The organism is Curtobacterium sp. MCPF17_051 (assembly GCF_003234595.1).
GTDB classification, from domain to species: Bacteria; Actinomycetota; Actinomycetes; order Actinomycetales; family Microbacteriaceae; genus Curtobacterium; species Curtobacterium flaccumfaciens.
In genome coordinates, this window is record NZ_QKSE01000013.1 from 1 (window position 1) to 55,339 (window position 55,339).

Genomic DNA, 55,339 nt, shown 5'->3' on the forward strand with positions numbered 1-55,339 from the left:
CTCGCTCAAGCCCCTCCAGCTCGAGGGCGACAACGCCATCCTGACCGGCACCACCGTCCACGTCAGCGAAGACGCCGCCGGCCTGCTGAACAAGACCTTCGGCACCGACGCCGTCAAGCGCGGCCTCCTCGTCGGCACCGCCACCATCACCGCCCAGATCAAGTAACACCTGCCGCACCACCGCAACACGAGCACCACCGCACGACGCGAAGAGTCGCTCCGCCGATCAGGGCGGAGCGGCTCTTCGTCGTTCGCGGTTCCGCCGGCGGTCCTGCTCCTCCCAGTGGCCGAGCCTACGATCGAGCGAATGCCCGCTCCTCGCTCGACCCCCACCGACGACCGACCCGGGCCGGACGACTTCATCCGCGTCCGAGGCGCCCGCGAGAACAACCTGCGTGACGTCGACGTGGACATCCCCCGCGACCGGATCGTCGCGTTCACCGGCGTCTCCGGCTCAGGCAAGTCCTCGCTCGCCTTCGGCACCGTCTTCGCCGAGGCCCAGCGCCGGTTCCTCGAGTCCGTCGCCCCCTACGCGCGGCGGCTGATCGCGCAGGGGTCCACCCCGCACGTCGACTCCATCACCGGACTGCCGCCCGCCGTCGCCCTGCAGCAGCGTCGCGGCGCCCCGAGCTCCCGCTCCACCGTCGGCACCATGACCACGCTGTCGAACTCGATGCGCATGCTCTACTCGCGCGCCGGCACCTACCCGTCCGGCGCCGACCGGCTCGAGTCGGACTCCTTCTCGCCGAACACCGTCGCTGGCGCCTGCCCCCGGTGCCACGGCATCGGGACCGCGCACGAGGTCACCGAAGCATCGGCCGTGCACGATCCGTCGCTGAGCATCCGCGACGGCGCGATCACCGCCTGGCCCGGTGCGTGGCAGGGGAAGAACCTGCGCGACGTCACCGCCGTGCTCGGCTACGACATCGACCGCCCGTGGCGCGAGCTGTCGCGCAAGGACCGCGACTGGCTGCTCTTCACCGAGGAACAGCCCGTCGTGCAGGTGCAGCCGAAGCGTGACCGCGTGGCGAAGCCCTACAAGGGACGCTTCTGGAGCGCGCGCCAGTTCGTGCTGCACACCCTCGCCGACTCGCAGAGCGAGACCCAGCGCAAGAAGGTGCTGCAGTTCGTCGAGTCCGGCCCGTGCGGGCTCTGCGGCGGCACCGGCCTGACCCGAGCGGCACTCGCCGTCACGATCGGCGGCCACTCGATCGCCGAGCTGAACGCCCTGCCGCTGACCGGCCTGGCCGACGTCCTGCGCCCGATCGCGGCGATCACCGACGCGGCAGCGGCGACGTCGCGAGCATCGTCCGGTGAGCACACCGAGGTCGCCGTGGCGATCTCACGCGACCTGCTCACCCGCGTCGAGGTCCTGGTCGGTCTGGGCCTCGGCTACCTCGCGCTCGACCGCGCCACCCCGACGCTCTCCCCCGGCGAGAGCCAGCGGCTGCGGATCGCGACGCAGCTGCGCTCCGGCCTGTTCGGCGTCGTCTACGTGCTCGACGAACCGAGCGCCGGGCTGCACCCCGCCGATGCCGAGTCACTCGTCGACGTCCTCGACGACCTGCGCGCCGGCGGCAACAGCGTCTTCGTCGTCGAGCACGACATGAGCATCGTGCGCCGAGCCGACTGGATCGTCGACGTCGGCCCCCGCGCGGGCACCGGCGGCGGCACCGTCCTGTACAGCGGCCCGGTCGCCGGCCTGGCCGAGGTCGAGGCCTCGGTCACCCGGCGCTTCCTGGAGCCCCGGCAGCCGACCGCCGACCGCGCGGTCCGGACCCCGATCGGCACGCTCGAGCTCCGCGACCTCACCCTGCACAACCTGCGGGGGCTCGACGTCGACCTGCCGCTCGGTGTCCTCACCGCGGTCACCGGAGTGAGCGGCTCCGGCAAGTCGTCGCTCGTCGGCGGCGTCCTGCCCGGGGTCGCCACGTCGCACCCGCTCATCGACCGCGTCGTGCAGGTCGACCAGAAGCCGATCGGCCGGACACCCCGCTCGAACCTCGCCACCTACACCGGCCTGTTCGACGCGGTCCGGGCCGCCTTCGCCCAGACCGACGACGCGAAGGCCCGGGGCTGGACCGCCGGACGGTTCTCGTTCAACGTCGCCGGCGGACGGTGCGAGGTCTGCCAGGGCGAGGGGTCGGTGTCCGTCGAACTCCTCTTCCTGCCGGGCAGCTGGGCTCCGTGCCCCGAGTGCCACGGCTCCCGCTACACGGCCGAGACGCTCGAGGTCCGCTGGAACGGGGCGTCCATCGCCGACGTCCTCGGCATGACCGTCGACGAAGCGGCGCCGTTCCTGGCGTCCCTGCCCGCGGCCGGGCGGGGACTCGAGACCCTCCGCGAGGTCGGCCTCGGCTACCTGCGGCTCGGTCAGCCCGCCCCGGAGCTGTCCGGCGGCGAGGCGCAGCGCATCAAGCTCGCGACCGAGCTGCAGCGCGCGCGGACCGGCCACACCCTGTACCTGCTCGACGAGCCCACCACCGGCCTGCACCCGGCCGACGTCGAGCTGCTGACCGCCCAGCTCGCCCGTCTGACCGACGCCGGCAACACCGTCGTCGTGGTCGAGCACGCGATGGACGTCGTCGCGAGCGCCGACCACGTCATCGACATGGGTCCCTCGGGCGGTGACGACGGCGGCCGGGTCGTCGCCGCCGGTACGCCCGCCGAGGTCGCCGCCTCGACGACCAGCCGGACCGCGCCCTACCTGCGGGACCAGCTCGGAGGCTGAGCGCCCCGAACGCAGAAGTGCCCGCCAGGATCACTCCTGACGGGCACTTCGTGGCTGCCGCTGGTTACCGCTGGACCGCTTCCGGGGCGTCGTCGCGGAAGAAGTCGCTGCCACTGTGCGTGTAGCCGACCTCACCCGTCCGGCGCCACTGCTTGCGGACGCGCTTGAAGGTGGTGATGCGTGCAGGTTCGACGTTGTCGTCGCTCGTGTAGGCGCTCATGGCTGATCTCCCTGTGTGATTGGCCGTGGTTCCTTGGCCCCCCGAAATGGAGGCTAGCGAGAGGCTCCGTGCCGGGTTCGCGAATCGTCCCGGAACGTCCGTGGAACGCAATTCCGGCCCGCGCGCGACGAAGCAGGGACGAACGTGAGGCCCGGATCACCGCCGCCGGACCGGCGGCGGCGAGTCGCGCCTCCAGGCCGGTGCACGGGGCGGACTCAGGAACGCAGGCCGAGCACCAGGTCGTGGACCACGCGCGCTGCGCGCGCCGCGGCGTCGTCCAGGTGCTCGCGGAACTCGGCGCCGTCCGGCGCGCAGAGGTCGCTGATGCACCGGACCGAGACGAACGGCATGTCGTGCACGTGGGCGAACTGCGCGATCGCGGCCGACTCCATGTCGACCGCGGCCACGTCGGGGAACGCGACCCGGAGCGCACGAGCGCGGCCCTCGGTGACGAAGACCTCGCTCGAGCCGATCGTCGCCGACCGCAGGGGCCACGCGATGTCGGCCCCCATCGCGAGCTCGACGAGCCGGGCGTCCGGCGCGTAGCCGGTCGGCATGCCGGGCACCTGGCCCAGGGCGTAGCCGAACGCCGTGGCGTCGGCGTTGAGGTTGACGTACCGGTCGCCGACCACCACGTCACCGATCGCGACACCATGCATGAGCCCACCGGCGGTCCCGACGCTGATGACCGGGATGCCCGGGCCGAAGTCGTGGAAACCGTGGGCGACGGCGGCCGTGGCGTTCGTGAAGCCGATGCCGCTGCGGCGCACGACGACCGTGGCGCCGCCGATGTCGAGCAGCTGGTGCGGGTCGTGCCCACCGACGGGGCCGTCGAGGACGGGGACACCGCCGAAGAGGTCGGCGAAGGCCGAGACCTCTTCGCTCATGGCCGCGATGATGATCGCGACGGGTTGCTGCTGCACTGATCGATCCTCCCACGCCGGGCGCGCGCGGACGTGCAGGCCGGGTCGTCGCAGGTGCTACCGGCGGGGGTCCTGGCGGGCCAGCTCGTCGGCGACGAAGGCGGCGAGCGCGTCGGCGCCGAAGTGGTCGTCGGCGGTGATGGTGACGACGGTGCCGGTGTCGTCGTCGCCCTCGGTCTCGTCGAACAGCAGCATCTGACCGTACGCACCGTGCAGCCGCCAGAGTCGACCGGGGCCACCCCACCCGGCCATCGCGTACCGCTCGTAGCCGATGCCGGTGCCCTCGCGCTCCACCCACTCGGAGTGCATCGCGTCGCACCACAGTGCACTGACGATCCGCTGTCCGTCGACGACCCCGCCGTCGCGGATCAGGCGTCCGACGCGAGCGAGTTCCTCGGTGCGGAGCGACAGCCCCTCGCCCGCGGCGACGAACCCGTTCGGGCAGCGTTGCCACGCGACACCCTGGATGCCGAGCGGCGCGAACAACCGGTCCGCGACGAACGCGCCGACGTCGCCGACCCGGGTCTCGAGCACGCGCATGGCGGCGTAGGTGCTGGCGTTGGCGTACTGGAACACCCGGCCGCGGGACGGTCGCCGCAGGAACTCCGCCGCCAGGTCCGGCCAGTCCGTCAGCTCGGTCGCCGACCACGGCATGTCGATGCCGCTCGTCATGGTGAGCAGGTGCCGGAAGGTGACGTGGTCCACGCCGTCGCCGAGCGCGAGGCCGGGCACGTACCGAGCGATCGGCTCGTCGACGTCGACCAGGCCGTCGTCGGCGGCGATGCCCGTGGCCAGGACGCAGACGCCCTTGGCGGCGGAGTGGACCTCGCGTCGGACGTCGGGGGTCCAGTGGTGCTCGGCGACGTCGTCGGTACCGACCGCACCGGTCCGTGTCCGCACGTGGACGCCGTGCGCGTCGAAGCCGGTGGCGTCGACCTGACGGACGACGGCGTCGAGGATGCTCGCGGCGGTGTGCACACCCCATCTTCTCGCGGTGGGGCGCCTGCGGGGACGGGCAGTCGCCACCGCGTACCGTCCGGCTCGTGTCCGACGAACAGCCCCGCCGCCCCGATCCCACCCGCGTCGGTGACCAGCCCGCGCTCCGGACGGCGTCGGGCTCGAACTGGCTCGTGTGGGGAGCCGTCACGGCCGTGATCGTCGCCGCGGTGATGGTCCTCATGGCGATCCGTGCGCCAGCGATCGGCTGGCCGGCGCTGGTGCTCGTGGCCGTGCTGTTCGCGGTGATGGTCGTGGTCCGCGCCGCCGTGCGGCCGCAACGCACGCGGCTCGTCACGCTGGCCGTGCTCGACCTCGGCATCGTGGTCGTCGGGCTGGTGGCGACCCTCGCGGTGCTGTACTCGACGCCAGCAGCCTGAGCCGATCCGGAGACGCGACCGGAGGACGCGGGAGACGCGACCCGGTGACGGACGGGAGGCCCGGTACCAGCTGGCACCGGGCCTCCTGTCCGACGTTCGGTCACGACCTCCGCCGTTCCTCGTCTCGTGGTGACGGGTGCGTCCTCACCCGCCACCGCGTGCGTCGCCCGGTCGGTCCCGGTCCGGCTGCAGTGCTCGGACCACGGCGACGACGACGAGCGCTGCGACGACGGCCCAGGCGGCGACGGCGACCCAGCGGCTCGCGCTCCCGACCGTCACGAGGACGCCGAGGCCGGTCGTCCGCCCGAAGACCGTGCTGGCGGTCGAGTACATCCCGAGCGGGAAGACGATGCTCCAGAGGGCAGTGACGTACCGCACCGGCAGGCGGAGCACGATGACCTGCCGGATGCCGATGCCGACCAGGAACGGCAGGCACCACGTTCCCCAGGCCCACAGGACGAAGGACGCCCCGCCGACGAAGTGCGCCGCGGCCGGCAGACCGTTCTCGAGCAGGCGAGCGCCGGCGAGCGTCGTGATCGCCGTCGCGCCGGAGACGACCCACGCGGTGGGGGCGACCACGAGGGGTCCTCCCCGCGAGCCGACCATGCGGACGAGGACCACGGCGGCGAGCAGCAGGTACAGCACGAGGCCGACGCCCCAGAGCGCGAGCGCGACGACGTCGAAGTGCAACGTCGAGGTGGTGATCGCGAGCGATTCGGTCCCGACCACCCAGAGGAACCACGCACCGTCGGCGTGCGCGCTCAGCGGCCGCGCGCGGGTCCGGAGGAACAGCCACGGGAGGAGTCCGTAGGTGAGGAGCAGCCAGAGCGGCCCGCCGACCACGAGCGCCACGACCGGAGCAGCGCCGACGCCGAGCGTGGCACCCAGGGTCCCGCAGACGCCGACGGCCGCGAGCAGGGTCCACCACCCGAAGGCGGCATCCGGGTCGACGAGCGTGCCGGTGAACCAGGACGGCTGGTGGACGCCCTGGCGGACCAGGAGGACGACGACCCCGACCAGCAGGGCCGTGGCGACGGTGAACGCGACGACGCCGACGGGACGCAGCCCGGTGGTGGCACAAGCCGTGCCGACGATCCCGGTCGCCATCACCGCAGCAGCGGCGTTCGTGGGGAGGACGGTCCAACGCATCGGCGAGGTCAGATCGGCTGCCGGTACCCGAAGAACTCGTGGTCGTTGTTGTACCCACCGAGCCCACTCCCGACGTCCTCGAACCGCTCGACGAACTCGATGCCCTGCAGCCACTTGACCATCTTGAACCCGAGCTGCAGTTCGTTCCGGAGGCGCAGGGGCGCCCCGTGCGCGAAGTTCAGCCGCTCGCCGTTCATGTCGTACGCGAGCATGACCATCTCCGAGCGCATCTGCTCGATGTCCTGCGCGTCGTAGTACAGGTCTCCGTCGGCCCCTTCAGCGAAGGAGTAGAAGACCACCCACCGTGCCTTCGGGTCGGGACGGACCAGGTCGAGGATCGCCGACATGGGGACGCCGCCCCACTTGGCGACCCCCGACCACCCCTGCATGCAGAAGTGCTGCGTGATCTGTTCGCGGTGCTCCAGACGGTGCAGGTCGTCGAGCGAGAGGGACGCCGGTTCCTCGACGAGCCCGCCGACCGCGAGCCGGTAGTCCCGGAACTCGTCCGACTGCAGGGCGCGGTACTCCTCGCTGTCCGGCGTCCGTCCGTTCGGCCAGAAGAACGGTGAGATGTCGTCCTCGCTGTAGGCCCCCGGCTTCGCGTCGACGTGCTCGAACCACCGTTGGACCGGCCCGAACAACGCCAAGCCGAACCGACGGACGGCTCTCGGGAACCGGTACGTGAACGGCGAACCGCCGACCCACACGACGGCGAGGACGACGGTGGTGGCGAGGAACACCCAGAAGCCCGTCCACGCCTGCGTGTCGTTCCCCGCGTACATGTGGTTGAGGTTCCGCAACGCGCCGGTCATCAGGACCATGCTCACGTGGACCGTGACGAAGGCGACGTACCAGCAGAGGACCAGGAAGTGCAGGGACCGGGCGAACTGGATGCTGAAGACGCGGCTGATCCTCCGGAAGCGCGTGGACAGGGCCGGTGACATCCCGAGCCCGGTCAGGAGTGCGAGCGGGGCGGCGATGAAGACCGTGACGAAGTACGAGAGCAACTGCAGCGCGTTGTAGTTCACCCACCCGTCCTCGACCGGCCAGGAGAGTGAGAGGTACCTGATCGCCGTCGTCAGCGCGTTCGGGAACACGTCCCAGCTGGTCGGGACGATCCGGGCCCACTGTCCGGTGACGACGAGCAGGACGACGAACACGACGCCGTTGACCAGCCAGAGCACGTCGAAACCGAAGTGCCACCAACGAGCCAGCCCGATCGAGTGCCGTCTGCCCGGGAGTCCGACCTGGTCGGGAAGCGTGATCGAATCGCCCTTCGCGGTGTAGTCCGGGTCGTCCGGAACAGGTCGCTGGAAGCGCAGCCACTCGTGGCCCGGCGTCGAGTGTCGGGTCCAGTACAGGCGGGGATGGTCGGCCAGGATGCTCAGTCCTGCTCGCATGATCGAGAACATGAACAGCGCGTTGAGCCAGTGCTGCCACTGGAGCCAGGCGGGGAAGCCCTCCGGTGTGCCGGCCGGCAGACGCGACTCGCCGGGGTAGGTCCGCATGAAGTCCCGGACGGCCGGCACGTCGACGATCTCCCGTGCGACCGCGATGCCGACGACGAGCGCTGCGGCAGCGAGCGGTACCAGCCACAGCAGGTTGAACCACCGGTCACGCCCGAGTCGGAGTCGCGGCGCCACGCCGTACTGCACCGGCAGGCCGCCGGCCCAGTCCGCGCCGACCCGGTCGTGTCGTCGGTCGTCGAGCTGTGCGCGGAAGCGCGGCGACACCTCCGCCAACTGCTCTGCACGCTGCTGCCGCGAAGATCGTCCCTGAGCCCCACTCATGGGCGGACCATACGCTCAGGAGCGGCCGGCGTCCAGGACGAAGGTCCCGTCACGGTGGGCCGGCGGTGCTCGGTGCTCGTCAGGGTCGTTCGCCTCTGTCGTCCGCCGCTGTCGCTCGCCACCATGAGGGACCAACCTGGTCCTGCGCGACCGACACCGCGCCGCGCGGTCCACACGAGAAAGGACTCGACATGTGCACTGCCATCAGGTTCTCGGACGAGAGCGGTCACCTCTTCCTGGCGCGCAACCTCGACTGGTCGACCGGGTACGGCGAGCAGGTGGTCGTCACCCCGACCGGCTTCGTTCCGCGCTCACCGTTCGGCGCCGTCGCCGGCATCCCGCACGCGGTCATCGGCATGGGGATCGTGGAGGACGACACGCCCCTCTACTTCGACTGCGGCAACGACGCCGGGGTCGCTGTCGCCGGCCTCAACTTCCCCGGGTACGCCCACTACCCCACAGTACCCGTCGAGGGTGCGACGAACGTCGCAGCGTTCGAGTTCCCGTTGTGGGTCGCTTCCCGGTTCGCCGACGTCGACGCGGTGGAGGCAGCGCTCGCAGACGTCGTCATCGTCGACCGGCCGATCAACGACGAGTACCCGAGTGCCTTCCTGCACTGGATCATCGGCGACCGCGACCGTGCGATCGTCGTGGAGCAGACCGAGGACGGCCTGCACGTGTTCGACGACGACGTGGACGTCCTCACGAACCAGCCCGGGTTCGCGTGGCACCACGAGAACCTGCGCAACTACCTCAACACCTCGCCCGAGGTCCCGGACGAGCGCGTGCTCGGCCGAGCCCACCTGGTGCCGTTCGGTGCGGGTGCGTCGATGCGTGGGATCCCCGGGGACTACTCGTCGCCGTCGCGGTTCGTGCGCGCGGCGTACGTCCACGGGCACCACCCGGTCAAGGCGGACGAAGCAGAGAACATCAGCCGCGCGTTCCACACCCTCCAGCAGGTGGCGATGGTGGACGGCAGCGCGGAGATGCAGTCGGGTGACTACGAGAAGACCATCTACACCGGACTGTTCTCGTCCCGTTCCACGAGCTACTCGTGGAACTCCTACGACGACATGACGATCCGGACCGCGAGGCTCGCTGACCATGCACCGAGCGGAACCGAACTGGTGGTCGTCGGCTCCGGGCGGGCGTCGTCGGTCTGACACCTGCCGGGGAGGAGCCGCAGCGTGAACCCTGCACGTCCGCGGGCGGTCAGCGCCGGATGAGCACCCCGGCGACGAGTCGGAGCAGCAGGGCGACCACGCCGACCGCCGCGATCGCGACCGAAACGATCGTCGCGATCAGCAGCCGCACGTCGACGGGCACCGCGGTCTCGTCGGCCGGAGGGATGGACGCGTTCACGACGAACACGCACACCGCGGCGATCAGGAACAGCACCCCGATGATCGTCACGGCCCGCAGCGCTGCCGGCACCGGTTCGTGGTCACCCGGCCGAGCCGGACGAGCCCTGGCCCCCTCGGTCTCCCAGTCCGCCAGTTCCGTCATGGTGGTCCCCCTTCGTCGGGACGATCGTAGGGGGCGGACCGCTCCGGCGCCGCTGGTGCGGCCCGAGACGGTCGTGACGCCGGACGGGAGGCGCGTCACTGGCCCGCACCGCGCCTCCAGTCCGGTGCCGGTCGTGACCAGTGCGCGTGACCGGCTACGCGCTGTCGGTCACCGTCGGCTGCGCCTGCCGCAGCCCGGTGACCAGGAGGGTCACGATCGTCCGGACGTTGTAGTCGGGGTCCTGGGGACTCCACGCCACCAGGTCGCCGACGGCCCGGAGCAGCTGGTAGGGCGGGGTCGGTGCGGCCACCTCGCCGGACGCCCGCGCGGCGTCGAGCAGCCGGCCGAGCACGGGCACGAGCTCGTCGACGAACAGCGTGTGCAGCGCCGTGAAGCCGTCGGCGTCGCCCTCCCAGACACGCGCCAGGCCGTGCTTGGTGCTGAGGAAGTCGACGAACTGGTGCACCCAGTGCAGCAGGGCGGCGAACGGTGTCGGCTCGGAGTCGAGCAGCGCCGGCCCCGCGTCGACCAGGGCCTCGATCTGGTGCCGGTAGACGGCGACGACCAGGTCCGAACGGGTCGGGAAGTGCCGGTAGAGCGTGCCCACCCCGACACCGGCGGCGGCGGCGACCTCGCGCACGGGTGCGCCGACGCCCGAGGCCGTGAAGACCGCGGCAGCGGCGTCGAGGATCGTGCGCTCGTTGCGCTCGACGTCGCGACGGCGACGCGGCACGGGGTCGGTCGACGGGGTGCTCATGCGTCGATCATCGCACGACGCAGACGGAATGCGGAACAACGCTCCGCTTCCTCTTGCAATCCGGATCGTTGTTCCGTATCGTTCCGGAACGTCGCTCCGTTTCGGACGACGATCGCTCCGACCACGGGCGACACCGCATCCCGGAAAGGCCCACATGGCACCCACAGCACCTCGACCGCAGGTCATCAGCGTGCGCCCCGTCACGCTTCCCGCACCCTCGCGCGGTCAGGACCTCGAGGTCCGGATCACCGCACCGACGACCGGCACGGACCTGCCCGTCATCGTCTTCGCCCACGGCTTCGGCCAGTCCATGACCGGTGGCGACCCCCTGGTCGACCACTGGACCGCGAACGGCTTCGTCGTCGTCCAGCCGACGTTCCTCGACGCGAAGGCCTACGGGCTGACGCTCGAGAACCCGCGCTACCCGACCATCTGGCAGACGCGCGTCGACGACCTCGAGCGGGTGCTCGACGAGCTCGACCAGATCATCGACGCGGTCCCCGGCCTGAGCGGGCGCGTCGACACCGCGCGCATCGCCGCGGTCGGACACTCGTGGGGCGGACAGTCCGTGGGCATGCTGCTCGGGGCCCGCGTCCTGGACGCCGACGGGCGGCCGGGCGAGGACCGCACCGACCACCGCGTGCGCGCCGGGGTCCTGCTGTCCACCACCGGGATCGCGCGCGGCGACCTCGCGCCGTTCGCGCAGGAGCACTTCGCGTTCATGAGCCCCGACTTCAGCCGGCTGCACACCCCGTCACTGGTCGTCGCCGGCGACCACGACCAGTCTCAGCTCTCGACGCGAGGCCCGGACTGGTTCACCGACGTCTACCACCTGAGCCCCGGCGCGCGGCATCTGGTGACACTCCACGGCGGCGAGCACCTGCTCGGCGGGATCCAGGACTACGAGTCGACCGCCACCACGGACGAGAGCCCCGAGCGTGTGGACCTCGTCCGCCACACCACGACGGCGTTCCTCCGGACCGAGCTCGGCCTCGACCCCGACGCGTGGTCGGCGATCACCGACGCCGTCGGCCCTGACACCGCCGACGCGGCCGGCCCTGCTGCCGCCGTCGGCCACATCGAATCGAAGGAGCACCACTCGTGATCACCGACCAGCACCCCCTACCCAGCGGCTTCACTGCCGCGTCCACCGCCGCCGACGTCCTGGACGGCGTCGACCTGACCGGCCGGAACGTCGTCGTGACCGGCGGACACAGCCGCCTCGGCCGTGAGACCAGCCGCGCCCTCGCGGCGGCCGGCGCCGACGTCACCGTCGCCTCACGTGACGTCGACCGGGCATCCGCAGCAGTCGCCGACATCCCGGGCATCCACGTCGAGGCCCTCGACCTCACCGACCCGTCGTCGGTCGATGCCTTCGCCGCGCGCTGGTCGGCCTCCGGCCGCCCGCTGCACATGCTCGTGAACAGTGCCGCGATGCTCTTCACCCCGGACCGCCGACTCGACGGCCGCGGCAACGAACTGGCGTTCTCGACGACACACCTCGGGCACTTCCAGCTCACGCGGGCGCTCGTGCCCGCCCTCCTGGAAGCCCGTGGTGCGCGGGTCCTGACCGTCACCTCCGGTGCGGCGCGGTTCGGGCAGATCCGGTGGGACGACCTGACGTTCGCGCACGGGTACGACCCGGTCACCGCGTACGGCCAGTCGAAGCGCGCCAACGTCCTGTTCACGGTGGAGCTCGACCGGCGGTACGCCGACCAGGGCATCCGAGCCTTCGCCGCGCACCCGGGCGTCATCATCGGACCCGGCCCGCACGACCAAACGGTGCTCGCGTCGTACCGCGAGCAGGGACTGGTCGACGACCACGGGGTGACCGTCATCGACCCCGAGGTCGGCAAGAAGACCGTCGAGCAGGGCGCAGCGACGCTCGTGTTCGGTGCCGCGAGCCCGCTGCTCGACGGCGTCGGCGGGGTCTACCTGAAGGACAGCGACGTCGCCGTGATCGACGACCGGGTCCTGCCCCTCACCGCGGACCGCATCCCGTCGGACGCGAACTCGGCGATGCTCGACGCCGACGATGCCCGGCGGCTGTGGGAGGTCAGCGAGGGACTCCTGGCCTGATCGCCGTCGGCCGGGGCCTCGTCTGCCCACTGTTCTCGTCGTCCTCGCTACTGTGTGACGGTGCTGACCGTGCGGATCGAGAGCCCCCGGCAAGACGACGTCCTGCACCTGCTGCAGCAGGGTGACGACTACGGACTGAGCCTCTACGCGGCCGAGAACTACCACGCCCTCGACGTCGACGACCTGGACCAGCCCGACGTCACGTTCCTGGTGGCGCGTGAGAAGGGCACCGCCCTCGGCACGGTGGCGCTCGTCGACGCCGGCGACGGCACCGGCGAGGTCAAGCGCATGTTCGTGAGCGACGCCGCGCGTAGGCTCGGCGTGGGGACGCGGCTGCTCGACGCCCTGCACGACCGAGTCCGCGCGATCGGCATCGGGACCGTCCGGCTCGAGACCGGCCTGCCGCAGGCCGCGGCGATCGCGCTGTACCGGAAGGCCGGGTACGCGGACATCCCCCGGTTCGGCCCGTACGTCGACGACCCGACGAGCGTGTGCATGGAGCAGCAGCTCGTCTGATCGGTGCTCGGTCCCGACGTAGGATCGCGTGTGAGCTCCGAGCACCCCGAACCCAGCGGCATCGACCCCGACGACCTGAGCGTCGCGCTCCGGGTGCTCGAGCAGCTGACCGAGATCGACGAGACGCATCCGGACTTCATCCGGGTCCGCCGGGCCACCGCGAAGATGTTCAAGGCCGTCAAGCGTGCGCACCGTCTCGAGAAGCGCAGCGTCATCGCCGAGGCCGACCGCCGTGTGATCGCCGCCACCGCCACCGGGGCCGCCGACCGGATCGACGACGAGACCCGCGGCGTCCTGATCAGCGCCTCGACCGCGTCGACCACCGCGGGCACCCTGCTGAAGTCACGGCCCTGCTACATGTGCAAGCAGCACTACACGGTCGTCGACGCGTTCTACCACCAGCTCTGCCCGGCGTGCGCTCGCATGAGCCACGCGAAGCGCGAGGCCCGGACGGACCTGACCGGCAAGCGGGCGCTGCTCACCGGCGGCCGCGCGAAGATCGGCATGTACATCGCCCTCCGGCTGCTGCGCGACGGGGCCCACACCACCATCACCACGCGGTTCCCCCGCGACGCGGTGCGCCGCTTCGCGAGCCTGCCGGACTCCGCCGACTGGATGGACCGCCTGAAGGTCGTCGGCATCGACCTGCGCGACCCCGCCCAGGTGATCGGGCTCGCCGAGGACGTGGCCGCGGCCGGTCCCCTCGACATCCTGATCAACAACGCCACGCAGACCGTGCGCCGGTCGACCGGCGCCTACCAGCCGCTGGTCGACGCGGAACTCGCGCCGCTGCCCGACGGACCGCTGCCCGAACTCGTCACCTTCGGGCACACGAACGACCAGCACCCGCTGGCGCTCGCACGGTCGGTGGCCGCGCACCCGATCCTCGCGGCCGCCGCAGCCCGAGCCGACGAGCTGACCGAGCAGGCGATGGCGCCGGGATCGAGCTCGCTCGAACGGCTCGCCCTGGGCACCGCGATCGACGCCGGCGGCCTGGTCCCCGACCTGCACGACGAGAACTCGTGGACCCAGCAGGTCGACGAGGTCGACCCACTCGAGATGCTCGAGGTCCAGCTGGCCAACACGACCGCACCGTTCATCCTGATCTCGAAGCTCCGCCCCGCGATGGCCGCGAGCACAGGACGCCGCACCTACGTGGTGAACGTCAGCGCCATGGAGGGGGTGTTCGGCCGCGCGTACAAGGGGCCGGGACACCCGCACACGAACATGGCGAAGGCCGCCGTGAACATGCTCACCCGCACGAGCGCGCAGGAGATGTTCGAGACCGACGGCATCCTGATGACGAGCGTCGACACCGGCTGGATCACCGACGAACGCCCGCACCCGACGAAGGTCCGGCTCGCCGAAGAGGGCTTCCACGCACCGCTCGACCTGGTCGACGGGGCAGCCCGCGTCTACGACCCGATCGTCCGGGGCGAAGCCGGCGACGACCTGTTCGGGGTCTTCCTGAAGGACTACGCGCCCAGTTCGTGGTGACGAGGCGCTGACCGGACCGGTTCCGTCAGTGCTTCGACGGGGTCGTGTCCTGCGGCAGGACCGCGGCGAAGCGCACCAGGAAGTCGCGCACCACCGTCAGGGGTGACGACCCGGCGGTCGGTGCTCTCACGGCTGCGCACGATGACCGGAGGCGCGGTGCACGTGGGCCGACAGACCCGCGTGCACCGCGCCTCCGGTCAGGATCGCCGCGAACGCAGCGTCAGCGGGATCAGCCGCGGATGAACGCGAGGATGTCGGGGTTGATGACGTCCGCGTGGGTCGTCAGCATGCCGTGCGGGTAGCCCTCGTAGATCTTCAAGGTCGAGTCGCTCAGGAGTTCGGCCTGCTTCAGGGCGGCGTCCTGGTACGGCACGACCTGGTCGTCGTCGCCCTGCAGGACGAGAACGGGCACGGTGATGGCTCGCAGGTCGTCGGTCTGGTCCGTCTCCGAGAACGCCTTGATGCCCTCGTAGTGCGCGACGGCGCTGCCGGTCATGCCCTGACGCCACCAGTTCGCGATGACCGGCTCCGACGGCGTCACGCCGTCACGGTTGAAGCCGTAGAACGGGCCGGACGCGACGGCCTGGAAGAACTCAGCACGGTTCGCAGCGAGTGCCTGTCGGAACCCGTCGAAGACCGAGATGTCGGTGCCCTCGGGGTTCGCGTCGGTCTTCACCATCAGCGGCGGGACGGCGGACACGAGGACCGCCTTCGCGACCCGGCCCTGGGGCTGGCCGTACTGGGCGACGTAGCGAGCGACCTGGCCGCCGCCGGTGGAGTGGCCGATGTGGACGGCGTCGTGCAGGTCGAGGTGCTCGACGACCGCGGACACGTCGCTGGCGTAGTGGTCCATGTCGTGGCCGGTGCCGATCTGCGACGAGCGGCCGTGACCGCGTCGGTCGGTCGCGATGACGCGGAAGCCCTCGGCCAGGAAGAACAGCATCTGCGCGTCCCAGTCGTCCGAGGACAGCGGCCAGCCGTGGTGGAAGACGATCGGCTGCGCGTCGGCGTTGCCCCAGTCCTTGAAGTAGATCTCTGCACCGTCGTCGGTGGTCACGTAGCCCATGGTTGCTCTCCTGTGCTGTTCTGCGGTTGTGGTGGTCGGTGGGTGGTCAGCCGAGTTCGGCGACGGCGTCGGTGATGAACGCCGCGACCTCGGTGGGGTGCGTCTGCATCACCAGGTGCGGTCCGTCGATCTCGATCACCTTGCGGACGCCGGCGCGCTGGTAGCCGAAGCGCTCGACGTCCGGGTTGATGGTGTGGTCGGCGCTGGAGACGATGCCCCAGGACGGCTTGGTCCTCCACGCCGCGACGGATGCGGGCTCACCGAACGCGACGGCGGACAGCGGACGCTGCGAGACCGCGAGGACCTCGGCCTCCTCGAGGTCGAGGCCACCCGCGAAGACGGCGGGGAAGGCGTCGATGGCCACGGAGACGTCGGTGCCGGGCTCAGCGCCGTCGACGGGGTACGGCGCGTACACCAGGTTCGCGGCGAGGTCGCTGTCGGGGAAGCCGCCCTGCAGGGCGCCGAGGCTCTCGCCCTCCTCGAGGGCGTACGCGGCGACGAAGACGAGGCCGACGACGTTCTCGGCGACGCCGGCCACGGTGAGGATCGCGCCGCCGTAGGAGTGCCCGACGAGCAGGACCGGTCCGTCGATCTGCTCGACGAAGGACTTGATGTAGGCCGCGTCGCCGGACAGGCTGCGGTTGAACACGGGTGGGACGAGGACCTTGTGACCCTGGTCGAGGAGGAGCTTCGTGACGGGCGCCCAGCTGCCGGCATCGGCGAAGGCTCCGTGAACGAGGACGATGGTGGGGGATCCGGTCACGGTGCGGTCCTTCCTGGTCCGTAGCCGGTGCCACGAACGTCGGTGTGGAAGCGGTGCTCCCGTCCGAGACGCTAGGGGCGCGGACCGGCGGTGCACATCGGTCGCGATGACCGATATCTGCCGTCCTGTGACTTAGTCGGTCATGGGCCGGGGTGTCAGTCGGTCGTCGGCTGGTCCTGTGCCGCTGTCGCTGTCGTCGCTGTCGTCGCTGTCATCGTCTCGGGCACCAGCGCCGACGGCAGCTGCTGCCGAGTCGAGACGCCGAGCTTCCGGAACGCCGCGTACAGGTGCGCACCCACCGTCCGGGGCGAGACGAAGAGGTGTTCACCGATGGCCCGGTTGCTCATCCCCTGGGCCGCGAGCGTGCAGACCCGGAGCTCCTGCGGGGTGAGCAGCTCGATGCGGCGCTGACCGGTCGTCGGCAGCCGCTCGCCCGTGGCACGGATGGCCTCCCGGGTCCGCTCTTCCCAGGTCGGGGCGGGCATCGCCTCGAACAGGTCCAGGGCGGCGTGCAGGACGGCGCGGGCGGTGGTGGTGCGGTTCGTGCGACGCAGGCGGCGACCGAGTCGCAGGAACGCTCGGGCCTGCAGGTACGGGATCGGCCAACGCTCGTGCTGCAGGGTCGCCCACGCCGCCTCGAGGCCGTCGTCGTCGATCAGGGCGGTCCGGGCGTAGTCGACGGCGGCCTGCACCATCGGGGCGTGCCAGCGCGCGTGGAGCCGCTCGAGGTCCGCCAACCGCTGGTCGGCGTCCGGTCGGTTGCCGGACTCCAGCGCGGCGTCGACGTAGTCGTGGGAGGTCAGGACGGCGAAGGACGGGTTGAATGCGTCGCCGTCGGGGTCGAACAGGCGACGGAGGGGTTCGAGCGCATCCGCTGCTCGGCCCGAGTGCAGGTGCGCCAACCCCGTCGCGCCGAGGAGCGTTGCGCGCATCGCACTCGAGCGGAGTACCTGCGCGCCCGCCTCGGTCCCGCCGGCGATCCGTTCGGCGTCGGGGTGCCTGCCCTCGAGCGCGTCGAACCACGCGAGCGCACACCGCGCCGCTGCGGAGAAGCCCGCGTCACCCAGGTCACGGCCGAGCGATGCGGCCTGTTCCGCGAGGACTCGCGCCCTGGCGACGTCCCCGGCCAGGTAGGTGGTCATCGAGGTCCCCATGAGCGCCTGTGGGAACGTCCGCAGCTCACCACGCGCCTGCATGCTCGCGAGGGCACGGTCGAGCAGGACGCGAGCCGTGTCGATCTCGCCCACCAGGTTCAGCGCGTACCCCAGGAGCCAGGCCGACTCTTCGTCCTGAGCCGTCGGTGCCGCCGCCAGCGCGAGTTCTCGGACACGATCGCCACGCGCCACCGGCTCGGTCCGTGCGGCGAGCAGGAGCGACCGCGGGTCGTCCTCGGGCAGCGCGAGGGCTTCGACGACGACGAGCATCGGGTCGCCCGGGTCCGCCTCGGAGGTGTGGTCCCAGGCGATCGCGGCCAGGTGCAGCAGCGCGTCGGTGGCCTGCTCGACCCCACCGGCCGCCTGCATCTCGGAGACGGCGCGGAGCGCCGGTCCGAGGTCACCGACGGCCAGGCCGGTCCGACCGGTGGGCAGGGTCTCGGCGACCCACGCAGCGCGTGCTGCGAGCAGCCGACCGGGCGCCTCGTCGCGTGCTCGCTGCACCAGGAGTGACGCTTCCGAGATCCTGCCGGACAGTCCGGCGAGTTCCGCCGCGACGATGCGCCGCTCCACGCGTCTGGACACGTCGGAGGTCAGTTCGGCCGCACGCTCGTAGGCCCGGCTCGCGACGAACGGGTCGGACATCGCCGTCCGTCCGTCGCCGATCGCGGCTATCTCGTCTGCGAGGGACTCGTCGTGACCGGTGGCGAGTTCGGCGCGCCACCAGGTCGTCCGGGACGGATCGTCCTGGTGTTCGATCACGAGCGACCGCAGGACGGCGGTGCGCTCCGTCGGGGACGCAGCCGACAGGACGGCCGACTGCACGAGCGGGTGTCGGAACCGGATCGCACGCGGAGGGACCCACTCGAGGAGCGAGGACGCCGATGCCTGCTCCGTCCACGTCGGTGCCGGGAAGCGCCCGATCGCGCGTGCGGCAACCCGCGCTGCCTCCTCGGCACTGGTGCTGCCGGACAGCGCCACGGCGAGGATGGCCAACCTGACCGACTGGTCCAGCTCCGTGTACCGGGCGGTGAACTCCTGCTCGACCCGGCCCACGACAGGGCGTTCCCGAGTGCGGTCCACCGCCGCGACCGGCCGCACGAGTTCGTGCAGCGCCAACGGGTTGCCCTCGGCGCGGATCACGAGGTCGCGTCGAGCCTGACCCGTGGGCGCTCCGGAGATCCCGTCGAGCAGTTCACCGGCAGCCGATTCGTCGAGCGGACCGAGGTGCAGACGTCTGATGCCCGGGGTCTCCACCATGTCGGTGTTCCGCGTCGTCATGACGATGACGACCGGGTCCTCGCCGACACGGCGGGCCATCATGCGCAGCGCCCACTCGGACGGCGCATCCATCCAGTGCAGGTCCTCGGCGACGACCACGAGTGGACGTTCGCTGGCGGCGTCGGAGAGCAGCGTCAGCGCGGCGAGGCCGGCGAGCAGCGGCGAGGGCTGGACTCCCGTCGCGACACCGAAGGCGACGTCCAGCGCGCGTCGCTGCGGTGCCGGCAGGTTCGCGATGCCGCCGCGCAGCGGGTACAGGAGCATGTGGAGCGCGGCGTACGGCTCAGCTGACTCGGCCAGGGTGCCGGTGGTCGTGATCGCTCGCACGCCATGGGTTTTCGCGTACTCGAGCAGATTGGTGACCAGCGATGACTTGCCGATTCCCGCTTCGCCGTCGACCACGAACGCAGAACCACCACGAACGACGTCGCGGACGGCATCTCGGAGGGCCGCGCTCTCCCGCTGACGCCCGATGACGGGCCGCACCATCGTCACCCCGTCAGTATGGCAGCGGTGCTGCCGATGCAGGGTCTGCGTCCTGTGGTGCCGAAGCGGCTCTGCCGACGGGCCGATCAGCCCCCCGCTCCGCCTCCAGGATTCGAACCCGGACCTAACGGCACCAAAGGCCGTCGTGCTGCCATTACACCAAGGCGGAACGCACCCGCAGGTGCTCCTCCATCCTCCCACGACCGACGAGGCTGGCTGTCCGCTCCGGGTTCGGCCAAGATGGAGGGATGCCGCATGAGGACGAGGTCGATCGCATCGTCGCGGCGTGGGGTCGTGAGCGTGCCGACCTCGACTTCGGCCCGCTCGAGGTGCTGTCCCGCGTGGACCGGCTCGCCCGGCACCTGGACCGCGCCCGGCGGACGGCGTTCGACGCGAGCGACATGGAACCGTGGGAGTTCGACGTCCTGTCGGCCCTGCGGCGGGCGGGTGAGCCGTACGAGCTGAGCCCGAAGACCCTGCTGCAGCAGACCCTGGTGTCGAGCGGCACGATGACGAACCGGGTGGACCGCCTTGCGGCCCGCGGCTTCGTGGGGCGACGGACCGACCCGAAGGACGGCCGCGGCATCCTCGTCTCGCTGACGAGCAAGGGCCGGGTGGCGGTGGACGCGGCGATCGCGGACCTGCTGGCCGCCGAGCGCGACATCCTGTCCGGGGTCTCCGCCGACGAGCAGGGCCACTTGGCCGGGCTGCTCCGCCGACTCATCCTGGGCCTCGGGGACTGACCGACAGCGTGACACGGGCCGAGCGGCCCCGGCGTAGCGTGCGCCGCATGCACGCCATCACCCTCGCCGTCGCCGACGTCGCTCGATCGGCCGAGTTCTACCGCGCCCTGCTCGGCATCGAGGGCAGCGGCGTCATCGGCACCGAGTACCCCGCCACCGAGACGCAGGCCGGCGGCACCACGGCGATGTTCACCCTCGACGACGGGCTGATCGTCAGCGTCTACGGCCGTGACGACATGGCGAAGGACTCCGGCGTGCAGCTGGCCACGGCACCGAGCAGCACGATCGGGCACTTCACGGGCAATCAGGCCGAGGCCGAGGCGTTCCTCGAGCGAGCACAGGCAGCGGGCGCCACGATGCCCGAACCGCCGTACACGCGCCCGTGGGGCATGTGGTCCGGCTTCTTCCAGGACCCGGACGGCCACCTGTGGGAGGTCGTGGCGAACCCCGGCGGTGGGGCCCCCGAGGACGCCACACCGACGGACAGCGGCCAGGACGCGGTCGACCCCGCGTCCGTCGAGTAGACCGCCTCAGACCCCGAGCAGCTCCGCGACCTCGAGCCAGCGCTCCTCGAGCTGCTCGACCTCGGCCTCGAGCGCACCGAGCTTCGCCTGCAGTTCGCCGAGTCCGGCGTAGTCGGACTGGTCGTGCGTCGCGAACTGGTCGAGCAGCTTCTTGCGGTCCGCGCCGACCTTCGCGATCTTCCGGTCGAGCGCCGACATCTCCTTCTCGGCCGTCCGCCGGTCCGCTCCCGACAGGGCGGACGCACCAGCGGCCTTGGACCCGGCCACGGCACCGGCCGAGCCGGTCCCGCCGACGGTGTCGGGCCTCCCGGCAGACGCGGCGGCAGCCGCAGAGGCGGTCCCGCCCCCGGTTCCGGCCTCGCGCAGACGCATGTACTCGTCGACGCCGCCGGGCAGGTGGCGCAGGTGACCGCCGAGCACGGCGTACTGCTGGTCGGTGACGCGCTCGAGCAGGTACCGGTCGTGGCTGACGACCAGCAGGGTGCCGGGCCAGGTGTCGAGCAGGTCCTCCATGGCGGCGAGCATGTCGGTGTCGAGGTCGTTGGTGGGCTCGTCGAGGATCAGCACGTTCGGCTCGTCGAGCAGGATGAGCATGAGCTGCAGGCGCCGCTTCTGCCCACCGGACAGGTCCTTGACCGGCGTGGAGAGCTGCTCCGAGGTGAAGCCGAGCCGCTCGAGCAGCTGCGACGGCGTCATCTCCTTGCCGTCGGCGACGTAGCTCGTCTTCTTGCGGGCCACCACCTCGCGCACGCGGTCGTCGGCGAACTGCTGCAGGTCGGCGAGCTGCTGGTCGAGCACCGCGACCTGCACCGTCTTGCCGGTCTTCACCCGCCCGCTCGTCGGCTGCAGCCGGCCGGAGACCAGGTTGAGCAGCGTGGACTTGCCGGCGCCGTTCGGGCCGAGGATGCCGGTCCGCTCCCCCGGAGCGATGCGCCACTCGATGCGGTCGAGGATCTGCGTGCCGTCGAACGAGACGCTCACGTCGAGCAGGTCGACGACGTCCTTGCCGAGGCGCGCGGTCGCCGTCCGGGACAGCGCGACCGTGTCGCGGATCGGCGGGACATCGTCGATCAGGGCGTTCGCCGCGTCGATGCGGAACTTCGGCTTGCTCGTGCGGGCCGGAGCGCCGCGGCGGAGCCACGCGAGCTCCTTGCGGGCCAGGTTCTGGCGGCGCTGCTCGATCGTGGCGGCCTGCCGGTCACGCTCGACACGCTGCAGGATGTACGCGGCGTAGCCACCTTCGAAGGGATCGACGACGCCGTCGTGGACCTCCCACGTGTCGGTCGACACCGCGTCGAGGAACCACCGGTCGTGCGTCACGACGACCATGCCGCCCTGGTTCGACGACCAGCGGCGGTTGATGTGCCCGGCGAGCCACTCGATGCCCTCGACGTCCAGGTGGTTGGTCGGCTCGTCCAGGAACAGGACGTCCCAGTCGCCGACCAGCAGCCGCGCGAGTGCCACACGGCGACGCTGCCCACCGGACAGCTCGTCGACGCTGACGTCCCACGGGATGTCCGAGACCAGACCGCCGATGATGTCGCGGATCTTCGGGTCACCGGCCCACTCGTGCTCCTCGAGGTCGCCGACGACGGTGCTGCCGACGGTCGCGCCCTCGGGCAGGATGTCGCGCTGGTCCAGGTAGCCGATGGTCAGCCCGCGCCGGTGCGTGACACGGCCGCCGTCCGGCTCGAGGCGCTGGGACAGCAGTGCGAGGAGGGTCGACTTGCCGTCGCCGTTCCGGCCGACGACGCCGATCCGGTCGCCCTCGTCGATGCCGAGGGTGACGTTGTCGAAGACGACCTTGGTGGGGAACTCGAGATGCAGGTTCTCGGCGCCGAGGAGATGTGCCACCCGTCAAGGGTAGGTGGCGCGGCGGGGTGGTGGGTGCGGGTCGGGTGGTGCGGCTGGTGCGGCTGGCTCGTGCGCGTGGTGCGCGTGCAGGTGGTCGGCCCGTGCGCGTGGGCTCGCGCGGTGCGTCGGCGGCGCGGCGCGCCGGTGCGTCGGTGCGTCGGTGCGTCGGCCTGGAGGCCCGGGTCAGCTCGCGGGGGCGACGTCGCCTTCGCCCGCGGCCTCCTTGGCGCGCTTCAGGCGGGCCTGCGCCTCCCAGTACTCGATCTCGCGCTCGAGCTCGGCGAGCTCCTGCTCGGTACCGGTGACGCGCTTGGCGCCGTGGGCACTGCGGGCGTCGCCGAGGGTGGCGTACCGGTCCTCGTGGCGGGTGGGCTCGATGTAGCGACCGTGGTTGCGTTCGCCCGGAGCCCAGTCGTGGCCGATGGCGAACCAGACGATGCTGCCCACGACGGGGACCAGGATCACGAGGATCACCCACGCGATCTTCGGCAGGCCGCGGATCTGGTCATCCGTCTTCGTCAGGATGTCGATCAGGGCGAAGACCAGCAGGATGACGGTGATCCCGGGCAGCAAGACGCTCATGTTCGCGATTCTATGGATCCGCTTGGAGTCTCACCATGCCCCGAACGAGCGTCCCGGTTGCGAAGGTGCACAGGGTGGGCGTCGAGCGGCCGGCGGGCGAGGCTGCAGGATCAGCGCGCCCGATGGCCGGCGGTCGCGGTCTGGGCGGAGGCGGTCACAGCGCCGCCACCCACTCGTCCGTCCCGTCGGTGAACCGCTGGTGCTTCCAGATCGGCACGCGCTCCTTCACCAGGTCGACCAGGGCGCCGCATGCGGCGAACGCCTGCGCCCGGTGCGACGACGACACCGCTGCGGCGAGCGCGACGTCCCCGATCCCGAGCGCCCCGACCCGGTGCAGCACGGCGATCCGGACGTCGGGGTGGTCCTCGGCGATGGTGCGGGCGACCTCGGTGATGACCTCGCCGGCGCTGGGGTGCCGCTCGTAGTCGAGCGCGGTGACGCCCTTGCCACCGTCGTGGTCACGGACGATGCCGGCGAAGGTCACCAGAGCGCCGTCCTGCTCGGTGGCCACCGCGGCTGCGACCTCGTCGACGCTGATGTCGCGGTCGACGACGTCGGCGAGCACGACACGTGCGGCGGCCTCGGTGGTGCTCACGAGGCACTCCGCGGGGCGTGGCCCTCGCCGTGCACCTGTGCGACCACGTGGTCGAGCACACCGTCGAGCACAGCGAGCCCGTCGGACACCCCGCCACGCGACCCGGGCAGGGTGACGAGCAGGCAACCTGCGTTCGTGACCCCGGCGACGCCGCGGGTGAGCAGCGCGGTCGGGCCGGCACCCGCGAGTCCGCGCCGACGGATCTCCTCGGTGATGCCGGGCAGTTCGAGGTCGATCAGCCCCGCCACCGCCTCGGGGGTCCGGTCGGTCGGGGTGACCCCGGTGCCGCCGGTGGTGATGACGACACGTGCGTCGGCCAGGAGTTCAGCGGTGACGGTCTCGGTGATCGCGCCGCCGTCGGGGACGATGATCGGGTCGCTCGTGGTGAACCCGCGGTCGCGCAGCCAGTCGACGATGACGGGCCCGGTGCGGTCGAGTGCGGGCTCGGCGGCGGCCTGCGTGGACACCACGACGACGGCGGCCCGGCCCCTGGTCGGCTCGGCGGTCATCGGTTGCTCCAGTCTCCGGAGCGCCCGCCGTGCTTCTCGAGCACGCGGACGTCCGTGATCACGGCCGCTCGGTCGACGGCCTTCACCATGTCGTACACCGTCAGGGCGGCGACACTCGCCCCGGTCAGGGCTTCCATCTCGACGCCGGTGCGCGAGGTCGTGCGGACCGACACCTCGATCAGCACGCGGTCGTCTGAGCCGGTGATGTCGACCTGCACGCCGGCGATCGGCAGCGGGTGGCACAGCGGGATCAGGTCGGAGGTCTTCTTCACCGCCATGATCGCGGCGATGCGGGCGGTGCCGACGACCTCGCCCTTGGGCAGCGAGCCGTCGAGGATGCGTGCGACGACGTCGGGGCGGGTGACGACGGTGGCGGTGGCGGTGGCGGACCGGTCGGTGACGTCCTTCGCGGAGACGTCGACCATGTGTGCGCTGCCGTCGGCGCGGACGTGCGACAACTCGTCGGTCGGCGACAGCTCGTCGGTCGGCGACGGTCCGGGCCGCACCTGGTCAGAGGCGGACGGGTCGGTCATCGGAGGCTCCAGACGGTCAGGGGGTCGCCGGGTTCGACGGTGTCGACGCCGACGGGGACGTGCACCAGGTGGGTGGCGGCGGCGTAGTGCACGAGCAGGTGTGAACTCGGCCCACCGACGAAGTGCACGGCCCCGTCCTGCACCCGGCCGCGACGGACCTGGTGCTTGCCGACGGGTGAGCCGGCAGCGGACGCCGCTGGCAGGACCTGGGTGGGACGGTCCGGCGTCAGCCCGACGGCGGTGGCGAGCAGCGGTCGCAGGAACACCTCGAACGAGACCAGCGCCGACACCGGGTTGCCCGGGAACGACACGACGGGCACGGAGCGACCGCCACCGGCGTCGCCACCGAACACGACGCTGCCGAACGCCTGCGGCCCACCGGGTTGCATCGCGACCGGCGTCACCGCGAGCCCGCGGGGTTCGAGCGCCTGTCGGACGACCTCGTACGCCCCGGCGCTGATGCCCCCGGTGGTCAGCACGAGGTCGGCCCAGTCCCCCACGGCCGCATCGAGCGCCCCGTCGAAAGCAGTGACCTCGTCGGGCACCCGGACGGTCCGCGATTCCGCACCGACCTGGGCCAGGGCCGCCCGAAGCGCGATGCCGTTCGCGTCGCCGATGGTCGCCGCCTTCGTGTCGGCGCCCTGCAGCTCCGAGCCGGTCGACACGACGAGGACCCGCAGCGGTCGACGCACCGACACCGTCGTCACCCCCGCAGCAGCCAGGGCCCCGAGCAGCGCCGGCGTGACCGCGGAACCGGCCGGAGCGAGCTCGGCACCGGCGGGCAGGTCGCTGCCGGTGACCCGCACGAACGTCCCGGCGGTCAGGTCAGCGGGCACCGTCACCCGCGGCAGCTCGAGCGCCGCCGGGAACGCACCGGGCTCGGTCGCCTCGACCGGGAACACCGCGTCGGCACCCTCCGGGATCCGTGCCCCGGTCATGATCGGCGCCGCCGTACCGGGCTCGAGCGGTTCGGGCACCACGCCGGCCGGGATCGGTTCGACGACCCGCACCTGCTGCCCGGCGTCGGCAACCCGCACTGCGAAGCCGTCCATCTGGCTGTTGTCAAAGGGCGGCAGCGGCACCGGCGACGCGACGGCCGCCGCGAGCACACGGTGTCCGATCCCGGCTCCGAACCCCGCACTAGCGAGCTCGTCGATCGGCAGTTCTTCTGATCCGAGGCCCGCCACCACCGGCGCGAGCAACGCCGCCAGTTCGTCGCGGTGCTGACCGATCGTTCGCAAAGAGGCCTCCGAACAGGGGGTTGGTGGCGCCGCTCCCGGTTCGCCCGGTGGCGCCGTCAGTAGCGTATCCAGCGCGCAGCCCGCGCCGACGACCAACGGAGGACCTGTGGAGAACGACGAAGCCGTGACGATCGGTGTCATCGGAGGCTCCGGCCTCTACCAGCTGTTCGACGAGGGCACCGCCGACGAGCTCGACGTCCCGACCCCGTTCGGCCCGACGTCGAGCCCGATCAGCATCGGCACGATGGCCGGACGACGGGTCGCGTTCCTGACCCGCCACGGCCGTGAGCACTCCGTCGCCCCCCACCGCATCAACCACCGCGCGAACGTGTGGGCGCTCCGTTCCCTCGGTGTCCGCGCGATCGTGTCCTCGAGCGCCGTCGGCGGCCTGCACCCCGACTACGCACCCGGCACCTTCGTCGTGACCGACCAGCTCATCGACCGCACCTGGGGACGCGCCGACACGTTCTTCGAGGACGACGTGCAGCACCTGTCCTTCGCCGACCCGTTCGACCCCACGCTCCGTCGCGCGGCGATCGACGCCGTCGCCGGACTCGACGTGCCGTTCCGTCCGACCGGCACCTGCGTCGTCATCCAGGGTCCCCGGTTCTCCACCCGCGCCGAGTCCGTCTGGCTCCGGCAGGCGGGCGGCCACACGATCAACATGACGATGACGCCCGAGGTCCCCCTGGCCGCCGAACTCGGCATCGCCACCGTGAACCTGTCGTTCGTCACCGACGCCGACGCCGGCCTGGCCCCGACCGAGGACGAGACCGCAGCCGCAGCCGCAGCCAGCGGCCCCGACGTCGACGACGCCGGCGCCGTCGTCACCCACGCCCTCGTCATGGAACGCCTCGCCCGCGCCAACGAGGTCATCGTCCGCGCCATCGGCCAGATCGTCGCCGCCATCCCCGCCGACTTCACCCCGCGCGAACTCGTCCCGACCAGCGCGAGCGCCAGCATCATGCAGGCCCAGCCCACCACCGCCACCGCATGAGCCGCCTCCTCGTCACCGGCGGCGCCGGCTTCATCGGCTCCGCGATCGTCCGCCGTGCCCTGGCCGACGGCCACGAGGTCCGCGTCCTCGACTCCCTGCGCGACGACGTGCACGGCGACCCCGCCGATGTCATCCGCGCCCACCAGCAGCAGGGCATCGCGTTCGTGCACGGCGACGTCCGCGACCGGGTCGCCCTCGACACCGCGCTCGACGGCATCGACGTCGTGTGCCACCAGGCCGCCAAGGTCGGCCTCGGCGTGGACTTCCAGGACGCCCCCGACTACGTCTCGTCGAACGACACCGGCACCGCCCACGTCCTCGCCGGCATGGACCGGCACGACATCGGCCGGCTCGTCGTGGCCAGCTCGATGGTCGTCTACGGCGAGGGCGCGTACACCACCGTCTCCGGGGAACCCACCCGTCCGCCGGCCCGCCGCCGCGAGGACCTCGACGCCGGCCGCTTCGACCCGATCGGCCCCGACGGTCAGCCCCTGCTGCCCGGCCTGATCGACGAGTCCGCAGCGCTCGACCCCCGCAACGTGTACGCGCAGACGAAGGTCGCGCAGGAGCACCTGGCCTCGAGCTGGGCCCGTGCCACGGGAGGCCGCGCGATCGCGCTCCGCTACCACAACGTCTACGGACCGGGCATGCCGGCGAACACCCCCTACGCCGGTGTCGCGTCCCTGTTCCGCTCGGCACTGGCTCGTGGCGAGGCACCCCGCGTCTTCGAGGACGGCGCCCAGCGACGCGACTTCGTGCACGTCGACGACGTCGCCGGCGCGAACGCCGCGTCCATCGCGGCGACGGCCGACCTGCCGTCGGACACGTTCCGCGCGTACAACGTCGGCTCCGGCACCGTGCACACCATCGGCGACATGGCCGCCGCGATCGCCGGACCCGACGGCCCGCAGCCGGTCGTCACGGGCGAGTACCGCCTGGGCGACGTCCGCCACGTCACGGCGAGTTCGGCACGCATCGCCGCCGAGCTCGGCTGGCACGCCGAGGTGGACTTCGAGCAGGGCATGCGCGACTTCGCGACGGCTCCGCTCCGCAGCGCCGTCCGCTAGCCGGAACGCGTGCGCGAGCGGTTCGCCGCTGGTCGCGCCTGAGAGCGCGACCAGCCACCGGACGGGAGGCCCGTGACGGCCCCGCCCCGCGCCTCCCGTCCGCTGTCCCCGCCCCGACGGCTCCGCAAGACGCCGTCGTGTCGGCACCACGCACCCTGGTGCGTGAGACGCCGCCGCCTTCGGCGGCGTGTCGACGACACGACGGCGTCTTGCGACACCCACTCGCGCGACCCACGCGCGCGCTCTGTCCCCCGTTCTGCGGACCGCGCTCCCACAGAACGCGCTGAACGAACAGGACCCGGCAGTTTCCTGTACCCCGCAGCGCGTCGTCGTGTTACGTCGAGTGCATGCCAGGACAGACCCGTCGATCCGACCGACCGCACCGAATGACGGACATGACTGTCGACGTGATCCTGCCGTGCCTCGACGAGGCGGATGCCCTGCCGAAGGTCATCGCGCGGCTCCCCACGGGCTACCGGGCCATCGTCGTCGACAACGGATCGACCGACGGATCAGCCGACGTCGCCCGCGCCCACGGTGCCCTCGTGGTGACGGAACCCGTCAAGGGCTTCGGTTCGGCCTGCGCCGCCGGGGTCGCCGCGGCGACCGCCGACTTCGTCGCGTTCTGCGACGCCGACGCCTCGATGGACCCCGCCGAGCTCCCGCCCCTGGTCGACCGCGTGGCCAGCGGCCGCGTCGACCTGGCACTCGGCCGCCGCGTCCCGACCGGCCGCGGTGCGTGGGCTCCGCACGCGCGCTTCGCGAACCGCGTCCTCGCCGTCCTCATGCACCGCGCGACCGGCTACCGACTGCGCGACCTCGGCCCGATGCGCGTGATGCGCCGCGAGGACCTCGTCTCCCTCGACCTGCGCGACCGCCGCAGCGGCTACCCGCTCGAGATGGTCCTGGCCGCCCACGCCGCCGGCTGGCGCGTCGACGAGTCCGACATCGGGTACGCGCAGCGCATCGGCGACAGCAAGGTCACCGGCACGCTCCGCGGCACGATCAACGCGGTGCGCGACATGTCCCGTCTGCTCCGTGCGTACCGCCGGGAGGCCCGTGCCCGGGTCGTCGCACCGGGGCCGCTCCGCCAGGCGGCCGAGTCCACCCCCGTGGTCGAGGAGGCCCGCTCGTGACCGTCGACCCCACCCACGTCAGCGACGCTGCAGCCGACGGCGTCTCCGTCCCGGTGACCGTCGCCGTCGTGGCGAAGGAGTGCCTGCCCGGCAAGGTGAAGACCCGGCTGACGCCGGCGCTCTCCCCCGAGGGCGCCGCGCGCGTCGCTTCCGCGAGCCTCGCCGACACCCTGGCGACCGTCCGCGCACTGCCCGCGGCCCGCCGGGTCCTGTTCTTCGACGGCGACGTCGTGCCGGCGTCGGCCGAGGGGTTCGAGGTGCTGCGCCAGCCCGGTGGCGGCCTGGACGAGCGCCTCGGGTTCCTGTTCGACGCCGTCGACGGTCCGCTGCTGCTCGTCGGCATGGACACCCCGCAGGTGTCCACCGCGGACCTCGCGCCGGTGTTCGACGACGCCGAGCGCGACGCCTGGTTCGGCCCGGCCGAGGACGGCGGCTTCTGGTCGCTGTACCTGCGACGGCCCACCGGCGACCTGCTGCGCGGCGTCCCGATGTCGCGTGACGACACCGGAGCCGTGCAGCTCGCACGCCTGACCGACGCCGGACTCGACGTGGGCGTGCTCGGGGAGCTGCTCGACGTCGACACGATTGCGGACGCCGAGCGGGTCGCCGACCTCGCACCCGACTCCGACTTCACCAGGGCACTCCGTGCCGAGACCGTGGGGAGCACCCGATGACCATGCACGCACCCGTCTCGTTCGGTGCCGGCGGCGGCGAGCCGTACGCCCGTGCCCTGCGCACCGACGGCCACCTGCGCCTGACCGACCCCGACCGGCCCGACGCCGTCACCACGATGGACGTCGGTCGCTGGAGCGCCGCCGCCGACCGCGTCGACCGCTCGCTGCTCGACGACGTCGACGGCGGGGTCATCGACATCGGCTGCGGTCCGGGCCGGATGCTCGTCGCCGCCCGGTCCCGGGGCATCCCGGCGCTCGGTGTCGACGTCTCCGCCGAGGCCGTGGCCATCGCGCAGCGCGCCGGCGGCACGGCCCTGCAGGGCTCCGTGTTCGACGCGGTGCCCGACGAGGGCCACTGGGACACCGCGCTGGTGATCGACGGCAACATCGGCATCGGTGGCGACCCCACGGCCCTGCTCACCCGTTGCCGCGAGATCGTGCGCGCCGGCGGCCGGGTCATCGTCGAGACGAACCCCGAAGCCGCGGCCGACCGCGTGTACACCGCGCGGGTGGTGGACGCCGACGGCAACGAGAGCGCCGGGTTCCCGTGGGCCGAGGTCGGCCTCGACGCCCTGCACCGGCACGCGGCGGACGCCGGGATGGTCCCGCGGCAGAGCTGGACGGCCGAGGGCCGGAACTTCTGCGAGCTGCTCGCCTGAGCCTCCGACACGCGCTTGTTTTGCACAATGCAAGACAAGCGCGTAGGGTGGTGGTCATCCAGCCGACGGCGTCGCGGTCGCCGGCTCGGTGACCCGCGGACCTCGGCACGACGACGAGGAGCACCCATGCAGAACCGTCAGAACCCCCTGGGCGGCGCCTACGTGACCGGCCTCGAGACCCGCGCCGAGCTCGGCAGCTACACGGGCGACGCGACCCGCAGCCCGATCGGCAGCTACACGGGCGCCGGCATCGGACGAGCACTCGGACGCTTCGTCGACACGCAGTTCCGCCGCCCCGGGACCGCGACGTCCTCGACGCGCACCGTGACCGGCTCGTTCCGCACGGCGACGGGATCGTTCCGCACCGCCTGAGGCACCCGCCTCCACAGACCGCGAGCGGTCGTCCACCCCGGGGGTCCCCCCTCAACCCGGGTGGGGCGGCCGCTCGCTCGCGTTCCCCCGACCTCCGGTGCACTTCCCCCGAACGCGCCAGGGCCGCCGATGCCAGGATGGACGCATGAACGACCGCGCCGGCACCCCAGCGACCGCAGACGACCTCGTCGACCTCGACGAGCTCCTCGCCGCCTACCACGACCGAGTGCCCGACGTCTCGATCCCGGAGCAGAAGGTCGTGTTCGGCACGTCCGGACACCGCGGGTCGTCGCTCGACACCGCCTTCAACGACATCCACATCGCCGCCATCACGCAGGCGATCGTGGAGTACCGCCGCGACCAGGGCACCGACGGGCCGCTCTTCATCGGCCGCGACACCCACGCGCTCTCGGCCCCCGCCGAGCAGACCGCTCTGCAGGTCCTCGCCGCCAACGGCGTGCGCGTGCTCGCCGACAGCCAGGACGGTTTCGTGCCGACGCCCGCGCTGAGCCACGCGATCATCCGCTACAACCGCGCCGGCAACCCGGACACGGCCGACGGCATCGTCATCACGCCGAGCCACAACCCGCCCCGCGACGGCGGCTTCAAGTACAACCCGCCGCACGGTGGCCCCGCCGACAGCGACGCCACGAGCTGGATCGCGAACCGGGCGAATGCGATCATCGAGGGCGGCAACGCCGAGGTGCAGCGCACCGAGGACTCCGAGCCCGAGCGCTACGACTTCCTGAACACGTACGTGGCCGACCTCGAGAACATCATCGACATCGCCGCGATCAAGCGTGCCGGCGTGAAGATCGGCGCCGACCCGCTCGGTGGCGCCTCGCTGCCGTACTGGAACGCCATCCGCGACCACTACGGCCTCGACCTGACCGTCGTGAACCCCGCGGTCGACCCCACGTGGGCGTTCATGACGCTCGACTGGGACGGCAAGATCCGGATGGACCCGTCGAGCCCCTCGGCGATGGCCTCGGTGCTTGCCCGCAAGGACGACTTCGACGTGCTCACCGGCAACGACGCCGACTCCGACCGGCACGGCATCGTCACGCCCGACGGCGGACTGATGAACCCGAACCACTACCTCGCGGTCGCGATCGAGTACCTCTACGCGCACCGGCCCGAGTGGCGCGACGATGCCGCGATCGGCAAGACCCTGGTGTCGTCGAGCATCATCGACCGCGTCGCCGAATCCCTGGGCCGTCGCCTGTGGGAGGTCCCGGTCGGCTTCAAGTGGTTCGTCCCCGGCCTGATCGACGGCTCGGTGGCGTTCGGCGGCGAGGAATCCGCGGGTGCGTCGTTCCTGCGCACCGACGGCACCGCGTGGACCACCGACAAGGACGGCATCATCCTGGCGCTCCTGGCGTCCGAGATCGTCGCCGTCACCGGCAAGACCCCGTCGCAGCTCTACGCCGAGCTGACCGAGCGCTTCGGTGCCCCGGTCTACCAGCGCGTCGACGCCGCGGCCTCGAAGGAGCAGAAGGCCCGCCTCGGCAAGCTCGACGGCGACGCCATCACCGCGGACACCCTCGCCGGCGACCCGATCACCGCGAAGCTGTCGAAGGCGCCGGGCAACGACGCAGCCGTCGGCGGCGTGAAGGTCGTCACCGACAAGGCGTGGTTCGCCGCGCGCCCGTCGGGCACCGAGGACGTCTACAAGATCTACGCGGAGAGCTTCGTCGGGCAGGAGCACCTCGAGCAGGTGCAGCGCGAGGCCAAGGAGATCGTCGACGCAGCACTGGGCGCCTAGCGCCCTCGTCGGACGGGCTGCGGGTCTCGGACACCGCAGCCCGTCCGCCGGAACCGAGCCGGGCCTCCAGGCCGTGTGCCAGCGGGGCCCACTGGGCGTACCGTGACTGCCGATCCACTCAGGAAGCCGTCTCGGCGCGACCGAGCACTTGCGGCAGTTGTAACTTTGCAGGCAGCGCAAAAATCGTTCTGCCAGCGCATCGGTACCCCGGGAGACCCTGCTCATGACCCAGACGGCGACCGCACCCGCGGCCCCCACCACGGCGTCCAACGTCGTGATGAACCACCGACAGATCCTGTTGGTGATCTACGGCCTGATGGCCGGCATGTTCCTCGGTGCCCTCGACCAGACGATCGTCGGCACCGCTATCCGCACCATCGGCGACGACCTGCACGGACTCGACCAGCAGGCCTGGGTCACCACCGGGTACCTGATCGCGTCGACGGTGACGACCCCGATCTACGGCAAGCTCTCCGACATCTTCGGTCGCCGGCCGCTCTTCATCACCGCGATCGGCATCTTCATCGTCGGCTCGTTCGCGGCGTCGTTCTCCGACTCGATGCTCATGCTCGCCGGGTTCCGCGCACTGCAGGGCCTGGGTGCCGGTGGTCTGATGTCCCTGCCGCTGGCGATCATGGGCGACATGCTCGCTCCACGCGAGCGGGCGAAGTACCAGGGCTACTTCCTGGCGGTCTTCGGCATCTCGTCCGTCATCGGGCCGCTGGTCGGCGGCGTCTTCGCCGGTGCGGACCAGCTGCTGTTCATCGCCGGCTGGCGCTGGGTGTTCCTGATCAACGTGCCGATCGGCATCATCGCCCTGTTCATGGTGCTGACGTTCCTGCACCTGCCGAAGTTCGGCGACCGCGGCAAGCCCCGCATCGACTGGTGGGGCGCGACGCTCGTCATCGTCACGCTCGTGCCGCTGCTGCTCATCGCCGAGCAGGGCCGCGAGTGGGGCTGGGACTCCCCTGCCGCGTTCGCCTGCTACGCCATCGGCGCCCTCGGCCTGATCGCGTTCATCATCGTCGAGCGCGCGATGGGCGACGACGCGATCCTGCCGATGAAGCTGTTCGGGTCGCGGGTGTTCTCGATGTCCGCGATCCTGTCCGTGCTCGTCGGCTTCGGCATGTTCGGCGCGATGCTGACGATCCCGCTCTACCTGCAGATCGTCAAGGGCGTGACCCCGACCGAGTCCGGGTTCGCCATGCTGCCGATGGTGCTCGGCCTGATGATCTCGTCGATCGCCTCCGGCCAGATCGTCTCCCGCACCGGCAACTACCAGGTCTTCCCGATCACCGGAACGGCGTTCACGGCGATCGGCTTCACGGTCCTGACGTTCCTGACCGCCGACCGGCCCCTGTGGTTCCTGATGCTCGGCATGTTCGGCATCGGGCTCGGACTCGGACAGCTCATGCAGACGCTGACCCTCGCCGCGCAGAACTCGGTGTCACCGCGGGACATCGGTGTCGCCACGAGCGCCGCGACGTTCTTCCGCCAGATCGGCGGCACGATGGGCACCGCTGTCCTGCTCTCCGTGCTGTTCACCCTGATGCCGACGAACATCAGCGCCGCGATGCAGAACGAGTCCGACCTGAAGAGCGCGCTCAACGCCGCGATGACGCCCTCGGTCGCGAACGCGTCGAAGAACCAGGGCGTGATGGACGAGATCTGGACGAAGATCGTCGACCCGGTGCAGCAGAACGTGCAGGACGGTCTCGACCAGGGCACCGCGCAGGCGAAGCAGGCCGCCGATGCCGCCGTGACCAAGCAGGTGACGGCGGCGGTGCAGCAGCAGGTCGCCGCGGGGACCGTCCCGGCCGCAGCAGCGGACACGATCATCGCCCAGCAGGTCGACGACGCCAAGCCCGCAGCCGAGCAGCAGGCGCTCGAGACCGCGGCCACGAAGGCGAACGCCTCGGTCGTCGACGGCAAGCTGCAGATCGACTACTCGGACAAGGCGCAGCGGGAGAACGTCGTCGACCAGGTCGCCCCGACGCTGATCAAGCAGCTCAAGAGCGGTGACTCTGCCGCGAGCTCGTCCACCGACTCGGCGACGAGCGACACGTCGTTCCTGAACGGGGCGGATCCCCGGCTCAGCCGTCCGTTCCTGGTCGGGTTCAGCGACTCGGCCGTCCGCGTCTACTACGTCGGCCTCGCGGTGATCCTGCTCGCGTTCGTGCTGACGTGGTTCTTCCGGGTGCCGCCGCTCCGCAAGACCTCGGCGCTGCAGGAGCAGGCCGATGCCGCACGCACGGCGGCCGGTGCGGGGTCGGACGGGAGCGCCGCTGCAGCCGCTGCCGCCGCCGCACCCGGCGCCGGACCGGTGCCGCAGGGGTCGTCCTCCGCCGAAGTGCCGACGTCGCCCGAGGTGCCGACGTCGCCGGACGTGCAGCCTCGGTCCGCCCGGGCCGCCGGGGCGTCGGACGTCTCGGTGCTGCCGAACGGGGTCGACGACACCCGCGCGCCGCTGCCGAACGCCACGACGCACGGTGCACACTCGGCGGCCGCGCCGGTCGACGAGCCCCCGACGACGACCGGTGCCATCCGGACCCGGGCTGCCCACGCCGCCCCGGTCGTGGAGCCGGACGCCCAGGGCGCCGGAGCCGATACGGCGGAGGCGAGCCGGGCCTCCCGGCCGGACGCTGGCGACGCGCACGGACACGGGCGGCACTCCGCGGAGTAGTCGGCGCGGGCGCTCGCTCGGTGCGTGTGCATGTTCCGACGATCCACGCGTCGAACCACTCGTGGATCGTCGCAGACCCCGCTCGCCTCAGACGGCCGGCACGCTCCCGTGCGGAGACTACGAGCGCTCTCGCTCGCGCATCTCGACGTAGTCCCCGGCAGCGCACGCCGAGGTACCACTGACCGTGTCGCCCCCGCCGAGGTCGGAGGACTGGAACCCGATGTTCGCCACGCCGTCCCCGCTGCCGTCGACGCCGCTGTAGGACGCGTCGGCATCGGAGAACCGCTTCGTGTCGAGTCCGCGCTCGCCCCACAGCTTCTCGAGCGTCCGGATCCCCTGCTCGACATCGCCGCGATCAGCACGGGACTTGATGTACGTGTAGTTCACACCCTCGCCCACGCCGCGCTCGTCCTCGCACGTACCGAGCCGCGGCCCTTCCTGGACCGTCCACGTCCCACCGAGCGCATCGGTCGTGTCGTCGACGAGCTGCTGGATGCTGCGCTTCGCATCGGCCGGCTCCTGGGTCGGTCGGTTCTCCATCTGTCCTCCAGAACAGCCGGCAGTCGTGCCGACGATCGCGATCGTGGTCACGGTGACTGCGATCCACTGCTTCAGGGCGGTCATCGGCGTCGGTTCTCCGTAGGGTCGTCGGGCGTCCAGCATGTCACCCTGCCGGCGTCACGCGGTCGCCGTGACCGGTCGTCGTCTTTGCCACGTTCCTCAGCGACTCCGTGCCCGGGTCGAGGTAGCCGTTGCCGCTTGCGGTGTGCACGCCGTGGTCCTTCACCGGGTCGAAGCCGTCGGCGCCGTCCGCGCCGAAGGTCTCCGCGCCGAAGCTAGAGTTCGTCGGGTCGAGCCGGTACGGCACGCTGAACCCTCTGCCGATGTAGGCGTACTGGTCGCCCAGCCCGGGAATGCCGACGAAGGTGTCCTGGGCCTGCCCCGCGTAGACGTGGTCAGCCTGGATGTCCTGCGCTGTCGGGATGGTCTGCGGGATGCCGGCAGACGCGATCGACGTGAACGAGTCGACGTGGACGCCGGGTGCTGTCAGTCCGATCGACGCCGTCGTGGTGCCGTACGAGTGTGCCAGGACGTTCGTCCGGGGCATGTCGCCGGCACGAACGGCGTCGAGCCCACGGATCGATGCCGCCAGCTTCGCCCCACCGCTCTCGGCCGCGTCCTCGTTGAAGACACCGAGATCAGGCGGCGCTGGAGGCGCCTCGTAACCCATCCAGGCGATCACCGCACGGTTTCCCGGGCCGTCCACCTTGACCTGCTCGTCCGCGACGTTCTGCACTGCTTGTACCCAACCGGTCATCGTCTTGGTACTGGATCCCATCCCCGGAACGGCCCACGTGACGTTGGTCGCGGTGTCCAGGTCTCCGATCGAGACGGCGGCCAAGGGCGGGACGTCTCCCGTCAACGAGATGAGGAACCGGTTGTCCCCCAAGCTGGCCCGGATGCTCCTCAGCGCTTCGCGCTCATCGGGATCGAGGTTCTCGCGCGCGAGACGGTCGTCGAGGACCTCTTGGTTCGCGGTGTTCCGTGCCCAGTACGGGATCCCCTCGAGGTTCCCGAGCATCGCGAGCACCTCGGGCGGCAACGCCAGGAGGTCCACCCCGTTCGCCTTCGTCAGGCCGAGACCCGCCCAGGTCGCCGCGACCTCGGCCGGCGTGGCCCCGGGTGCGAGCAGGGTTTGGAACGACGGGGGAATCGTCGCAGCAGCAGCGAAGTCGAGGACGGAGTTCGAGAGCGTGCTGATCGCGCCGGCGCGTTCGAACGCGGACGCTATCCGCTCGATCCAATCTGCATCGGAAGCGTTCTCCTGCAGGTACCGGTCGAACCCCGGGAGCAGGGTCGAACTGGACACCTCTGCCCAGGAGCAGTTGCTCGTGAAGCCGGACCATGCCGTCCGCAGCTTCACCGCATGCTCCGAGAACCCGCGATCCGAGGCCCGCACCGACGCCACGAAGGTCCGGAGCCGCTCGGGGTCCGCCGAACTGCGACCCATGCTCGACCCGCCAGCCGTTCGCGGACGGTCCGATGCGGAGAACGACGCCGAGATCGGTGTTGGTCGGATCGGGATGTCCGAGGGCTTCGGGTCGAACATCGGAGTCGGCTTGACCTCGAAGATCCCCAGCGGTTCATCGTCGGCCTGCTGACGCGCGGTCTCGCGTCCCTGCCAGGCGTCGACGGCGGCCAGCCGTTCGCGCTCTCGCTGGGCCTCACCGATGACGACCTGCACCGCGTCCGCAAGTCGACCGAGCGCACCGGCGAGGCGGACACGATCAGCGGCTTCGGCCACCGCAGCTTCGGCGAAGCGGTCAGCGTAGGCACCGGAGAAGTCAGTGGAAGCGTCCTCGGCAGCTGATCGACGGGCGGAAGCCGCGAACAGCAACGTGATGTCCGCTCCAGTCGCCGCCTTGATCAGGCGGTTCGCCGCGCTTTCGTCGAACGGTATGGTCCCCAACATCGCCCCCGTGATGCTCGCGTCCGCTCATCGACGGCCGAGGCCTCAACCCTACCCATCGACGACGATGTGCGGACACTCCCGTCCCGGACCCTGCCCACGCCTCAGACCGCCGGCGCCGCGTCCCCCGCCGCTGCCGCCGGTGCTCCGGCCACCTCGAACGACGCCCCCGGCAACCGCTTCCGCATCACGTCGATCGCCGCAGGGTTGTCGTCCACCAGCACGTACCGCCGCCCCAGCGCCCGTGCCACGGCGCCCGTGGTCCCACTGCCCGCGAAGAAGTCGAGCACCCAGTCCCCCTCGCGCGAGGACGCCTGCACGATCCGCCGCAACACTCCCTCAGGCTTCTGCGTGGGGTAGCCAGTCTTCTCGCGGCCCGTCGGCGAGACGATCGTGTGCCACCAGACGTCGGTGGGCAGCTTGCCGCGCTCGCGTTTCTCGGGGGTGACGAGCCCCGGCGCCATGTACGGCTCGCGGTCGACCGCCTCGGAGTCGAACCAGTACCGCGATGGGTCCTTCACGTAGACCAGGATCGTGTCGTGTTTCGTCGGCCAGCGCGTCTTGGACTTGGCACCGAAGTCGTAGGCCCACACGATCTCGTTCAGGAACGACTCGCGGCCGAAGAGCGCGTCGAGCAGCACCTTGGCGTAGTGCGACTCGCGGTAGTCGAGGTGCAGGTACAGCGTGCCGTCGGCGGCGAGCAGCCGCCAGGCCTCGATGAGTCGGGGTTCGAGGAACGACCAGTAGTCCTCGAACCGGTCGTCGAAGCGCATCAGGTCGCCGCGCACCCGCTCGTAGGTCCGGCCGTGGAACCCCATCACGGGACCGTCGGCCTTCGGCACGGCGGACGTCGCGTGCCGCCGCTGGTACCGGCCGGTGTTGAACGGCGGGTCGAGGTACACCAGCGTGAAGGAGCCGTCCGGGTACGCGGGGACCACGTCGAGGGCGTCGCCGAGGACGACGCGGTCCGGGCCTCGGTCGTCTCCCCTGCGCACGGACCCATTGTCGCGCACCGAGCGAGCACGCTCGACGCGCACCGCACCGCACCGAGCGGACGCGCAGCACACGAAGCAGGCGTGCAGCACAGAGCGCACGTCCAGGCCCCGGCGTACGGTCGAGTGCATGGCAGCAGCACCCGAGGTCCGCAACGACACCGACAAGCAGCAGTACTCCCTGATCGAGGACGGCGAGGTCATCGGCCTCGCTGCGTACGAGGTCGACGGCGACGAGATCCGCTTCGTGCACACCGAGGTCGATCCCGAGCACCGCGGTGGTGGGCACGCGTCGATCCTGGTGCAGCACGCGCTCGACGACGTGCGCGCGAGTTCGTCACGCCGGGTCGTCGCGCAGTGCAGCTACGTGCACGCGTGGATCGAGCGGCACCCGGACTACCAGGAGCTCACGACCCGCTGAGCGAGCAGCAGGTCGCGCAGCAACGCCCTCAGTACGAGCGGTCGTGCGTCCCGGCGCGGGCCTCGTGCCGCCCGGCGCTCCGCACCGTCGGCACCCGGATGAGCACGCTGCCGCTGAGCAGGTCGTGGTCGTCGTCTGCCGGCGACGGGGCCTGTTTCGGCAGGCGTGCCTGCCGTTCGTACTCGGCTTGCGTCTCGTGCCGGGTCGGTGCGAACACCTCGTCCAGCATCCCGACCATGCCTCCGGATCCACCGCTCCGCTGGGACTTGTTCGACAGGTCGATCCACCCCATGCGATCGGCGATCCACACCACGACGGCCACGGCGGCCACCGCCCCCAGGAAGATCAACCAGTTCACGGCAGCGACGCTACGTGGGCCGCGCGGCGAGCGGATCAGCCGCGCGGGGGATTCTCATCATCCACACGTCTGGTTCATGAGGTCGAGGCGCACACTCGAGTCAGCGGCGGCCGGAACGTCCCCCCTCAGGTCCGGCCGTCGCGTCCACCGTCGATCGGGAACGGGGCTCACGGCACCCGCTCGAGCCACTCCTTCGTCGCGAACTTCGTCCGCACCAGCTCCTGCGCCCGCTCCCGCTCGGCCTCGGTGACGTGCCCTTCGGTCGCTCCGTACAGGCGGGTGAAGGTGCCGATCAGCCGCTCGATGATCTCGGCGCGGGACAGCCCCGTCTGCGAGCGGAGCGGGTCGACGCGCTTCGCGGCGCTGGTGGTGCCCTTGTCGCTCATCTTCTCGCGCCCGATGCGCAGCACCTGCACCATCTTCTCGCCGTCCATGTCGTAGCTCATGGTGGCGTGATGCAGCAGCGAACCGGTGCCGAGGCGCTTCTGTGCGGCCCCGCCGATCTTGCCCTTGGTCGAGGTGATGTCGTTGAGGGGCTGGTAGTACGCCTCGATGCCGAGCGACTTGAGCGCCTCGATCACCCATTCGTCGAGGAACGCGTACGAGTCGGCGAAGGTCATGCCCTGCACCAGGTCGGACGGCACGTAGAGCGAGTACGAGATCACGGCGCCCGCGTCCATGAACATCGCGCCGCCGCCGGAGATGCGTCGGACCACCTGCACGCCGTACTTCTCGGCGCCGGCGGGATCGACCTCGTTCTTCAGCGACTGGAACGAGCCGATGACGACGGCCGGCTGGTCCCACTCCCAGATGCGCAGCGTGGGACCGCGACGGCCGGCACCGACCTCTTCGGTCAGCACCTGGTCGAGCGCGAGGTGCTCGTTCGGGCTGATCGGCCCCTCGTGCACGATCTGCCAGTCGTGGTCGCGCCAGGTCGAGGCCCGCGACAGCGCGCGGCGCACCGCGACGCCGACGGACTCGGGCGTGAAGCCGAGCAGCACCGCATCGGTCGGCAGGGCCGCGCGCACGGCTGCGGCGATGCCCGCGGCGTCGGTGGTGGCGGGGAGCCCGTTCACGGCCGCGTCGATGAGCGGCAGCGCGTCGTCGGGTTCCAGGAAGAAGTCACCCGCCAGGCGGAACTGCTGGATCGTGCCGTCGACGACCTCGAGGTCGACGACGACCAGCTTGCCTCCGGGGACCTTGTACTCACCGTGCATGCCGCAACCCTATTCCGGACAGCCGACTGCCCGGCAGTGGGCCGGCCTGGTGACGGACTGGAGACCCGTGGCGGCGTCGCGACGGGCCTCCAGTCCGCCACCGGTCGCGTCGCAGGACGCGGCGAGCGCCGTCAGCGCGTTGTCACCCGGTCGAGCCACGCGACCAGGTCGCCCACGACCTCGTCGCGGTTCGTCTCGTTGTAGACCTCGTGCCGCGCGCCCTCGTACACCTGCACGGTCACGTCGGACAGCCGGCCGCGTCGGCGGTACGCCTGCGCCAGTCGCTCGACGGAGCGCGGCCCGCCGAGGGCATCGTCGGAGCCGACCTGCAGCAGCATCGGCAGGTCGTGCGGGATGCCCCGTCGCGGGACCCCGAGCAGTCGGAGGGTGTCGGCGAGCCCGAACAGCCCGATGACGTCGGCCTCGACCGCCAGGGGGTCGACCGCGACGGCGTCGATGATCTTCCGGTCGCGGGTGAGCCACTCGTACTTGGTGGGCCCCGACCCCGCGTGCCGGGCGTTGAGGTCGCCGCTGTTCATCCAGCCGGGCAGCCGGTAGGCACTCGCGGACAGGACGACGCCGTCGTAGCGGTCCGACGAGGTGTTCACGATCCGCTGCGCCATGAGCGACCCCCACGAGTGCCCGAGCAGCACGAGCGGCAGCCCGGGTTCGTCGGCCCGCGCGACCGCGCTCATCTGCTCCACCGCAGCGATCGCCGCGCGCAGGCCGCCGGGGCCGAGCCGACCGAGCTTGGTGTGGTCGCCGTCCCACTGGGTCAGCCCGGTGCGTCCGTGCCCGCGGTGGTCGTTGGCGTGCACGGTGTAGCCGGCGCGCACCAGGTCCTGCGCGAGCGGTTCGTACCGGAGCCCGTGCTCCCCGACCCCGTGCGCGATCTGCACGACGCCCTTCGGCCGCGCCGCACGCCAGGTCGAGTAGACGATCTCGACGCCGTGGGCGTCGGTGAACGAGGCGTCGCCGCGAGCGGCGGAGAAGGTGGGCACACCCGCATCTTCGCAGACGCGCTCCATCCCGGACCTGTTCACCCGGCGTTCACGCAGGGGGTTCCGGGCGGGCCTACCGTCCTGCGCATGGACGTCATCGTCATCGTCACGCTGGTGATCGTCGTGGCCCTCGTGTTCGACTTCACGAACGGCTTCCACGACACCGCGAACGCCATGGCCACGTCGGTCGCCACGGGAGCACTCAAGCCCCGGACCGCCGTGCTCATCTCCGCGGTGCTCAACGTGGTCGGCGCGTTCCTGTCGACCGAGGTCGCCAAGACCGTGTCGCAGGGCATCATCCGCGAGGGGCAGGACGGCATCCACATCTCCCCCACGATGATCTTCGCGGGGCTCGTCGGCGCGGTGCTCTGGAACCTGGCGACCTGGTACCTCGGGCTGCCGTCGTCGTCCACCCATGCGCTGTTCGGCGGGCTCATCGGCGCCTCGATCATCGGGGCGGGGCTGAACTCGATCAGCTGGGCGACGGTGGTGTCGAAGGTCGTGCTGCCGGCGCTGCTCTCCCCGGTCATCGCCGGGGTGATCGCCCTGGTCGCGACGTACCTGGCGTACGTGCTCACGAAGAACGCGACGACGCACGGTGCCGCGACCGGGTTCCGGCACGGGCAGACGATCTCGGCGTCGCTGGTGTCGCTCGCACACGGCACGAACGACGCGCAGAAGACGATGGGCGTCATCACGCTGACCCTCATCGCCGCGAACTACCAGGCCGCCGGCACCGGTCCGGCGCTCTGGGTGATCCTGGCCTGCGGACTCGCGATCGGCCTCGGCACGTACACGGGCGGCTGGCGGATCATGCAGACCGTCGGCAAGAAGATCTCCGACGTGCAGTCGCCGCAGGGCTTCGCCGCCGAGACGAGCTCCGCCGCGACGATCCTCATCTCGTCGCACCTGGGCTTCGCGCTCTCGACGACCCACGTGACGAGCGGCGCGGTCGTCGGCTCGGGCCTCGGCAAGAAGCTCGCCGACGTGCACTGGTCGGTCGTCGGCCGCATCGTCGTCGCGTGGGTGATCACGCTGCCCGCCGCTGCGGTGGTCGGGGCGCTCGCGACCTGGCTCGCGTCGACCTCGGCGTTCGGGCTGGTGCTCGTCGCAATCCTCGCCCTGGCCGGCGGGCTCACCTTCTCCGTCCTCGCCAAGCGCAAGCCGATCTCGCACGAGGACATCACCACCGAGTCCGGGCCGTCCGAGCAGAGCGAGCCGCAGCCGACCGGCGTGACGAACTGAGGGGAACGACGATGGACATCGACTTCACCGCGATCGGCACCGTCGCCGGCGTCGGCTTCGTGGCCGCCGTGGGCCTGGTGCTCGTGTACACGCTCGGCCTGCGGCTGCTCGGGACGGGGCAGCCGGACGACGCGGGCGGCGAGCGCACCCAGTACTCCGACGAGAACCCGCGCTCCGGGCACACCCCGCCCGTCGCCCTGGCGGGTGCGGTGTTGTGCTTCGCCGTGTGTGTCGCCGCGGTCCTGGCGGGCATCTGGTTGACGATCCCCCAGTTCCACTGAGGACGTTCCTTCCCAGAGCGCCCGCGCTGGGAAGCGGAATCGGGCGTACCTGGTCGAAACGTCCGACCAGGTACGCCCGTTCCGACCAGGTACGCCCGTTTCGACCAGGTACGCCCGGAATGATCGAGTGGTGACCGACCACACGAACGCGACCACCCACCACCACCTCGACACCGCGGTCGAGTCCGCCGTCGACGTCTTCACCGCCGAACGCCAGCCGGTCCTGACCGTGGAACCGGGCGACACGGTGACCGTCCGAACCCTGAGCGCCGCGGGCTACACGGAACGCCAGCCGGGCCCGGGCCTCGACGCCCCGACCCTGATCGACCCGCGCCGGGGGCACTGCCTGGTCGGGCCGATCGCCGTCGCGGGAGCACGTCCGGGGATGGTCCTGGCGGTGCACTTCGACGACCTCGTGCCCGACGACTGGGGCTACACGGCCTCGGGCGGGGTCGACTCACCGGTGAACCGCGCACTCGGCCTGACCGATCCGGCGTCGCGCGGCCCGCTGCTCTGGGACATCGACGTGTCCGCCGGAGTCGCCGTGAACCAGCTCGGCCTCGGGGTGCGGACGGCACCGTTCCTCGGCGTCGTCGGCGTCCCGCCCGAGCCCACCGGGGAGCACTCGACGATCCCGCCCCGCACGGTCGGCGGCGGCAACGTCGACTGCCGCGAGCTGATCGCCGGCTCGACCCTGTACCTGCCCGTGACGGTGCCGGACGCCCTGCTCCACGTCGGCGACGGGCACGCGGCCCAGGGCGACGGCGAGGTCTCCGGAACAGCGGTCGAGTGCGGCATGACCACGACGATGACCCTGACGCTCCTCGACCGGGCTCCGGTCGAGGGTGTGCACGCCGACACCCCCGCCGGACGCATCACCTTCGGCTTCGACGCGGACCTCAACGTCGCGACGGCCACGGCGCTCGACCGGATGGTCGACTGGATCGCCGGGCTGCACGGGATCGGCCGCGCCGAGGCACTCGCGATGGCGAGCGTGGCGGTGAGCATGCGCATCACGCAGGTCGCGAACCGCACGTGGGGCGTGCACGCCCTGCTCCCGCACGACGCGATCCTGACGGACGCGCGGCACTGAGGCCGGGAGGCCCGCCCCACGCGAGCCGACCGGCGCACGCTGGGCGGGCCTCCCGTCCGACGTTCCTTCCCATCGCACCCGGCCTGGGAAGCGGAAACGGGCGTACCTGGTCGAAAGAATCGCCCAGGTACGCCCGTTTCGACCAGGTACGCCCGGAACGACCAGGTGCACCCGAGCCGTCAGTGGGCGGAGTAGCCGCCGTCCACCAGGTGGTAGCTGCCCGTGATGAACGAGGCCTTGTCGCTCAGCAGGAACAGCACGAGCGCGGCGACCTCGGCGTCGGTGCCGAGCCGCTTCGAGGCGTGCTCGTCCTCGAGTGCCGCGATGGCCTCGGGCGAGAGCGACTTGCGGAGCAGCGGGGTGTCGATGAACCCGGGGCCCACGGCGTTCGTGCGGACGCCCTGCGACGAGTACTCCAGCGCGGCGACCTTGGTCAGCCCGGCGAGCGCGTGCTTCGAGGCGACGTAGGCCGCGTTCTGCGCCATGCCGACCGTGCCGAGCACCGACGCCATGTTCACGATCGCGCCACCGCCGGCAGCCACCATCGCGGGGATCTCGTAGCGCAGCCCGTAGAAGACGCCGTCCAGGTCGACCGCACGGACGCGGTCCCAGGCGGCGATGTCGTACTCGCCGATCGGCTGCGGTGCTGCGCCGATGCCGGCGTTGTTCACGGCCAGGTGCAGCGCGCCGAACGTGTCGACGGCGAACTGCACCATGCGCTCGTTGTCCGCGGCGACCGCGGAGTTCGCCTCGAACGCGCGGGCGGTGCCACCGGCCTCCACGATCGACGCGGCGACGCGCTCGGCGCCCGCCAGGTTGATGTCGGCGACGACCACCGTGGCGCCCGCCGCGGCGAGCTCCTTCGCGACGGACTCGCCGATGCCGCTGCCACCACCGGTGACGACGGCGACCTTGTCCTCGAACTCGGACATGTTCTCCTACTCTCTCGGCAACACGTGTTGTCTAAGACCACGGTACACCCGAAATCAAGTTCGTTCGCTGAACTAATAAGATAGGCTAACGATCGATGACCGACGCCACCGACCTCCGCATCGCGGTGAACCGGCTGTCCCGCACACTCCGTGCCCAGAAGGCCGACACGAGCGTCACGGACGCGCAGTTCTCGGCCCTCGCCCGGCTGCACCGCGACGGCGCCATGACCCTGGCCGACCTGAGCCGACAGGACGGCGTGACCCCGCCCTCGATGACGAAGACCGTCGCGGTGCTGGTCGAGCGGGGCCTGGTGTCGAAGTGCGGGCACGGGGACGACCGCCGCAAGGTGCTGCTCGGTGCGACACCCGCCGGGGCCGCCTTCGTCGAGGAGACCCGACGCCGCCGCGACGGCTGGCTCACCCCCCGACTCGCAGCGCTCACCGCCGACGAGCGGAGCACCCTCGCCGACGCCACCGAGATCATGAGGAGGCTGGCCCAGCAGTGACCGCCATGTTCCGCTCCCTCGCCGGACGCAACTACCGGATCTGGTTCGCCGGGGCCCTGGTGTCGAACGTCGGCACCTGGATGCAGCGCACCGCCCAGGACTGGATCGTGCTGACCCAGCTCTCCGACGACGACGCCGTCGCGGTGGGCATCACGATGGCCCTGCAGTTCGGCCCCCAGCTGCTGCTCCTGCCGCTCACCGGGCTCGCCGCCGACCGGTTCGACCGCCGGAAGATGCTCATGCTCACCCAGGGCCTGATGGGGCTGCTCGGGCTGGGACTCGGCGTCATGGTCCTCACGCACACCGCCACCCTGCTCGCGCTGTACGGCTTCGCCCTGGCACTCGGCATCGTCGCCGCGTTCGACGCCCCGATCCGGCAGGCCTTCGTCTCCGACGTCGTGCAGGGCGAGGACGTCTCGAACGCCGTCGCCCTGAACTCCGCGTCGTTCAACGCCGCACGCCTGATCGGCCCCGCGGTCGCCGGGGTGCTCATCGCGGCGATCGGCTCCGGATGGGTGTTCGTCATCAATGCCGGGTCGTTCCTGGCGGTCCTGCTCGCACTCCGCTTCGTCGACCCCGCCCAGCTCGCCGAACGGGTCCGGGCGGGCCGCGGCAAGGGGCAGATCGTGGCCGGCTTCCGGTACGTCCGCACCCGGCCGGACATCGTCGTCGTGCTCTGCATGATCTTCGTCGTCGGCACGTTCGGCGTGAACTTCCCGATCTTCACCTCGACGATGGCGCGGGTCGAGTTCCACCAGGGCGCCGGCGAGTTCGGGCTGCTCAACTCGGTGATGGCGGTCGGCTCGGTGCTCGGCGCGCTGCTGTCCGCCCGCCGGGACAGGCCGCGGATGCGCACCCTCGTGCTCGCCGCCGGCGGGTTCGGGCTCGCGTGCACCGCCGCGGCCCTCGCCCCGACGTACTGGACCTTCGCGATCGTGCTGGTGTTCGTCGGGCTCGCGTCCCTGACCTTCATGACCACGGCGAACGCCCTGGTGCAGACCACGACGAAGCCCGCGATGCGCGGCCGCGTGATGGCGCTCTACATGGCGATCTTCGCGGGCGGCACCCCCATCGGCGCCCCGCTCGTCGGTGCCGTCGCCGACGCCTTCGGCCCACGCTGGGCGATCGTGGTCGGCGCGGCCTCGGGCTTCGTCGCACTCGGGATCGCGCTCGTCTGGCTCGTCCGGTACCAGCGGGTCCGGTTGCGCTACGACGCCGACTCACGGCTGCACCTGGCGATCACGCACGCCGTGCCGGTGGTCGGCTCACGCGCGGCGCTCCGCCGAGAGCTGGAACGCGACGAGACGCTCGCCGACCGCTCCAGCGCCGTCTGACGGACCGACGGGTCGACCTGTCCGTCGGCCGACGGCCCGTGACACACCGGCCGTCGGACGGGAGGCCCGCACCGGCGCCGCCACGGGCCTCCCGTCCGACGTCACCCCCGCCCACGGCCGCGGTCGCGAGGCACGGACCGGCCCCGTTCCGGGCCCGCGCGCCGTCGGTCAGAGCACGGGTGCGGACGACGCGAAGACCCGCTCGTCGAGGGCCGCGGCGACGCGGTCGGCAGCCACCGCCAGCCGTTGCCCGACGTCGCCCGCCACGGCGAGCGCCGACTCCTCGGGGATGCCGTCGAGCAGGGCGCGGACCTCGTCGAACCCGGCGACCTCGTCCGCGACGCAGGACGGGGCGACGTCGGCCAGGCACTCGGCCGCGCGGTGCACGGTGAAGCGCAACGACCGTGGGCTGTGTGCGTCGAGGAGCAGGAAGGCGGCGGCGTCGGACGGCACCGGATGGTGGTCGCGTCCGCGCAGGAAGGCCTCGCCCGCGCCGCACGCCCGGAGCGCCGCCGTCCACGAGGTGACCGCGTCCGGCTCGAGCAGCCGCGACGCCAGCAGCCGTGCGGTGGAGGCACAGCGGGTGAGTGATCGTCCGAGGGTGAAGAACTCCCACACCTCGTCACGGCTGGCGTCCCCCTCGACCACCCCGATGGCGAGGGCACTGCGCTCCCGCACCCAGCCGAGGAACTCGTGCGCACGGTCGGGGGCGATCTTCCGGGGCATCCTCGACCGCGTCACGTCGAGGCAGTCCCAGAGCTCGCTCGAGACGACCTCGCGGGCACGGCGTGCGTGGTCGCGGGCGACGGCGACCGCTGCAGCGATGGACGCGGGCTCGTGCCGGTCGAGCGCGAGGGCGTCGACGGTGGCGGCGCGGTCCGGGTCGTTCGCGGGGCCGGTGGTCCCGATGACGCTGCGGAGCTCGGTGGACACGAGCCGGTCGTCGTCGAGGGTGCCTGGTTCTCGGCGAGCGACGTAGACGTCGAGCAACCGTGCGACGACGTCGGTGCGCTCCACCGCGCTCCCCACGTGGAAGACGTTCCCCGCGAGGCGGCTCAGCACGGCTGCTCCTGCATGTCGAGAACCTAACGAGCCGGCGTTGCCGGGGTGTTACAGAACCGCGTCACGGGTGTTGCAGTGTCCCGTCTCCGCGCTCGCTAGACAAACTAACTAGAGCGTCTAGCATTGGGGCATGACGTCCGAGGTGATGACCAGCACCGCAGGGTACTGGTACGAGGACTCCGCGGTCTCCGCCGTGGACGTCCTCAACGCCCTGCGGCGGTACCGAACGGCCGAGAGCGCTGCCCAGCGCCGAGCGCGCGAGGCACTGGGGATCGGCGAGAACGCACTGCTGGCGCTCCGGTTCCTGATCGACGCCGAGCACGACGGCCGCACCGTCAACGCGAAGGACCTCGCCGAGCGGCTCGAGATCACGGCGGCGTCGACGTCGGCGCTCGTCGACCGGCTCGTCCGCAGCGGCCACGTCGAACGGCACGCCGACCCGAACGACCGCCGTGGCGTGATCCTCACCGCCACCGGCACCTCGATGCGGCACGCGCTCCGGGTCATCGAGGAGCTCGACGCCCGCGCGCTCGAGGTCACCGAGCACCTGCCGAGCAACGAGATGGCCGTGGTCGTGGACTTCCTGGACGAGATGGTCCGCGTCGTGGACGAGCTCGACGCCGGGTCGGACCACTCCCGTCGCGCGTAGCCTGGACCGCATGGACCCTCGCGGCGAGCACCACCCCGAGGACGACATGCCGTTCGCCGAGCTTGACTCGCGGGCCCGTGCCGACGCCGCACTCCGACGCATCCAGGCCGGGTCCGATCCGGCCCGTGAGGCGTTCGACCTCGCCAACACCATGAACGACGAGGCCGTGGGGCGGCTCACGAAGCGCCTGCGGCGGCTGTTCCGCCGGGGCTGACCGCCCGCGTCAGAACGCGGTGCCGACCGCGGCGATGTCGTCGCCCCCGTGCCCGGCTGCGCTGGCATCGGCGTAGACGCGCCCGAGTGCCTCGAGCAGCGTGGTGGACACCCCTGCGGTCCGGGCGGCATCGGTGATGAGCCCGATGTCCTTCCGCAGCCCGTCGAGTGCGAACTGCGCGGGGAACTCGCGGGCGATCATCGCGGCACCCTTGGTGTGGGCGTAGGCGGAGTCGCTCGCACTGCCCTCGATGGCCTGCAGGAACAGCGCGGGGTCGAGCCCGAGCGCGGCTGCGAGGGCCAGGGACTGCCCGGTCGCCGCGGTGATCGACGCGATCCAGGCGTTGGCGGCGAGCTTGAGTGCGGTGCCGTCGCCGACCTGGTCGCCGGCACGGAGGGTCTTCGCGCCGATCGCGTCGAGCACGGGGTCGACACGGTCGAGCAGGTCTGCCGGTCCGGCCGCGAGCATCGTGAGCTTGCCCTGTTCGGCGGGGGCCTTCGTGCCGAGCATCATCGCCTCGACCAGGGTGATGCCGTCCTTCTCGGCCAGTTGCACGACCGTCGCGGTGCCGTCGACGCCGATCGTCGAGGCCTGCACCCACACGGCGTCGGTCGGGGCGTCACCGGCGGCCTGCTCGAGGACGTCGACGACCGCATCGGTGTCGAACAGGGTGAGCAGGACGACCTCGGCGTGCTCGACGGCACTGCCCGGGTCGCTCGCCACCGTCGCGCCGCGGTTGCCCAGGGGTGCGGCCTTGTCGGCACTCCGGTTCCAGACCGTCACCTCGTGGCCGTCGCGGAGCAGTGATCCAGCCACGCCGGCGCCCATCGCACCCGTCCCCAACACCGTCACTCGCACGTGCGTCTCCGTCCTGGCGCGGCTCCGTGCCGCGACCGTCCCGACGCTACGCCCGACGCCGTCAGAGGAGCCCGCGAGCCCGCAGCCAGGCGGCCGGGTCGATCGGGGTGCCGGCCACGATGACCTCGAAGTGCAGGTGGGCGCCGGTCGAGACCCCCGTGTTGCCGACGGCCCCGAGCCGCTCCCCCACGCGGAGGACCTGGCCGCGGCGGACGTCGATCGCCGACAGGTGCCCGTACCGCGTCGCGGTGCCGTCGGCGTGCCGCAGGAGGACCTGGTTGCCGTAGCCACCGAGCACACCCGCCGAGACGACCCGGCCGGGCAGCGCGGCGACGACCGGGGTACCGATGGCCGCGGCGAAGTCGACCCCCTGGTGGTTCGACGAGCAGGCCGCGCAGCCGACGACCCAGCGGGAGCCGAAGGCACCGGCGTCCGGGATCGCACCGGCCGTGGGGCGGACGGCTCCACCGGTCGGGCCCGAGCCACCGGGAACCCGGAGGGCTGCCGCAGCACGACCCACCGAGAAGTCGTCGCGGCCGGCGGTCGGCCCGGTCGAACCGTCGGCGACGAAGTGCTGCACGCCGGCGGATGCCGACGTGGGTTCCGGAGAGGCCGGAGCGGCGAGGGCGGTCTGCGGGGAGCCGACCGCGATGAACAGGCACGTGACGGCGGTCACCGCCGCGGCGGGCAGTGTCCGCCGGGCGGGGATCCGGAAGGACACGGAACGGCGGCGCGCGGGAGCAGCGGGCCGTTCGGGCGGGAGCGGGGTGGGCCGGGTGGAAGCCGGGGTGACGGGAGGGGGCACCGCCACCCCGGCGGCTCGGAGGGGCCCCGGCTGCGCAGCGTGCCGTGCACGGCGCAGCGGGGGCGCGGTCGGTCGGTCGGCGGTGCGGCGCTCGGCACCGCGCGGGCGCCGGGGCAGACCGTCGTCGAGGGTCGTCATCGTGCGGTGACCGGCTTGGTCAGACGCGGACGACGCCGTCACGGGCGATCCGGTCCAGCTCGCACACGACGGCGTCGACGACCGCGCGGGTGATCGCGTCGGCGACGGTCTCGACCAGGACGAGGTGCTCGGGACGGATCGTGACCTCGGTCACGAGGGCCGATGCCACCCGCACCGGGATCTCGTCGATCGCGGCGACGAGGGCGGCCGGCACCAGCGTGGAGTCACCCGGGCGGACGGGCGCGGACATCGGTGAGGTCGGTGCCGGGGTCACGGCGGCGAGCGCCGGCGACGGGGTGGAGTGCGGCGCGTCGGCCTGATCGCGGCGCTGGGCGATGGAGTCGAAGAGCGGGGTGGAGGACATGCTGCGGATGGTCCGATCTGGATGTCGTGGCTGGTCGTTCTCGGGCGACCGGCGATGGCGGCGTGCCGAGCGGCACGTCCGCCATTCAACCATCGATATTTCAGATGTGCAATAGTGACCGGACAGTCGCGGTGGTCAGTCCGGGTCGACGGCAGCCGCGGTCGGGTCGTCCGGCTGCAGCGCACGACGGACCCGTTCCACGATCGTCGCCGGCGGGTTGTTGTAGGCGTTCGCCGGCTCCTGGCCGCTGAGCTCCTGGATCGCCGCCATCACCGCATCGGTCGCGTGGCGCCGAGCACGACCGGACGACGCCTCGCCGAAGGACGACAGGTCGATCGGCTGCCCGAACTCGATCGTCACTCGGGCGAGCTTCGGCAGCCGGGACCCGACCGGCTGCACGTCCTCGGTGCCGGTGAGCGCGACGGGCACCACGGGGGCGCCGCTCGTCAGCGCCAGCCATGCCACACCCGTGCGGCCCTTGTAGATCCGGCCGTCGAGCGAGCGCGTGCCCTCCGGGTAGATCGCGAACGCCTCGCCCTCCTGCAGGCGTGCCAGCCCGAGGTCGAGGGCCTGCTGGGCCGCCGCACCCGCGCCACGCTCGACCCCGATGGCGCCGATGCCACCGAAGAACGCCCGCGAGACGGCTCCCTTGAGACCCGAGCCCGTGAAGTACTCCTGCTTCGCCAGGAACGACACCTTGCGCGGCGCCATGAGCGTGATCGCGGGCGAGTCGATGAAGGAGCGGTGGTTGCTCGCGAGGATCACCGGGCCGCGCTTCGGGACGTTCCGACGACCGATGATCTTCGGGCGCCACAGCAACCGGGCGAGCGGGGTCACCACCGCGCGACTGAGCACGGTGGCGAACTTCGTCGAACCGGACACCGGACCTCCTCGTGGTGACGAGCTACCGAGTGTAATGAGGCGCGCGGAGGGCACATGCCCGGAACGGCATGCAGTGGCGGCAGAGCGTCAGTCGGCCGCGGCGACGACGTCGAGGACCGCGCGCCCGTACCGCTCGAGCTTCGCTGCGCCGACGCCGGAGATCTCGCCGAGCTGGTCGACGTCGGCGGGGCGGACGGCGGAGATGCCCCGGAGTGTCGCGTCGTTGAACACCACGTACGCGGGGACGCCCTGCTCGCGAGCCTCGGCAGCACGCCAGGCACGAAGGGCCTCGAACAGGCCGACGGCTTCCTGCGGCATGTCGGTGACGACCGTCCGTCGACTGCTGCGGCCGGCGCGCGGCGCCTTGACCGGGTCGCGACGCATCCGCACCTGCACCTTGCCCGTCAGGACCTCGGCGCTCGTGGGACTGAGGACGACGGTGCCGAAGCCGTCGCCCGACACCGCCGCGTAGCCCTGGGCCAGCACCTGTCGGGCGACCGCCCGCCACTCGGCCTCGGACAGGTCGGCGCCGATGCCGAAGGTCGCCAGGGTGTCGTGCTGCAGCTCCTGCACGCGGGGTGACCGCTTGCCGATCAGGATGTCGACGAGGTGTGAGACGCCGTACCGCTGGCGACGCTCACGCTCGAGCCGCACGACGGTGGACAGCAGCTTCTGCGCGGGGACCGTGCCGTCCCACGACTCCGGTGGCGCGATGCACGTGTCGCAGTTGCCGCACGCCGTGCTTTCCTGCCCGAAGTACGCGAGCAACCGCACCCGGCGGCACTCGATCGTCTCGCACAGGCTGAGCATCGCGTCGAGGTGGGCACTGAGCTGCCGTCGGTGTGCGGCGTCGCCCTCGGACTGGTCGATCATCCGCCGCTGCTGCACGACGTCGTTCAGGCCGTACGCGAGCCACGCGGTGGCCGGCAGCCCGTCACGACCCGCACGCCCGGTCTCCTGGTAGTACCCCTCGACCGACTTCGGCAGGTCGAGGTGCGCCACGAACCGGACGTCGGGCTTGTCGATGCCCATGCCGAACGCGATGGTCGCCACCATGACGACACCGTCCTCGCGCAGGAACGTCGACTGGTTGCGGGCACGCACCCGGGCGTCGAGGCCCGCGTGGTACGGCAGGGCGTTGATCCCCTGCTCGGCCAGGGCCGTCGCGGTGCGCTCGACGGAGTTGCGGGACAGGCAGTACACGATGCCGGCGTCGCCGCTGTGCTCCGTGCGGATGAAGGTGAGCAGCTGCTGCAGCGCGCCGGTCTTCGGCTCGATGCGGTACTGGATGTTCGGCCGGTCGAAGTCGGCGACGAAGTGCGCGGCGTCGTCGAGGCCGAGCCGGGCGGAGATCTCGCGGTGGGTCTGCGGCGTCGCGGTGGCGGTCAGGGCGATGCGCGGCACCGTCGGCCACCGCTCGTGCAGGACGCTCAGCTCGAGGTAGTCCGGGCGGAAGTCGTGACCCCACTGGGCGACGCAGTGTGCCTCGTCGATGGCGAACAGCGAGACGCGCGCCCGGTCGAGGAGCGCTCGGGTGGACTCGAGCCGGAGCCGTTCGGGCGCGAGGTAGAGCATGTCGACCTCGCCCTGCACCACGGCACGCTCGACCCGGGACCGTTCGTCGGGGCCCTGCGTGGAGTTGAGGAACGCGGCCCGGACCCCGTTCGCCGCCAGGGCGTCGACCTGGTCCTGCATGAGGGCGATGAGCGGCGACACCACGACCCCGACGCCGTCACGGACGAGCGAGGGCACCTGGTAGCACAGGGACTTGCCGCCACCGGTCGGCATGAGCACGAGGGCGTCGCCACCGGCCACCACCTGGTCGATGATGGCCGCCTGCTCACCACGGAAGGCGTCGTAGCCCCACACGCGGTGCAGCACGTCGAGCGCAGCGGCACGGGGTGCGGACACGGCAGCGGGAGCAGACACGGCAGCGGGCGCGGGCGTGGTGCTCATGCCACGAGCCTACGGGCGACCGGCGACACCCACCGCACTGTCCACAGCACCGTCCGTGCCGGAGTCGGCACGGTGGTCGGAACCGGCCACGTCGTCGGCGCGGGCCGGCGTGGTCGCCCAGCCCGTGCCTCCAGGCCGGGTCCAGCGAACGCCGCCCGCCCAGGCCGGGGTCACACCGCGGAACCGGGGTGCCTCGTGCCCGGCGAACCGGCGGTCCAGCTTCCGCCACCACGCCAGGAACTCGACCATGGCCCAGAACGCGAGCGACGTGCCGAGGGTGACGAGGGTCCCCTGCCACGTGCCGTTCGCGTCCGACGAGGTCAGGTCGACCTTCGACCAACCGGGCGCCTGCAGCACGAAGATCATGATGTTGTTGAAGGCGTGCTGCAGGACCGTGGCCTCGAGCCCGCCGGTCCGGAGGACGATGATCGCCGCGATCAGGCCGAACGAGCCGACGTCGAGGATGCCCCAGACGTTGTAGCCGTTCGGGATGTGCAGCACCGCGAAGACGACCGTCGAGACCGCCACGGCGATGATCGTGCCGACGCGACGCGGGATCCACGACGCGACGGTCTGCATGAGGAAGCCGCGGAAGATGTACTCCTCGGCAGCGCCCTGGAACGGGACGAGCAGGACGACGAGGACGATCGTCAGGGTGAGGGTGCCGAGGGAGACCGTCGACTGGCCGATCGCGTCGTGGTTCCAGGCGAAGCCGCCGTCGGTCGTGATCATCCCGCCGTCCCAGAACAGGCCGGTCTGGACGACGAACATGACCGCGGCGATGACGAGCGTCGGCAGCAGACACCACGCCGTCCAGGCCCACCGGACCCGGAAGCGCGTCGACGACAGGATGCCGGCCGGTCCGATCCGCGCGATCTTCACGGCGAGCAGGATCCCCGGCAGCAGGACCACGAGCGACACCAGGGTCAGCGAGAGGGTCAACGGATCGGTCGGGTCGAGGGCACCGCTCTGCAGGTCGTCGAGCAGGCCGTACAGCCCGGACGCACCCCCGACCGCGGCGACCGGGATGAAGTAGGCGACCGTGATCAGGATCTGCGACACGAGGTACCACCCCGCCAGGAACGCGAGCGCCACGAGCGGCCGCCACCACCTCCAGCGCGCGTCGATCCGGGGCAGGCGCTGGTAGGGAACACTCACGCACCGCAGGCTACCGCGCGGGGCAGGATGGGAGCCGTGCTCACCGTCCTGTTCGGCCTGTCCGGCGCGATCGTCTACGGGTTCGCCGACTTCCTGGGCGGACTCGCCTCGCGCCGGGTCCGGCCGGTCGTCGTCGCCGCGGTGGCGGCCGCGATCGGGATCGTCCCGTTGCTGG

At 71.5% G+C, this 55,339-nt stretch carries 56 protein-coding genes and 1 tRNA gene (1 of these 57 cut by a window edge); 26 read left to right on the forward strand and 31 right to left on the reverse strand.

From position 1 onward, the window contains the following. The first annotated feature begins 307 nt into the window (after positions 1 to 307). Positions 308 to 2,731: an excinuclease ABC subunit UvrA gene (locus tag DEJ35_RS11355; protein WP_110895287.1), complete on the forward strand. Its 2,424-nt coding sequence runs from the start codon at positions 308 to 310 to the stop codon at positions 2,729 to 2,731. 64 nt (positions 2,732 to 2,795) lie between these two features. Here the strand turns inward: DEJ35_RS11355 and DEJ35_RS17330 are convergent, their stop codons facing one another. The 3 genes from DEJ35_RS17330 to DEJ35_RS11365 form a co-directional block, all read right to left on the reverse strand. Next, positions 2,796 to 2,951, reverse strand: a complete 156-nt coding sequence (locus tag DEJ35_RS17330; protein WP_181419963.1) for a hypothetical protein — start codon at positions 2,949 to 2,951, stop codon at positions 2,796 to 2,798. Between the two features lie 215 nt (positions 2,952 to 3,166). Beyond that, the gene (mtnN, locus tag DEJ35_RS11360; protein ID WP_083404427.1) at positions 3,167 to 3,874 is read right to left on the reverse strand and encodes a 5'-methylthioadenosine/S-adenosylhomocysteine nucleosidase; all 708 of its coding nucleotides are present in this window, start codon (positions 3,872 to 3,874) and stop codon (positions 3,167 to 3,169) included. A gap of 57 nt (positions 3,875 to 3,931) precedes the next feature. Beyond that, on the reverse strand, positions 3,932 to 4,852 hold the full coding sequence (locus DEJ35_RS11365) for a serine hydrolase (RefSeq protein ID WP_111192745.1): 921 nt from the start codon (positions 4,850 to 4,852) through the stop codon (positions 3,932 to 3,934). 65 nt (positions 4,853 to 4,917) lie between these two features. On the opposite strand from DEJ35_RS11365, the gene DEJ35_RS11370 reads away from it, so the two are divergent. Beyond that, complete coding sequence (locus tag DEJ35_RS11370; RefSeq protein ID WP_111192746.1) at positions 4,918 to 5,250, forward strand: hypothetical protein; 333 nt, start codon at positions 4,918 to 4,920, stop codon at positions 5,248 to 5,250. Positions 5,251 to 5,394: 144 nt separating this feature from the next. Here the strand turns inward: DEJ35_RS11370 and DEJ35_RS11375 are convergent, their stop codons facing one another. Together DEJ35_RS11375 and DEJ35_RS11380 are read right to left on the reverse strand one after the other, a co-directional pair. Further along, positions 5,395 to 6,399 carry a hypothetical protein gene (locus DEJ35_RS11375; protein ID WP_111192747.1) on the reverse strand — a complete coding sequence of 335 codons (1,005 nt, stop codon included), beginning with the start codon at positions 6,397 to 6,399 and terminating at the stop codon, positions 5,395 to 5,397. Between the two features lie 8 nt (positions 6,400 to 6,407). Beyond that, entirely contained in the window at positions 6,408 to 8,189 is a 1,782-nt protein-coding gene (locus DEJ35_RS11380) for a molybdopterin-dependent oxidoreductase (protein ID WP_111192748.1), read from the reverse strand. Between the two features lie 191 nt (positions 8,190 to 8,380). Between DEJ35_RS11380 and bsh the strand changes: the two genes are divergently transcribed. Then, entirely contained in the window at positions 8,381 to 9,352 is a 972-nt protein-coding gene (gene bsh, locus DEJ35_RS11385; protein ID WP_110858906.1) for a choloylglycine hydrolase, read from the forward strand. 49 nt (positions 9,353 to 9,401) lie between these two features. On the opposite strand, the gene DEJ35_RS11390 is transcribed toward bsh, so the two are convergent. Together DEJ35_RS11390 and DEJ35_RS11395 are read right to left on the reverse strand one after the other, a co-directional pair. Beyond that, positions 9,402 to 9,695 carry a hypothetical protein gene (locus DEJ35_RS11390; protein ID WP_111091487.1) on the reverse strand — a complete coding sequence of 98 codons (294 nt, stop codon included), beginning with the start codon at positions 9,693 to 9,695 and terminating at the stop codon, positions 9,402 to 9,404. A 154-nt stretch (positions 9,696 to 9,849) separates the two neighbouring features. Further along, complete coding sequence (locus tag DEJ35_RS11395; protein ID WP_110858904.1) at positions 9,850 to 10,452, reverse strand: TetR/AcrR family transcriptional regulator; 603 nt, start codon at positions 10,450 to 10,452, stop codon at positions 9,850 to 9,852. 154 nt (positions 10,453 to 10,606) lie between these two features. On the opposite strand from DEJ35_RS11395, the gene DEJ35_RS11400 reads away from it, so the two are divergent. From DEJ35_RS11400 to DEJ35_RS11415, 4 genes are read left to right on the forward strand one after another with little or no spacing between them, the layout of a single operon-like run. Next, complete coding sequence (locus DEJ35_RS11400; RefSeq protein WP_111192749.1) at positions 10,607 to 11,557, forward strand: chlorophyllase; 951 nt, start codon at positions 10,607 to 10,609, stop codon at positions 11,555 to 11,557. Then, positions 11,554 to 12,531 (forward strand): SDR family NAD(P)-dependent oxidoreductase, encoded by a 978-nt coding sequence (locus tag DEJ35_RS11405; RefSeq protein ID WP_111192750.1) that lies wholly within the window; start codon positions 11,554 to 11,556, stop codon positions 12,529 to 12,531. Before DEJ35_RS11400 ends, DEJ35_RS11405 begins: the two co-directional genes overlap by 4 nt. A 60-nt stretch (positions 12,532 to 12,591) precedes the next feature. After that, positions 12,592 to 13,047 (forward strand): GNAT family N-acetyltransferase, encoded by a 456-nt coding sequence (locus DEJ35_RS11410; RefSeq protein WP_258378468.1) that lies wholly within the window; start codon positions 12,592 to 12,594, stop codon positions 13,045 to 13,047. Between the two features lie 30 nt (positions 13,048 to 13,077). Beyond that, complete coding sequence (locus tag DEJ35_RS11415) at positions 13,078 to 14,544, forward strand: SDR family oxidoreductase (RefSeq protein ID WP_111192752.1); 1,467 nt, start codon at positions 13,078 to 13,080, stop codon at positions 14,542 to 14,544. Positions 14,545 to 14,773: 229 nt separating this feature from the next. On the opposite strand, the gene DEJ35_RS11420 is transcribed toward DEJ35_RS11415, so the two are convergent. The 4 genes from DEJ35_RS11420 to DEJ35_RS11435 form a co-directional block, all read right to left on the reverse strand. Next, positions 14,774 to 15,610: an alpha/beta fold hydrolase gene (locus DEJ35_RS11420; RefSeq protein ID WP_110858899.1), complete on the reverse strand. Its 837-nt coding sequence runs from the start codon at positions 15,608 to 15,610 to the stop codon at positions 14,774 to 14,776. A gap of 46 nt (positions 15,611 to 15,656) precedes the next feature. Continuing rightward, positions 15,657 to 16,373, reverse strand: a complete 717-nt coding sequence (locus tag DEJ35_RS11425; RefSeq protein WP_111192753.1) for an alpha/beta fold hydrolase — start codon at positions 16,371 to 16,373, stop codon at positions 15,657 to 15,659. A 155-nt stretch (positions 16,374 to 16,528) separates the two neighbouring features. Then, positions 16,529 to 19,297: a LuxR family transcriptional regulator gene (locus DEJ35_RS11430; protein WP_111192754.1), complete on the reverse strand. Its 2,769-nt coding sequence runs from the start codon at positions 19,295 to 19,297 to the stop codon at positions 16,529 to 16,531. 94 nt (positions 19,298 to 19,391) lie between these two features. Then, positions 19,392 to 19,463 (reverse strand) — tRNA-Gln (locus DEJ35_RS11435). A 79-nt stretch (positions 19,464 to 19,542) separates the two neighbouring features. Here DEJ35_RS11435 and DEJ35_RS11440 point away from each other — a divergent pair. Beyond that, the gene (locus DEJ35_RS11440; RefSeq protein WP_111123843.1) at positions 19,543 to 20,037 is read left to right on the forward strand and encodes a MarR family winged helix-turn-helix transcriptional regulator; all 495 of its coding nucleotides are present in this window, start codon (positions 19,543 to 19,545) and stop codon (positions 20,035 to 20,037) included. Positions 20,038 to 20,084: 47 nt separating this feature from the next. Continuing rightward, on the forward strand, positions 20,085 to 20,561 hold the full coding sequence (locus DEJ35_RS11445; protein ID WP_146244784.1) for a VOC family protein: 477 nt from the start codon (positions 20,085 to 20,087) through the stop codon (positions 20,559 to 20,561). Between the two features lie 6 nt (positions 20,562 to 20,567). Here DEJ35_RS11445 and DEJ35_RS11450 read toward each other — a convergent pair whose 3' ends face one another. The 6 genes from DEJ35_RS11450 to glp all read right to left on the reverse strand — a co-directional run bounded on the left by DEJ35_RS11450 (position 20,568) and on the right by glp (position 25,875). Then, a complete protein-coding gene (locus DEJ35_RS11450) occupies positions 20,568 to 22,415 on the reverse strand; it encodes an ABC-F family ATP-binding cassette domain-containing protein (protein WP_071248222.1) in 1,848 nt (615 codons plus the stop codon). Positions 22,416 to 22,598: 183 nt separating this feature from the next. Beyond that, positions 22,599 to 22,997: a PLDc N-terminal domain-containing protein gene (locus DEJ35_RS11455; RefSeq protein WP_111091494.1), complete on the reverse strand. Its 399-nt coding sequence runs from the start codon at positions 22,995 to 22,997 to the stop codon at positions 22,599 to 22,601. Between the two features lie 154 nt (positions 22,998 to 23,151). After that, complete coding sequence (locus tag DEJ35_RS11460) at positions 23,152 to 23,592, reverse strand: molybdenum cofactor biosynthesis protein MoaE (protein ID WP_181430186.1); 441 nt, start codon at positions 23,590 to 23,592, stop codon at positions 23,152 to 23,154. Further along, the gene (locus tag DEJ35_RS11465) at positions 23,589 to 24,101 is read right to left on the reverse strand and encodes a molybdenum cofactor biosynthesis protein B (RefSeq protein WP_111091495.1); all 513 of its coding nucleotides are present in this window, start codon (positions 24,099 to 24,101) and stop codon (positions 23,589 to 23,591) included. Before DEJ35_RS11465 ends, DEJ35_RS11460 begins: the two co-directional genes overlap by 4 nt. Beyond that, on the reverse strand, positions 24,098 to 24,634 hold the full coding sequence (moaC, locus tag DEJ35_RS11470) for a cyclic pyranopterin monophosphate synthase MoaC (RefSeq protein WP_111192756.1): 537 nt from the start codon (positions 24,632 to 24,634) through the stop codon (positions 24,098 to 24,100). Before moaC ends, DEJ35_RS11465 begins: the two co-directional genes overlap by 4 nt. Beyond that, a complete protein-coding gene (gene glp / locus DEJ35_RS11475) occupies positions 24,631 to 25,875 on the reverse strand; it encodes a gephyrin-like molybdotransferase Glp (RefSeq protein ID WP_258378469.1) in 1,245 nt (414 codons plus the stop codon). The genes moaC and glp overlap by 4 nt, the downstream gene beginning before the upstream one ends. A gap of 106 nt (positions 25,876 to 25,981) precedes the next feature. Here glp and DEJ35_RS11480 point away from each other — a divergent pair, with 106 nt between their 5' ends. The 8 genes from DEJ35_RS11480 (at position 25,982) to DEJ35_RS11515 (ending at position 35,228) form a co-directional block, all read left to right on the forward strand. After that, positions 25,982 to 26,872, forward strand: a complete 891-nt coding sequence (locus DEJ35_RS11480) for an MTAP family purine nucleoside phosphorylase (RefSeq protein ID WP_111192757.1) — start codon at positions 25,982 to 25,984, stop codon at positions 26,870 to 26,872. Continuing rightward, a complete protein-coding gene (locus DEJ35_RS11485; protein ID WP_110858889.1) occupies positions 26,869 to 27,939 on the forward strand; it encodes an NAD(P)-dependent oxidoreductase in 1,071 nt (356 codons plus the stop codon). The genes DEJ35_RS11480 and DEJ35_RS11485 overlap by 4 nt, the downstream gene beginning before the upstream one ends. Positions 27,940 to 28,325: 386 nt before the next feature. Continuing rightward, positions 28,326 to 29,075, forward strand: coding sequence for a glycosyltransferase family 2 protein (locus DEJ35_RS11490; protein ID WP_110858888.1), 750 nt, complete (start codon positions 28,326 to 28,328; stop codon positions 29,073 to 29,075). Further along, positions 29,072 to 29,749, forward strand: coding sequence for a DUF2064 domain-containing protein (locus DEJ35_RS11495; protein ID WP_258369777.1), 678 nt, complete (start codon positions 29,072 to 29,074; stop codon positions 29,747 to 29,749). The genes DEJ35_RS11490 and DEJ35_RS11495 overlap by 4 nt, the downstream gene beginning before the upstream one ends. Continuing rightward, positions 29,746 to 30,408, forward strand: coding sequence for a bifunctional 2-polyprenyl-6-hydroxyphenol methylase/3-demethylubiquinol 3-O-methyltransferase UbiG (locus DEJ35_RS11500; RefSeq protein ID WP_110858887.1), 663 nt, complete (start codon positions 29,746 to 29,748; stop codon positions 30,406 to 30,408). The genes DEJ35_RS11495 and DEJ35_RS11500 overlap by 4 nt, the downstream gene beginning before the upstream one ends. 126 nt (positions 30,409 to 30,534) lie before the next feature. Continuing rightward, positions 30,535 to 30,780 carry a hypothetical protein gene (locus DEJ35_RS11505; RefSeq protein WP_110858886.1) on the forward strand — a complete coding sequence of 82 codons (246 nt, stop codon included), beginning with the start codon at positions 30,535 to 30,537 and terminating at the stop codon, positions 30,778 to 30,780. A 145-nt stretch (positions 30,781 to 30,925) separates the two neighbouring features. Continuing rightward, the gene (gene pgm, locus DEJ35_RS11510; protein WP_110858885.1) at positions 30,926 to 32,545 is read left to right on the forward strand and encodes a phosphoglucomutase (alpha-D-glucose-1,6-bisphosphate-dependent); all 1,620 of its coding nucleotides are present in this window, start codon (positions 30,926 to 30,928) and stop codon (positions 32,543 to 32,545) included. 223 nt (positions 32,546 to 32,768) lie between these two features. Beyond that, positions 32,769 to 35,228 (forward strand): MDR family MFS transporter, encoded by a 2,460-nt coding sequence (locus DEJ35_RS11515; RefSeq protein WP_111192758.1) that lies wholly within the window; start codon positions 32,769 to 32,771, stop codon positions 35,226 to 35,228. A gap of 117 nt (positions 35,229 to 35,345) precedes the next feature. Here DEJ35_RS11515 and DEJ35_RS11520 read toward each other — a convergent pair whose 3' ends face one another. From DEJ35_RS11520 to DEJ35_RS11530, 3 genes are all read right to left on the reverse strand, one after another. Beyond that, positions 35,346 to 35,852 carry a hypothetical protein gene (locus tag DEJ35_RS11520; RefSeq protein WP_071248253.1) on the reverse strand — a complete coding sequence of 169 codons (507 nt, stop codon included), beginning with the start codon at positions 35,850 to 35,852 and terminating at the stop codon, positions 35,346 to 35,348. Positions 35,853 to 35,892: 40 nt separating this feature from the next. Beyond that, positions 35,893 to 37,701 carry an alpha/beta hydrolase gene (locus DEJ35_RS11525; RefSeq protein ID WP_111192760.1) on the reverse strand — a complete coding sequence of 603 codons (1,809 nt, stop codon included), beginning with the start codon at positions 37,699 to 37,701 and terminating at the stop codon, positions 35,893 to 35,895. Positions 37,702 to 37,802: 101 nt separating this feature from the next. Beyond that, entirely contained in the window at positions 37,803 to 38,693 is an 891-nt protein-coding gene (locus DEJ35_RS11530) for a site-specific DNA-methyltransferase (RefSeq protein WP_111192796.1), read from the reverse strand. Between the two features lie 127 nt (positions 38,694 to 38,820). On the opposite strand from DEJ35_RS11530, the gene DEJ35_RS11535 reads away from it, so the two are divergent. Beyond that, positions 38,821 to 39,111, forward strand: coding sequence for a GNAT family N-acetyltransferase (locus DEJ35_RS11535; protein WP_111123834.1), 291 nt, complete (start codon positions 38,821 to 38,823; stop codon positions 39,109 to 39,111). A 28-nt stretch (positions 39,112 to 39,139) separates the two neighbouring features. Here DEJ35_RS11535 and DEJ35_RS11540 read toward each other — a convergent pair whose 3' ends face one another. From DEJ35_RS11540 to DEJ35_RS11550, 3 genes are all read right to left on the reverse strand, one after another. Then, positions 39,140 to 39,469, reverse strand: coding sequence for a hypothetical protein (locus DEJ35_RS11540; RefSeq protein ID WP_110858882.1), 330 nt, complete (start codon positions 39,467 to 39,469; stop codon positions 39,140 to 39,142). Between the two features lie 167 nt (positions 39,470 to 39,636). After that, complete coding sequence (locus tag DEJ35_RS11545) at positions 39,637 to 40,686, reverse strand: biotin/lipoate A/B protein ligase family protein (protein WP_027465073.1); 1,050 nt, start codon at positions 40,684 to 40,686, stop codon at positions 39,637 to 39,639. 131 nt (positions 40,687 to 40,817) lie between these two features. Beyond that, a complete protein-coding gene (locus DEJ35_RS11550; RefSeq protein ID WP_110858950.1) occupies positions 40,818 to 41,687 on the reverse strand; it encodes an alpha/beta hydrolase in 870 nt (289 codons plus the stop codon). 87 nt (positions 41,688 to 41,774) lie between these two features. Here DEJ35_RS11550 and DEJ35_RS11555 point away from each other — a divergent pair, with 87 nt between their 5' ends. From DEJ35_RS11555 to DEJ35_RS11565, 3 genes are all read left to right on the forward strand, one after another. Beyond that, positions 41,775 to 42,932: an inorganic phosphate transporter gene (locus DEJ35_RS11555; RefSeq protein ID WP_111192761.1), complete on the forward strand. Its 1,158-nt coding sequence runs from the start codon at positions 41,775 to 41,777 to the stop codon at positions 42,930 to 42,932. An 11-nt stretch (positions 42,933 to 42,943) separates the two neighbouring features. Next, entirely contained in the window at positions 42,944 to 43,213 is a 270-nt protein-coding gene (locus tag DEJ35_RS11560; protein WP_111123831.1) for a hypothetical protein, read from the forward strand. Between the two features lie 130 nt (positions 43,214 to 43,343). Further along, on the forward strand, positions 43,344 to 44,306 hold the full coding sequence (locus DEJ35_RS11565) for an acetamidase/formamidase family protein (protein ID WP_111123830.1): 963 nt from the start codon (positions 43,344 to 43,346) through the stop codon (positions 44,304 to 44,306). 179 nt (positions 44,307 to 44,485) lie between these two features. On the opposite strand, the gene DEJ35_RS11570 is transcribed toward DEJ35_RS11565, so the two are convergent. Beyond that, on the reverse strand, positions 44,486 to 45,238 hold the full coding sequence (locus DEJ35_RS11570) for an SDR family NAD(P)-dependent oxidoreductase (protein ID WP_111192762.1): 753 nt from the start codon (positions 45,236 to 45,238) through the stop codon (positions 44,486 to 44,488). A gap of 95 nt (positions 45,239 to 45,333) precedes the next feature. Between DEJ35_RS11570 and DEJ35_RS11575 the strand changes: the two genes are divergently transcribed. Together DEJ35_RS11575 and DEJ35_RS11580 are read left to right on the forward strand one after the other, a co-directional pair. Then, positions 45,334 to 45,744 (forward strand): MarR family winged helix-turn-helix transcriptional regulator, encoded by a 411-nt coding sequence (locus DEJ35_RS11575; RefSeq protein WP_110858879.1) that lies wholly within the window; start codon positions 45,334 to 45,336, stop codon positions 45,742 to 45,744. Next, positions 45,741 to 47,078 carry an MFS transporter gene (locus tag DEJ35_RS11580; RefSeq protein WP_181435573.1) on the forward strand — a complete coding sequence of 446 codons (1,338 nt, stop codon included), beginning with the start codon at positions 45,741 to 45,743 and terminating at the stop codon, positions 47,076 to 47,078. Before DEJ35_RS11575 ends, DEJ35_RS11580 begins: the two co-directional genes overlap by 4 nt. A gap of 168 nt (positions 47,079 to 47,246) precedes the next feature. Here DEJ35_RS11580 and DEJ35_RS11585 read toward each other — a convergent pair whose 3' ends face one another. Further along, positions 47,247 to 48,140, reverse strand: coding sequence for an alpha-E domain-containing protein (locus DEJ35_RS11585; protein ID WP_110858878.1), 894 nt, complete (start codon positions 48,138 to 48,140; stop codon positions 47,247 to 47,249). A 130-nt stretch (positions 48,141 to 48,270) separates the two neighbouring features. Between DEJ35_RS11585 and DEJ35_RS11590 the strand changes: the two genes are divergently transcribed. Both DEJ35_RS11590 and DEJ35_RS11595 read left to right on the forward strand, forming a co-directional pair. Beyond that, entirely contained in the window at positions 48,271 to 48,789 is a 519-nt protein-coding gene (locus tag DEJ35_RS11590; protein WP_110858877.1) for a MarR family winged helix-turn-helix transcriptional regulator, read from the forward strand. A gap of 10 nt (positions 48,790 to 48,799) precedes the next feature. Then, entirely contained in the window at positions 48,800 to 49,003 is a 204-nt protein-coding gene (locus DEJ35_RS11595; protein ID WP_027465064.1) for a hypothetical protein, read from the forward strand. 9 nt (positions 49,004 to 49,012) lie between these two features. On the opposite strand, the gene DEJ35_RS11600 is transcribed toward DEJ35_RS11595, so the two are convergent. The 6 genes from DEJ35_RS11600 to DEJ35_RS11625 all read right to left on the reverse strand — a co-directional run bounded on the left by DEJ35_RS11600 (position 49,013) and on the right by DEJ35_RS11625 (position 55,164). After that, positions 49,013 to 49,861 (reverse strand): NAD(P)-dependent oxidoreductase, encoded by an 849-nt coding sequence (locus tag DEJ35_RS11600; RefSeq protein ID WP_258378470.1) that lies wholly within the window; start codon positions 49,859 to 49,861, stop codon positions 49,013 to 49,015. Between the two features lie 61 nt (positions 49,862 to 49,922). Continuing rightward, complete coding sequence (locus DEJ35_RS11605) at positions 49,923 to 50,804, reverse strand: M23 family metallopeptidase (protein ID WP_146244785.1); 882 nt, start codon at positions 50,802 to 50,804, stop codon at positions 49,923 to 49,925. Between the two features lie 19 nt (positions 50,805 to 50,823). Further along, positions 50,824 to 51,168 (reverse strand): hypothetical protein, encoded by a 345-nt coding sequence (locus DEJ35_RS11610; RefSeq protein ID WP_111192765.1) that lies wholly within the window; start codon positions 51,166 to 51,168, stop codon positions 50,824 to 50,826. Positions 51,169 to 51,303: 135 nt separating this feature from the next. Further along, positions 51,304 to 52,050, reverse strand: coding sequence for a 1-acyl-sn-glycerol-3-phosphate acyltransferase (locus DEJ35_RS11615; protein ID WP_027465061.1), 747 nt, complete (start codon positions 52,048 to 52,050; stop codon positions 51,304 to 51,306). An 87-nt stretch (positions 52,051 to 52,137) separates the two neighbouring features. Beyond that, positions 52,138 to 54,006, reverse strand: a complete 1,869-nt coding sequence (recQ, locus tag DEJ35_RS11620; RefSeq protein ID WP_111192766.1) for a DNA helicase RecQ — start codon at positions 54,004 to 54,006, stop codon at positions 52,138 to 52,140. Between the two features lie 9 nt (positions 54,007 to 54,015). After that, positions 54,016 to 55,164, reverse strand: coding sequence for a CPBP family intramembrane glutamic endopeptidase (locus DEJ35_RS11625; protein ID WP_146244786.1), 1,149 nt, complete (start codon positions 55,162 to 55,164; stop codon positions 54,016 to 54,018). Positions 55,165 to 55,200: 36 nt separating this feature from the next. On the opposite strand from DEJ35_RS11625, the gene DEJ35_RS11630 reads away from it, so the two are divergent. Then, positions 55,201 to 55,339, forward strand: the 5' end (the start) of a protein-coding gene (locus tag DEJ35_RS11630; RefSeq protein WP_111192768.1) for an EamA family transporter. Its footprint extends 788 nt past the window's final position; only the first 139 of its 927 coding nucleotides appear in the window; it begins with the start codon at positions 55,201 to 55,203; the stop codon falls past the right edge of the window.

Excerpts from the sequence above, each read along its gene's own strand:
- DEJ35_RS11375 (WP_111192747.1), bottom strand. The coding sequence starts at position 6,399 with ATGCGTTGGACCGTCCTCCCCACGAACGCCGCTGCTGCGGTGATGGCG.
- DEJ35_RS11505 (WP_110858886.1), top strand. The coding sequence starts at position 30,535 with ATGCAGAACCGTCAGAACCCCCTGGGCGGCGCCTACGTGACCGGCCTC.
- DEJ35_RS11610 (WP_111192765.1), bottom strand. The coding sequence starts at position 51,168 with ATGTCCTCCACCCCGCTCTTCGACTCCATCGCCCAGCGCCGCGATCAG.
- DEJ35_RS11545 (WP_027465073.1), bottom strand. The coding sequence starts at position 40,686 with ATGCACGGTGAGTACAAGGTCCCCGGAGGCAAGCTGGTCGTCGTCGAC.
- DEJ35_RS11465 (WP_111091495.1), bottom strand. The coding sequence starts at position 24,101 with ATGACCGCCGAGCCGACCAGGGGCCGGGCCGCCGTCGTCGTGGTGTCC.
- DEJ35_RS11525 (WP_111192760.1), bottom strand. The coding sequence starts at position 37,701 with ATGTTGGGGACCATACCGTTCGACGAAAGCGCGGCGAACCGCCTGATC.
- DEJ35_RS11355 (WP_110895287.1), top strand. The coding sequence starts at position 308 with ATGCCCGCTCCTCGCTCGACCCCCACCGACGACCGACCCGGGCCGGAC.
- DEJ35_RS11605 (WP_146244785.1), bottom strand. The coding sequence starts at position 50,804 with ATGACGACCCTCGACGACGGTCTGCCCCGGCGCCCGCGCGGTGCCGAG.
- DEJ35_RS11595 (WP_027465064.1), top strand. The coding sequence starts at position 48,800 with ATGGACCCTCGCGGCGAGCACCACCCCGAGGACGACATGCCGTTCGCC.
- DEJ35_RS11400 (WP_111192749.1), top strand. The coding sequence starts at position 10,607 with ATGGCACCCACAGCACCTCGACCGCAGGTCATCAGCGTGCGCCCCGTC.
- pgm (WP_110858885.1), top strand. The coding sequence starts at position 30,926 with ATGAACGACCGCGCCGGCACCCCAGCGACCGCAGACGACCTCGTCGAC.
- DEJ35_RS11560 (WP_111123831.1), top strand. The coding sequence starts at position 42,944 with ATGGACATCGACTTCACCGCGATCGGCACCGTCGCCGGCGTCGGCTTC.
- DEJ35_RS11500 (WP_110858887.1), top strand. The coding sequence starts at position 29,746 with ATGACCATGCACGCACCCGTCTCGTTCGGTGCCGGCGGCGGCGAGCCG.
- DEJ35_RS11575 (WP_110858879.1), top strand. The coding sequence starts at position 45,334 with ATGACCGACGCCACCGACCTCCGCATCGCGGTGAACCGGCTGTCCCGC.
- DEJ35_RS11390 (WP_111091487.1), bottom strand. The coding sequence starts at position 9,695 with ATGACGGAACTGGCGGACTGGGAGACCGAGGGGGCCAGGGCTCGTCCG.
- DEJ35_RS11570 (WP_111192762.1), bottom strand. The coding sequence starts at position 45,238 with ATGTCCGAGTTCGAGGACAAGGTCGCCGTCGTCACCGGTGGTGGCAGC.
- DEJ35_RS11515 (WP_111192758.1), top strand. The coding sequence starts at position 32,769 with ATGACCCAGACGGCGACCGCACCCGCGGCCCCCACCACGGCGTCCAAC.
- DEJ35_RS11535 (WP_111123834.1), top strand. The coding sequence starts at position 38,821 with ATGGCAGCAGCACCCGAGGTCCGCAACGACACCGACAAGCAGCAGTAC.
- DEJ35_RS17330 (WP_181419963.1), bottom strand. The coding sequence starts at position 2,951 with ATGAGCGCCTACACGAGCGACGACAACGTCGAACCTGCACGCATCACC.
- DEJ35_RS11440 (WP_111123843.1), top strand. The coding sequence starts at position 19,543 with ATGCCGCATGAGGACGAGGTCGATCGCATCGTCGCGGCGTGGGGTCGT.
- DEJ35_RS11555 (WP_111192761.1), top strand. The coding sequence starts at position 41,775 with ATGGACGTCATCGTCATCGTCACGCTGGTGATCGTCGTGGCCCTCGTG.
- DEJ35_RS11520 (WP_071248253.1), bottom strand. The coding sequence starts at position 35,852 with ATGACCGCCCTGAAGCAGTGGATCGCAGTCACCGTGACCACGATCGCG.
- DEJ35_RS11590 (WP_110858877.1), top strand. The coding sequence starts at position 48,271 with ATGACGTCCGAGGTGATGACCAGCACCGCAGGGTACTGGTACGAGGAC.
- bsh (WP_110858906.1), top strand. The coding sequence starts at position 8,381 with ATGTGCACTGCCATCAGGTTCTCGGACGAGAGCGGTCACCTCTTCCTG.
- DEJ35_RS11420 (WP_110858899.1), bottom strand. The coding sequence starts at position 15,610 with ATGGGCTACGTGACCACCGACGACGGTGCAGAGATCTACTTCAAGGAC.
- DEJ35_RS11430 (WP_111192754.1), bottom strand. The coding sequence starts at position 19,297 with ATGGTGCGGCCCGTCATCGGGCGTCAGCGGGAGAGCGCGGCCCTCCGA.
- moaC (WP_111192756.1), bottom strand. The coding sequence starts at position 24,634 with ATGACCGACCCGTCCGCCTCTGACCAGGTGCGGCCCGGACCGTCGCCG.
- DEJ35_RS11395 (WP_110858904.1), bottom strand. The coding sequence starts at position 10,452 with ATGAGCACCCCGTCGACCGACCCCGTGCCGCGTCGCCGTCGCGACGTC.
- recQ (WP_111192766.1), bottom strand. The coding sequence starts at position 54,006 with ATGAGCACCACGCCCGCGCCCGCTGCCGTGTCTGCTCCCGCTGCCGTG.
- DEJ35_RS11455 (WP_111091494.1), bottom strand. The coding sequence starts at position 22,997 with ATGAGCGTCTTGCTGCCCGGGATCACCGTCATCCTGCTGGTCTTCGCC.
- DEJ35_RS11380 (WP_111192748.1), bottom strand. The coding sequence starts at position 8,189 with ATGAGTGGGGCTCAGGGACGATCTTCGCGGCAGCAGCGTGCAGAGCAG.
- DEJ35_RS11445 (WP_146244784.1), top strand. The coding sequence starts at position 20,085 with ATGCACGCCATCACCCTCGCCGTCGCCGACGTCGCTCGATCGGCCGAG.
- DEJ35_RS11485 (WP_110858889.1), top strand. The coding sequence starts at position 26,869 with ATGAGCCGCCTCCTCGTCACCGGCGGCGCCGGCTTCATCGGCTCCGCG.
- DEJ35_RS11490 (WP_110858888.1), top strand. The coding sequence starts at position 28,326 with ATGACGGACATGACTGTCGACGTGATCCTGCCGTGCCTCGACGAGGCG.